Below are 57671 nucleotides of genomic sequence, written 5' to 3' on the forward strand. Positions count from 1 at the left end.
AAAGGCAAATTTACGCCAGTGATGTAACTACTCGTAACCGAATAGCACAACATACTCGAAACGAAAATCTGCTTAGCTCAACGTATATCTTAAACGAGCAAGGTCAACGTTATTCACTAAAAGAAATATCAGACCTAAATGTATCAAATCCAAAAATTCGCAAAGACGAATTACTTTGTCGTGCCAGAGGGTTTGAAAATCTAGCAAAAGACCTAGGTCACGAAGCGCTATTTATTACCGTAACTTGCCCCTCTAAATACCATCGTGCTTTTTCTAAATCTGGTGCGCCTAACCCTAAATGGCAAGGGTTAATGCCAGACCAAGCTAACAGCTATTTAAATCAACAATGGCAAAAAGCCCGCGCTGAATTCAAACGTCAAAATATTGCTCCTTATGGATTTAGAGTAGCTGAACCACAACATGACGGAACACCGCATTGGCATATGCTGTTTTTTATTGAGGGCGAAAAGCTAGACGCATTAAAAGCTATTATTCGTCATTATGCGTTAGAAGTTGATGGTGACGAAAAAGGCGCAGCCGAAAACCGCTGTGACTTTAAACATATCGACCCAAATAAAGGCTCTGCCACAGGTTATATTTTAAAATACATATCGAAAAACATTGATGGTGAAGGTGTTGGCGAGGATAAATTCGGTAACGATTCGCTGCTGGTAGCCCAACGTATTGATGCGTGGGCGTCATGTTGGTGTATTCGTCAATTTCAGCAAATTGGCGGTGCAAGTGTATCTGTATGGCGCGAACTTAGACGCTTACGTTCGATGTTCAAAGGCGAAAGTAATTCGCTATTAGAAAAAGCGCGTTTTGCTGCTGATAATAGCGACTGGCAAGCTTACACGCAGGCTATGGGAGGCTTAAACATCAAAAGCAAGGATAGACCTATAAAACTTCATTACGATGTTAACGTGAATGAAGAGACAGGCGAATGTTCACAAAGCTATTACGATGGTGAGTTAATCCAAAAAGTAAAAGGTCTTTGGTTTGCGGGTAAAACCTTTGTTACCCGCTTCTACCAGTGGCGTTTAGAAAAAGCATAACAATATTATTTTAATTCGCTAAAGCTCGATTATGAGCTTTAGCTACCAAGTCATAAACAAAGCATTGTTTTGATGCTTTTCAGAAGACCTAAAGCTATAAAACAAGCTTTAGGTAGTTAAAATCCTCTTCATAACTTCAAAAATAACCTTTAGCTTCCCACTTGCCAGAATGGCAAGAAAGCTCTTACTTGGAGTTCTGTAAATAACTGTACTTACAGTTAAAAAGTTGTAAAAATGTAAACTTATTCTTTTAGCCTTCATGGAGTTGAAATGCTTTTTTTAAGAAAAATTACAATAAACGGGTTCAAATCACCTAATAAGTCCATCCAGATCCAGTTTTCAGAAGAACAATCATCTGTAATCTTCGGAAATAACGGCTCAGGAAAAACAACATTCCTCAAAATCTTAAATGCTATATTTAGACAAGACGATGCTGTTCTAATCGAAGAAGAAGTTGATTCTATTGTTATTGAATATTGTGAATGCAAAATATTAGAAGAGAATAAATACAGCTCAATAAAAACAATAGAGATTAAAAAAGAAATAACCCAGCACGAGGAGGATGAGTATGATCCTAATTTGAGTATTTTCCTCCGTAAAGCAACCGAATACCAGTATAACTGGACCCAATTTATAGAGTCTAGCCTATCCAAATCAAAATCCCTTTCCCTCGGGGTTGAAAGGGGCAGCCAATCAACAAGACTAAATTTAAACACAAAAGTATTAATGAATTATCTTACTCGAAACCATGAAGTAAGAGTTAACTTTAAAAGCCACCGTCATGCCCTTGAATTTTCGGAAGATTTAGTACAATTTTTAAGACGTAGAGCTGATAGTTTTCAAAGAGGGAGCAGTTCTGTCGACTTTGGTGCTGACCATATTTTCCTAAAAGAAGTAAATATGGATAATGTGGAGAGTACACTTCTTGGAAGATACCGAAATGCTAGAAGAAGTGCTGCGAGAAAAATCCAAAATGCTCTCTTTGATACTTTAGCTAGTGCAATAACAGAACAAAGCGAACTTGGGCCTAGAGTTCCAGTTCCATTACCCGAAGACTTTAATGACATCATATTTAAAAACAAAGATTTATTAATTGAGGCCTTAGATGATAAAACAGAAAACAGTTTCAAAGACAGAATTGTTAAAGAGCTAAGAAAAATAAACCAAGAAAATGATGTAACTGATTTAAAAGAAAATACACTCTTAAGTAAATTGCTGATAGAAATGGCAAATCAACTAAAAGATACTGAAGCTGAGCTTTCAGCGATAAATACTGTAATAGAAAAGTTTGATTATTTTACTGGTGACGGAAAAGAACTAATTATTAATGGTAATTCCCTGCTTGTAAAAATAAATGGAAGTAAGCACTCGATCAGCAAGCTATCAAGTGGCGAGAGACATATTTTAACACTTTTTACACTCTTACTAGATCAAGGTAGGCATCGAAACTTTATAATTATAGATGAGCCCGAAATTTCTCTGAACGCAGTTTGGCAAGAAGCTTTATTACCCACTTTAGAAGAATTACTTCCCGACTCTCAAATTATTGTAGCATCTCACAGCCCAATATTAGCCGAATCTGTAGATAATCTTGCAGAGCTAGAAGTGATATCTGAAGAAGCACTTGATGATTCCTGTAATTTTTCTGAGGATGATTCTTATGAGTAATGAGCAAATGCGCTTGGATTTTCATAGTGCTATAAAAAAAGCTGTGATGACTAAACGCCCATTAATAGTGGTTGAAGGAAAAGATGATTTAGGTATCTATCACGATTTATTAAATCGCGAAGAAAATAAATTCAACATAAAACCTATAGAGTATTTTAAAGGGTGTGGTTCTGGTTGTAATGAAATAGAAAAACAAGTGCTTGAAATAAATAAAAAATACGAAAAACACCATAGAGCATATGGTTACTTTAAAGGAATAGTAGATAGCGACGCTAAACCCTATCGAAATGAAAAAGTTGAGAGGTCTGGTATTTTATATCTCGAAACGTATTCATTTGAAAATAGTTTTGTAACAAATCAGTCTATTCTTGAAACTGTAAAATTAATTACATCTGTCTCAAATGAACAACTGGATATTAAACTATCAAATAAGATGATAGACCTAATAAATACGAAGGTTTCAGAATTTTATTACATTACTTTAGAAGCATTGAAAAATGCGGTTGTTGAAGAGTATGACTCTTTGTTAGGTTTTTCTGATGGCTATGAACGTTTCTTACACGATAAAGTAAAAAAAGATGCTTTAAAAGAGAAATATCCTGAGTTAGACGAATTTGCCAAAGAACATAACATCTGCAATAAAGATATTATGGATATGAAAAAGTTTTGCAAAGGAAAGTGGCATTTACACTTCTTTTTAAAATCATTACTACACTACTTGCAAGATCTGCATTTGGCATGTGGGAATGAACTAAAGCAATGTCCACTATGTGAAGCTGGCAATGATAAGAGTTGTCTATATAAAAAGAACATAGATATGACCGTTGCTCAATTAATTAGTGTAATCAAAGGTAAAATAGAAAACTCTAATTTAGAATATGTAAAACAAGCACTACAAAATTTAAGTTAATCAAAGCGCGCTACAAATACGCTACACAGAAACAAGTGGGAAAAGAATGAAAATTATAAGTTATTGATTTTATTGGTAGCCCCTACAGGAATCGAACCTGTAACTGCCCCTTAGGAGGGGGCCGTTATATCCATTTAACTAAGAGGCCACTCAAAAGCTGAGGTAAAGCTTGTAGCTTGTAGCTTGTAGCTTGTAGCTTGTAGCTTGTAGCTTGTAGCTTGTAGCTTGTAGCTAAAATTATAACGGTCTAAGGCTTTGGTAATCAAGAGAATAAACCAATCGACTTGTTAGTAAGTCGATTGGCAAAATAATGAGGTTAGTTAACGCGAGCTGTTGCTGATTTGATTGACTCATTTTTTAGCACAAAATAAGGGATCACTTTTTGTGCGCTGGCAATAACCAACTTTGAGTTTAAATTAATTACTCGAGCATTCACTTCAACACCATTTGGGCGGTATATCAGCGTGCCTGTAAGTACATGGCTCGCGATGCGACGCTCGGCTAACTCTTCTACATCTCGCGACATCACAAAATCACCACGTGAGGTCACACTAATGATATCCATCGCTTTAAAATCAACAACGCCAAAGCCAAATTTTTGCAGCTGGTGCATCATTGTTTCAGAGAGTTGATTACCAAGTTGAGAGCTATTTTTTAGGCTCGCATCTAAATCAACAAAGCTAGTTATGGCTATTCCTAACTCGCTTTCTTGTTGCATGGTATCCACTAACTCAAGGGCCATTTGCTCGACATAATTAACAACGGTTTTATGATGTTGATAAGGCACAAATAAACGATGGTTAGCGTTATCCTGCTGCATATCATTTTGTTCAAGCGCTTGTAGCATAGCAACGTAATCGACTTGAGTACTTGCTGATGCAGGTACATTTTGAGCTGTATTTTGCGGCTCTGCTGATTGCTCTGGCAGCAATTGGCAGCCAGATAGTGCGAGCGTTAACGATGCTAAGATAAAATCTTTCATAGCTTACTCACTTGCTTGTTTTAGTGTAATACCATCACTGCGGTTGGTACTATCAAGGGCATCAACCACTGATTGCGGGATAAAACCTTGCGCTGACCCTACAACTGCTTTGCTTGCTAAACCAACAATTCGGGCATTAACGAGCACACCACTTTGATGATTAACCAAAGTACCTGCCAATACATAATTGAAGTTTTGATCTTGGCTTAGCTCTAAATAATCACGACTGAAAACATAGTCACCAGTTGGCGTGACACGCATATAATCAGTGGTTTTAAAGTCAATGACAGGTACACCAAATGCGTGAAGCTCATGAATGAAACTTTCGGCAATTTGATTACCTAGCAAATTCGTTGAGTTGTAATCTGCATCAAGGTATATAAAGCTTGAAACAGCAACCGGCGTGCTATCGCTAACATATTGCAAGTTTTCAACAAGATCCTGCATGATGCCACGCACATAGTGATTAATATTTTTACGTGTTGGTGCTGCTGTAAAGGTGCTGTTATTCATCACCGCCTGATTGGTTTGAAACACACTGTCATTACTATGTGGCGCGGCGACTTCTCTTTGCGCAGCTAACTGAGGATCATTATCGTGTTGTGTTACATCACCAGTTAACATTGATGAGCAACCAAAGCCAAAAGGCAAACATAAAGTTAAAATTAAACGTTTCATTAAATGAGTTCCTCTTAATATTCGCTTCGATACAACTGGCCATCACGTTGCTGAACTTTTTCAGCGCCCCACATCACATTGATAGGGATCTCGGTGCTTGCTGCTGATACTATTCGCAGATCTTTGGTATTTACCAATCGGGCGTTAACTATGTAGGCATGTTGTTGCCGCGTCAGTGTGCCGGTAATAACAAAGTCAATATTCTGACGTTGACGCAAGGTATTTACATCACGACTAAGAACACTATCGGCCGATTGCTGCAAATTTAAAGTCTTTTCTAATCGATACTCTATGGTATGAAAACCAAGCTGAGTAAATTGCGTTAATAAACTTTCTTGAATTTGCTGACTCAAGCCACTGCCCTGATCTTCTGCTAAATCAGTACCTAAGCCATCAGCCATATAGAAACTGGTCACAGCAATACGTGCATTGCCTTTGTAAGGGCCTTGAATACGGCTCAGCTGACTACTTAGATCAGCAACGTATTGATGCACCGTATAAGGTGCCATCGGCGATTTTGGGGTTTCTCTAGGGGGCGCTTTTTGTGGCTCTTCAGTTAAGCTACAACCCACCAACACTAAAAAAACTGAATAAAATAACAGGCGCATAATTGCCATCCTCACTAAACTTAGTAAGTACATAGCAATAATTATGCCTAAGTATTATTGTTGCTGAGATAAATCAAGCGGATTCTGTACATAATGTGATACCAAGCATGCCACCCCGACTGATGCTAACTTTTTACAATCATTAGCTGCTTGCTGCTTTTGTTGATATGCGCCTATTTTCAAACGATGAAAAGTGCTGCCATTCACTGTTACTGACTCTACATTAGCAATAAACTGGCCATTAAATAGCGCCGGCGCTTGTTTTTTAATTTCAGCAAGGCGAGCTGTTAGTCGAGGTAATTCTGTTACAGAAGCAAGTTGTAGTGCAAATTTGGCTGTAGGCTCAGCTATAAACTGAGGTGCGGTTACAGATGACTTTTTAGTCTTTTCAGGCTCAGTTTGCTGCGCATTTAGCAAAGTAAGTTGTTCTGTGAGTAAGGTTAACTCACTTTCTATTGTCAACAAGCGCTCAAGCTCTGGCTTCATCGCTTGGAATTGTTGATGCGACTGCCTCAGCTCTATAAGCTCTTGCTGGCTAATTTTTACTAAGTTTTCTTCACTCACTTGTGGCTCTGACATGCTTTGGCAACCAATGATAGGAGTAACCAGTAAGACTAACCATACTTTCTTCAGATTTTGAAAAGTAGTAAAAACCATAATTTGCTCCTTGCTAGTGTTGAGCATGCTGTTCTGTTACATGACATTTAATTGCTTGTGATATTAGCTGCACACATTGCTGCTCAAGCTCGTTTGCAGACTGTGGGTCAAAGCCAATCGCAAGTGTGTAGTTTGCATTTGCTTTATCGTAAATATAAAAAGCGTTCTGTAACCCTTGCTGTAACAAACGCTGTTTCACCAATGAGTAATACACTTTTAATATTTTCAGTGAATTAAACTTGCCAATACTCGCTATATATCCTTGGCGCTTTTCGAGTGGCCGCAAAGTAATATCAACCCCCACCAGCACATCACCTTTAGGCGATAATTTTATTTTGTGTGTTTGAGCACTGGTCAGTGATTTTTGCTCTTGGTATTGCTTATCAACTACCGCTTTATACTTACCGGGTTTAATATCAGTAAACAAGTAATAGCCATCATAAGCCGCTTGCGTAGTAGCTACATCATTACCTTGTTCATCCACTAAAGTAATTTGGGCATAAGGTTGAACATTAGAGCCTTGCTCTGTTTGCTGATAGACAGTACCTTCTATTTCGCTGGCATTATTTACTGGGTAATCCATGTACTCAACAAAACCTGCTCGTGGTGTTATGGAGAAACCATCGTGGGCGGGGATCATAAAAGGGTCAGCGAAACTATCACGATCTAGCACTATATCTGTTGTGCGATTAGCTGGCATAGCTGAAAGAATCGCAATACCTTGTTCATCGGTAATAGCTTGGCGATAATTTTGTAAGCCTTTTACTTTAACACCCGCCAAGCCCTTTTCATTGTAGTCTTTAAGGCCATTATCATTTTCATCTAAAAACACATTAACCATCAAACTACCAGTATTGGTCAATGTTCGATTACTCATAAATGGCTGATTATATTGACTATCAAAGCCAAAACTAAATCGACTATTTAAGCGAATCTGCCATTGATCGTTGCTGTCGTAATTAACATTACTGCTTAAGTTAATCCTGTCATTTTGCCACGTTAATCCTAATTCGGCAGACTGAACATCGTAATCTAGAGAATCCCTTAAAGTTAGTTCTGCTTGTAAGCTTGGGCCTAAACTTCTACTAAACTCAGCTTCATAACTTACTATTTCACTAACCGGAGAGAGTCGATAATTAACCCCGAATCGACTATACACTCTACCTAGGCGTGTTTGTAAACGCGTCGTACCATCAACACTTTCTTGCCCAACACTTAAGTCTTGCCACTGCAATAAATTATTTATAGAGACGTTTGCATAGTTGTAATTTAAACGGTTATAAATTTGCTTTAAATCACCACTTTGTGCGTGTTGAATCAGAAAGTTATTCTGATAATTGAGCCGGCCAAAATCATTTTTCATCAGCTCACCAGACATATCAAACTGATAGCTTTTCAGCGTTATATCTTGACCATTCTGGTTATCAGTACGGTTCGTTGCGCTGAATAGCAAAGACTGATCAGCCAATTTAGTTCTTGTTGTTAATTCAAATTCTCTTTGTTGTTGATTGTTTTCTTCATATTCCAGATTAACCAAAAACCTGTCTAACAAGCTAAGGTTCGTTCCAAGAGCAACATGATATAGCTCATCTTGCTCTCGTTTTTGCGCCATGAAGCCTGAATACATGGCAATGTTATCACTCACACCATATTGGTACCGCCATGCAGCAACCCAACCCTTATTGGCGTTGTAGTTACTGCTACCCAGTAACTGCTCCCCTTGCTCTGAAACAGATAGCTCATAAACAGCTTCCCCTTGCTCAAGCTGCGTGCCATCAATGTAGTAATATTCAGTTTTTCGCTCTACTTGTCCTTGTGGGCCATAAAAGATCAACTCAAAGCTGTTTTCACCAAACAGTAAATCAATATCAGCAAAAACATAGCGACCATCAGTCAAGCTCAGCTGCTGATCAATTAAAATGCCATTACGATATAATTCAACATCCCAACCTGGCTGTACTGCACCAGTTAGATTCACCCGATTATTATCAATAGCTTGCCCTAGTTGATAATTCGAAATTTTAACCCCGCGACCGTATTGGTTGTTATAACGGCTGCCAACTTGCGTAGCTGTGACATCACCTACTTCAATAAGACTTGCAGCAAGTGGACCTAACAATTGATTATTCACATCTTGCTTGGAGAAAGTTAGCCTTGAGTTATTCAATAAATCACTTTCACGACCCGATAAAAAGTATTCCATCGTTAAATATGCAAAATCTTGCGAGCCAAGTAATGAGTAACTAGCCTGACTGCCATCATTATCTTGGGTGTAATTCAATTGTAAGTCAGCCACAGGGACAGATAAGGCCTGATATGGGCTTGGTTTCCAAGGTAAGGTTGCTTGTTTTTGAGTACTATAGCTTTGCAGTTGTTTTTTATGACGCTGCGCTTGGGCGACAACCGGATAAACAGACTCAGTTTCAATATGTAGCTCTAAGCTTGCGTAGTCAGAGCGGTGCTTAAATTCTAAAGCCTCTGCAAGTACTGCTGCCTCAATATAAATATCATCGTCAACACTAATTTGTTGCTCAGTAAGCTGCCACTTTTTGTTATCTGTAATCAGCTCTTTTTGAGCTGTTAATTGAAAGGTTTTATTAGTGTTGATGAACCAACCTTCTGCCCTCTCGGCTGATAAATCGACATTGATTGCTAATTGTAAGATATCAACTAGCCCTGAAAGCCCCAGCAATATGTCTTGATCAGACTTAAGGGCAAAAACCTCACCTAAATAATTTTCATTTAAATAAATTGAAAATAGCAAAAACTCCCCAGTCGCAATTCGCTGCTGGGTGTCTAAGGTGTCTGCAGAATGGTTGACAGCAGGTGTATGCTTTGATTGTGGAGCATGAAGCTGTTCGCCATTTAGCTTAGCCTTTATGGCATTGAGTCTAGCTAGTACATCCTCTGTACTCACAGTCGAATTAGCAAAGCTGATAGGACTTAATAGCATAAGCCCTAACGCAAATAAGCGATTCATAAATTTTTCGCATTAATCCCTAATGTCGAATAGCAAATGAATATGAGTCAAAAACTATACCTTCATACTCATCAGCACCTTCATATTTAATCTCAATAGGCCCTTTCTTCGGTAGTTTTTTATCGGTAAATAGAGCTAGGTAAGCTGTTGTTTCATTGACTTCAGGGTACAAACTCAAGTTACCAATTTCAGCGATTTTCTCTTGTTTACCCGCTGTATTAGTTGCATACGCACTGAGCCTCCCATAACTACTAAAGCCTTGGCTTTCGGTTAACTTAACTGCAAGACTAAGTTTTTTATTAATAGAGTCTTCAACCAGCTTAACGTCCCTAATTTTAACATTTGGTTGTTCGCCTTGCTCACGATATACAACTGGAATACTAAAACTCATTATCATGTTCACTTTAATACCTGGTTTAGTGCTTTTCACTTCATTGGGTAATGCTTGAAACAATAAGTGAGAACGATACTCCCCTTTAGTCAAATTCTTAGGCTTTCTAATCGCTATTTTAACCGTTTGCCTTTCGCCCGGTGCTAAGCGAATTTGCTTTGGGGATAAACGCGTCATTGGTGAAAGGCTGCTTGCTACAGGCTCACTCAATGTTTGGTAACCACCTGCGGGGAGCGCTAATTTTTCGCTCCATACCACGCGATATGTTCTATATTCATCTGAGCTATTAATGACGGTGACTTTTGCGCTACGTTGGCGCTCATCAAATGAAACTCGAGTTGGTGAAATAAGTAAATTTGCCGTTGCGTATTGACTGAATAAAACAAAAAAGAGTCCACATAAAAGACGTTTTGCGAACATATCTATCCTTAGTAATCGACCGATATTTCTAAATAAGTTGAAGAAGAGTAATGACCATCTGCGTATGCTTTAGCGCTACGATCTGTTGTTAAAATACCGCCAATAAATACTTTTGCCTCACCAAACTCATTGGTGATCACATATTTAGGAAAACCATTAAGGCGCACAGAAAACTCAGCACTCGTGTTGCCGTCTACATCATGTATTAAGTCAACTGGAGCAACTAGATTCATAGTTAGTTGGGTTCTGGCAGGAAAGTCAGTAAGTAATAATTCTGCTGGGTGGCCATTTTCAAGTACATAAACTGAGCCCTGAGTATTGATACTGCCATCATCTTTGACAATTACAGAGCTGGTATTTGTATTAGCTAAAATAACAAGAGTGCCAAAATCAAGCGCTTGTTGCTCTGTGCTCGCTGCTTGTAGAGGCAAAGAGAAAACAGAAAATAGCACACTGGCTAAAAGCAAAAAGCGCATAAAAATTACCTAAAATAATTAATAAGCGACTTCGATTTGAAAAGTCCCCGCATAAACACCATCAGCATATGGCTTTGTGGTAGTACGATCTGATGTATCTAAGCTTGCGCCAATATTGAATGACACAGTACCGTCTTGCGCAACCTGTAAGTTAGGTGTACCAGAATTGTAGTTCGCATTTGCGTTTGGCCCGCTAGTAATAACGAATAACCAATTACCAATTTCAAAGTCAGGACGGTCAGTATCTTGTCCATCTTCAAATTCTAACTGAGTCTGAGTAGGCTCAGTAATCGATAAAATAGCATTTGGAACAGCTTCAGACACAGTAAACGCCGCAGGCTCGCCATCTTCAATGACAGCAAATAAAGCGTTTTCTGTATTATTGGTACTTACTGATATTGGACTAGCATTTGGAGTCGCATTAACTGTAAGTCTTGCTCGATCGGTTCCAGATGGGTCTGCAACAGCACGAATAGTCCCAAAATTAAGGTCACTATCTTTGGTCAAAACAACAGTGTTTTGAACTGTAACTTCAGCACGAAAAGTTTCAGTAGCAGAAAAGGCAGTTGATGAGGCGAAAATAACACTAAGAGAAAGTAAAGAAAGAGGTAATTTCATATTAAGTCCTTATAATTAAATGGCTAAGCCATTTTTCTGTATCTTAAGCTTTATCGACCTCTAGAACAAATACTTTAAGATTAATTACCTAATTTTTAAGAGGAAAGATGCTTAAAGCATCTCTCCAATAAACGGTGCCGTCACACAGGTTTGCCCCATTCTTTTGGCTATCTCACAAAATGCAGTAGCCTGAGTATAATTTGCAAATGGACCAGCCCTTAACCCATACAAGGTTACGCCTTTTTGCTCTCGTGTTTTAAAACGAAAATCAAGGTCATTTAAAACAGCAGGATAATCACGTTTAAGCTTTAAGACCTGATGACTAACTTTTTTCGGCGTTAAATATAAACCTAATTGCACGCCCGCTTCAGCCGCTTTATTTGCTGCAATAATCGCCTCAAGTGAGTCTGTGGATGATGCATGCTGTACTTGCGTTTGTTCGCTTTGATGAATAATCACATCATTTTGTGGCTCTGCTGATTGCAGCGCAGTTAAATCACTATTAGCTGATAGCACTTCGATTAACAACGCAAGGTCTTTTTCCATGGCTGAAAGGCGCTCAATGCTCGGCTGTTGGTTTTGCCACTCGGCAGCAAATTGCTGTACTTGCTGCTCAGTATAAGCTGGCTGAGTTTGCTCTTGGCTCATCATACATGCTGTCAAAGCAGTTAAGTTGATGGTTATCAGTAGATATTTAGAAAAAATAGAAAAATGCATGGTGACGTCAATTCTAAAAAACAGACTTAAATCTTAGCAATAAAAATGCCACCTTTAGAGTGAATATTTGACGCTAAAAATAAATTCGGTTGTCAGTGTAGTTACTTACCCAACAATCAATGCCTTGTCGTTTAATCGCTTCACAATCAGCTTTCGCGTTTTTCAAATACTTATAGCCACCAAACTTAAGTCGATAGTAGGTATGCTCATTTACATCAGCGACTTCAACATTAAGTATCGGCTTTCCTTGAAAAATACTGGGTGCTCGTTTAGCCATTTTCTTTAATGTATAAGCAAGACCTTGTTCCGTATTAACAGACGCTAACTGTAGAGCAAACGCATACTCAGGTTTAACAGAGTCTTTAGAGTCGCTTGATAGTGCTTGAGAAGTATCAGCCTGATCTAGCACTGTACTGACAGGTTCACTTTGGGTTTGCGCCAACAAAAATGAGTTTTGCATTAGCGTTACATCGCTAAGGTACTGAACAACATTGAAAACAGGAAGCTTGTTAAAAGAGATATCACGAAATGCCTTATTACTGCAACCAGACACAGTCAATAACACCAACAGGTATATACTGTAACGCAAAGGTTTTGAGCAATATTTCATAAGTAGGATTCTTAAACGTACCATTAAAAATTTGCTTCTTTTTAAAGAAGTCTATCTGTTAGCACTTACCTATACAAAAACCATAAAAGTGATTTACGACATTGCATAAGAAAACTCTAACACATTATTTGTTATTATAATATTTTCAGTACAGTGCTTAACTAACTGCAATAAAAACTTAATGACACCCTAATACTTAAGTTTTCATATTAGACAACCTAAAGCAATAAAAATCCGTCTTTACATAGGTATTTTTATAAGTATAGCTGAGTTTAACTATCCTACAGGGGTAAATAAGCATCTCACTGATCTTTAATCTTAACAATGCGTTAAGACTTAGGTATATCAGAAAAATCCTTTATTGGGTAATAATCGACAATTGGGAGGAACATGTAAATAACAAAAAAGTGCCATATAGACACTTTTTTTACATAATTTTCAACTAGGTAATTTGAATTGCTTATTTAACCAGCGACTTTATGAAGTCTGTAAGCTCACCTTTGAATTCATCACGACGCAGTGCAAACTCAACTATGGCTTTTAAATAACCAATTTTGCTACCGCAGTCATGGCTTTTACCTTTCATTGAGTAAGCATCAACAATCTCTTTTTCCATGAGCATTGCAATGGCATCTGTTAATTGGATTTCATCGCCTGCACCGGCTGGGGTTTTTGCAAGTAATGGCCAAATATTTTTGCTCAATACATAACGACCCACAACAGCAAGATTTGATGGTGCTTGATCAACTGGAGGCTTTTCAACCATATTTAAAATAGCTGCGCTTTCACCTTGATTGATTTTTACATCACCTAAGTCGACAACACCGAACTTGTCTACTTCGTTTTGCGGCACAGGCTCAACCATAATTTGGCTCTCGCCGGTGGTTTCAAAACGCTGGATCATTTCAGCTAAGTTGTCTTTTTTAAGGTCGCTTGCTACATCATCGATGATCACATCCGGTAAAATAACAACAAACGGTTCATCACCTATGATAGGTGCAGCACAGTTAATCGCATGACCAAGGCCTTTCGCTTCACCTTGGCGAACATGAATAATTGTTACACCTTTCGGGCAGATTGATTGTACTTCTGCGAGTAACTGGCGTTTAACACGCTTTTCAAGCGTTGCTTCTAACTCAAAACTGGTATCAAAGTGGTTTTCAATTGAGTTTTTACTTGAATGCGTTACTAAAACAATTTCTTTAATTCCTGCTGAAATTGCTTCATTCACAACGTACTGAATCAACGGGCGGTCAACAATAGGAAGCATTTCTTTAGGGATTGCTTTTGTTGCAGGTAACATACGTGTGCCAAGACCAGCAACTGGGATCACTGCTTTCATTGATTTCTCCTTAAATTTTATTGTTCTTAAACTGAAAACGGATACTTAATTGCATCGTGACACTGATAACCTACTACTTCAAAATCATCTTTTGTAACCCAGGTTTCAATGTCTTCTAGTGATTTAATATTTGGGTTTATTTTTAATTCTGGCGACGCGAATGGCTCACGCTTAAGCTGCACATCACGCATCAACTCAAGTTGGTTTTCATAAATATGCGCATTCGCTATTTTATGATACGCCTTACCCGGTTTATGGCCGGTGATTTGTGCAACTAAAGCAAGTAACACAAAACATTGAATTTGATTAAAGTTCAAACCCAGCGGCACATCGCAGCTACGTTGGTATGATGTTAAGTATAGGGTATCGCCCAATAAAGAAAAGGTGTGCGTGTGCATACAAGGGCGTAAACAGCCTAACTCAAACTCACCTGGGTTATAAAAAGTGACTATTTCACCGCGATCATCAATCCCTTTTGATAAGTTATCGATAACTTTTTTAAGTTGATCAAGGTGGCTGCCATCCGGACGTTGCCAACTGCGGCCTTGCACACCATACACTCGACCCATATCATCTTCACCACGACGATGTGGGTTTTCTAGCCAAGCTTTGTTTTCGTTTGCGTTAGCATTCCAAGTCATACAGCCGATATCACGAAACTGTGCAGCGCTGTCGTAACCACGTAAATAACCAAGTAACTCCGCTATCGCCGCTTTGTAAAAGCTCTTGCGCGTTGTTATTAGCGGAAACTTATTATTTGCCACATCATATTCAAGATCGGCATTAATAACGGTTAAACACTTGGTACCTGTGCGTTTGTTCTCAACCCACACACCTTCGTCAACAATACGCTGACATAAATCTAAATACTGTTTCATTGATTTGCTCTTGTTATGCTTTGCTTGCCACGCTGTGTTGCGGCTTTTTATAGGCCCATATTAACAAACCAAGGCCACCAATTACCATCGGCAATGACAGTATTTGCCCCATCGAGATAAAGCCTGCGAATAAACCTAAATGAGCATCTGGTTCACGGAAATATTCAACAATAAATCTAAACACGCCATAGCCAAGTAAGAACACCCCTGCAACACTTCCCGCTGGACGCGGCTTTTTGATAAACCATTGTAAGATTAAGAACAGCACCAAACCTTCTAAAAAGGCTTCGTATAATTGTGATGGATGACGGGGCTCTGGGCCACCTGATGGGAAAATAAACGCCCAAGGTACATCAGTCACTCGGCCCCATAGTTCGCCATTAATAAAGTTACCAATACGTCCGGCTAGTAAACCAAGCGGCACCAGTGGCACTACAAAATCGCCCACTTCAAATAATGATTTTTTACGTGTCCAGGCAAAAATAGCAATGGCTGTAATCACACCTAGCGTACCGCCATGGAACGACATGCCACCTTGGTCAATTCTGAATAAGTACAGTGGGTTTTCAATAAAGTAGCTGAACTGATAAAACAATACATAACCAATACGGCCACCGAGTATTACCCCGAGCATGCCGTAAAATAATAAGTCACTAACTTGTTCTTTTGTCCAACCTGAGTTTGGTTTTTCTGCTTGACGATTAGCAAGCCACATCGCCAAAGCAAAACCAATTAAATACATTAAACCGTACCAACGTACGCTGAGCGGGCCTACCGAAAAAATAACCGGATCGATATCTGGAAATTGAAGAGCCATAAAAATAAAAACCTTTAACTAAACACCATTTTAAGCGCAATTATGACAAGTAATAGCGCGAATACTTTTTTTATTGTTGCCACAGGCAAGTAATGCGTGGCTTTGGCACCTATTGGCGCAATAAGCGACGAGGTAACCACAATCCCGACTAACGCAGGTAAATACACAAATCCGGCAAATCCATCACTGAAAGATGTTAATTGCCACCCAGCAGATACGTAACCCACCGAGCCGAATAGCGCAATGACAATACCACATGCAGCAGCACAACCAATGGCCTTTTTAATATCAACAGAAAAATAATGCAGTAGCGGCACAATAAGCGCCCCGCCGCCAATACCAATTAGTCCCGACAGCGCCCCCATTATGGCACATAAAAAGCCAAGAATAGGCCCTGATGGAAGCGGCTTTTCACTGGCGGCTTTTTTTCGTGTCGATAACACCATTCTGAGCGCGATAAACACCACGCTACCAGCAAAAACAAAGCGCAGTAGCTGCTCGGGGATAAAGCTTGCTGCAAAACCACTGATCAATGCGCCTAGGCCAACGCCAGTCATAACCCATGGGGCAATTTCCCAAGGCACGTTAGCATTACGATGATGAGCAAGGGCTGAAGAAGTCGAGGTAAAAATAATGGATGCTAACGAGGTTGCTATCGCGATGACTAATACATGGCTTGGGTCGGCAACATTGAACGATACTAATAGCGCACTAAGCACCGGTACGATAATAAGACCGCCACCAATGCCTAATAATCCTGCTAAAAATCCAACCACGCTGCCCAAAATTGCGCAGTACACCATTAAAAGTATTACGTCATGCATAGCACACTCATATATTCAATTTGTTATATACATATACTAAACTAATATATATACCCAAACCACCTCAAGATGCGAGTTTCAGTTGGAATTAAAAGCGATTTAGGCAAGGCATTGATTGCAAGTAATAGTGGTTCTATTGTTAAAATCAATAACGCAGTATAAATCGCTTTTAAACCAACCCTTTGGGCGTTTCACTGGCACTTACTCTCATCGTTGTTACTTCTTAAAAGGGACTGCCATTGTTGCAAAGTAACGCCTTGATATTAAGCACCTGTGAAACGCTGAATTCTACATCTTGAGGTGGCTTGGGTATAAGTGCTTCACAGCACAATTTTCCCTCATGACTGGCCTTGGCTTGGGGTGTAAAATAGCTCGCCGAGTTGATGTTCAATCATAAAGTTACGCGTTAACCTAAGTACATGTTTTGCAGTGGGTTGTAATAAACACTCTGCAAGTAACTTTTCCATATCACTGACATTTAATCGCCTAAGCACAAACTTAATTTTACTAATCGAAGCGTAGTTCATACTCAAGCTTCGATAACCCATCGCAATAAGCAGTAAAGCGCCTTCAGGGTCGCCCCCTAACTCACCACACAAGCTAAATGGCAACTCATGTTGTTGACACTCTTGTGCTATTTTTAACAGCACTCTAAGTACACTTGGGTGATAAGGGTTAAATAGCTCAGCAACGCGGGCATTAGAGCGGTCAACTGCCAGCATATATTGGGTTAAATCGTTGCTACCTACAGAGCAAAAATCGACCTTTTGCGACCACTCTTCAAGCATAAATACACTCGAAGGTACTTCTAACATCAAGCCGATTTCAGGGCGCTCAATGGCTTGTTCAGGATATTGTTCACTTAACTCAAAGTAGGCTTGTTCGAGCAATTTTAACGATTCATCGACTTCCTCTGAACCACTGATCATCGGCAGCATGATTTTTAAATTACCCAAACCAATATTGGCTTTTAACATTGCCTTGAGCTGATCTAAAAATAGCTCTGGGTGATCTAAGGTAACGCGAATACCACGCCAACCTAAAAATGGATTTTCTTCTGTTATATTGAAGTAATCTAAAACTTTATCGCCACCAATATCGAGTGTACGCATCACCACAGGGTTGGGGTGATAACTAGTGAGCACTTCGCGATACCAGCTTTCTTGTTCTGACTGTGAAGGAAATTGGCCTTTTTGCATAAACCAGGCTTCGGTGCGATAAAGGCCTACCCCATCGCAAAATGGCTTATTGTCATGCTCGGTATTTAATTCAAGACCCGCGTTAAGTAATAAGCTAATGTGTTCGCCATCTTTAGTGACGGCATCAAGGTTTTGCTCTGCAACAAACCGGTCGTTCAATAAGGCTTCTTGATATTTGAGCTGACTGTATTCCTCTTGCAGCATTTGTGAAGGAGAAATATATAAACGCCCTGCATAGGCATCTAAAATCATTTGCTTGCCTTCAAACTGCAATAACGGCACATCTTCAATGCCCCAAATAGCAGGGATCCCCATAGCACGAGTTAATATAGAAGCATGACTATTTGCCGCACCATTAACACTCACAACCCCAGCAAGGTGCCCTTTAGGTACTTCAGCAAGCATTGCGGGGGTTAATGTACCGGCAATTAAAATAGTGTCTTTAGGGTAAGGCTTTGCCGCATGCTCAGTATTAACTAAGTGATGTAAAACCCGTAAACCAATATCTTTAACATCAACAGCACGCTCTTTAATGTAAGGATCTTGCATGGCATTGAATTGAGTCACTAATTTCTCAATAACAATTTTCAGGGCGCTTTTAGCATTCCAGCCTTGTTGTAATTGCGCTTCAACATTTTGACCAAGACTTTTGGCATCAAGTAACTGCTGATAAACATCAAATACCGCCAGCGCCTCTTGCGGAATAGAGTCACTCAGTGTCATCGATAAGGTATTAAATTCGTTCCGCGTCGCAGCCACAGCTTGGGTAAATAGCTTACGCTGGGTGCTCACATCGTCGTCTTTTTGCAGTTCAATAGAGCTAAAGTCAAGTTTAGGGATCACCACAAAGGCTTCACCTATGGCAATACCTGGTGCACTTGATACCCCTTTTAATACTGAGGTTTGGTGTGAAAACTCATCGACACGTAATATTTCTTTTATTTCTGCATGAGCTAACTGAGAAGCTAGCTGCGCCGAGAGCGTAATTAAGAATGACTCTTCGTCAGGGCTAAAAACACGGGCTAGTTTTTGTTGAACAACAATAACGCCTAAAACTTTTTTCTGGTGCACGACTGGCACAGATAAGAACGCGTTATAGCCTTCTTCATTAACTTCAGGTGAGAGTTTAAAACGAGGGTGAGACTTAGCAAAAGCAATATTGATAGGCTCTTCACGCTGAGCAACAAGACCAACGAGACCTTCGGTAAAACCTATACGAAACTTACCCACTGCATCTGGGTTGAGGCCTTGGGTGGCCATCAATACAAAGTTATCTTGGCTATAATCTGCAAAATAAATCGAGCAGCACTGTGTTTGCATGGCATCTTTTACCATTTGCACAAAACACCCCAGCGCACTATTTAAGTCCGCCTGTTGCGACACAGCCTCAGCAATTGATCTGAGCGTGGCTAACATGATGCTGCTCCTTTGATTTAAATAAGGTTGCCCTTATCGTTTATGTCGCCAATGATCTTTGTGTTGCTCTCGTTTATTAAACGGCATTGCAAACGGAGCAAACTCTTTCATTACTCGACGATATACATCGCGCTTAAACGAAACAACTTGCCTAACCGGATACCAATAACTCACCCATCGCCAATCATCAAACTCGGGGTGATGAGTTTTAAGTAAATCTACATCTTCATCTTTACAACGAAGTTTCAGTAAAAACCATTTTTGTTTTTGCCCAATACACACAGGACTTGAGTCTCTGCGAATTAAACGCTTGGGTAATTTATAGCGTAACCAATGTTTAGAACTTGCGACGATCTCAACGTCTTCAGGAAGCAAGCCCACTTCTTCGTGTAATTCTCTGTACATGGTTTGCTCTGCTGTTTCGCCGTCATCAACACCACCTTGGGGAAATTGCCAAGAGTGCTGACCATAGCGACGAGCCCAAAATACTTGTCCCTGATTATTGCAAATTACAATTCCGACATTGGCACGAAAACCTTCGGCATCAATCACCTTAGTGCCTCATTTGTAAGTCGATTTTTATTGATTGTTCCACATAACCTGCGATACAGCAAACACTTTACACCTAAGCCTAAATTAGATTGAAAATTTATTTTTTAACAAACACGTTTAATCAAGGTGTTACGAAGTAATTATTATAAAAATGTGCTGTTTGATTAAAATAACTATTTACAACCGTATTTTTATCACCTTACCCACAGCTTGTGCATAACTTTTATAAACCATGCCTAAATTGCAAACAAATCCACAATCAACAGTTGAAATATCCACTTTCTCCACAGAAACTGTGGATAAACATGTTTATATATCTGTATTTATACAAACAACTGTTTAATTAATGAAATAGAAACAACATAAAAAAACAGTAAAACAATTAAATATCAGTTAGTTAGGCTAGCACATCTAAAAATAAAACTGATTATTTTTAGCCCACCCTTAACGTGCGCAAAAAACACCCAAACACAAAGATATCCACTAAGGCACGCATTTGCTATCATGATACGGTTAATTAGACAATCAAATAAACGCCTTATGCGACCAATAAAACCCGCTTCTATAAACGAATTAATGCAACGCGTTGATGCTATTGCTGGCCTCACCCTAGGGCAGCTAGCCGAGCAATATCAGTTTAAAACCCCTGACGATTTACTACGTGAAAAAGGCTGGACCGGGCAACTTATCGAATATGTACTTGGTGCAACAGCAGGCTCAAAGCCAACACCTGATTTTGAAGAGTTAGGCATTGAGCTAAAAACCCTACCTATTTCATTTAAAGGCAAACCCCTCGAAACAACCTTTGTTTCGGTAACACCGCTATTAAATGTAACCGGAATGACTTGGCAGCAAAGTACGGTTCGTAAAAAGTTGAATCATGTTTTGTGGTTACCGATTTTAGGCGAGCGCGAGATACTCCCTTTTCACCGTACCATAGGCAGTGGCTTTTTATGGCAGCCAAGTGCAGAGCAAGATGCCCTTTTACAGCGTGATTGGGAAGAACAAATGGAGCTAATCGCCCTTGGTCGCGTGGATGAAATTTCTGGGCATTTAGGCGATGTAATGCAAATAAGGCCAAAAGCAGCCAATAGCAAAGCGCTTACAGATGCAATTGGCCCAAATGGCCAGATTATACAAACCTTACCTCGCGGCTTTTATCTAAAAACCAGCTTCACCGGCGAGATCCTAAAACAACAATTTCAGCTATAATCCTAAAGCACCAATTGTTGTTGTTTTTCGCAATGAGCAGGAGCTTCACGCAACGATTCATTTGCAAACTTAAGTAGCCATTTACGTAAGTTTTGGTAGGTTGTTGACTGACAATTCTGCTCAACAACTTTGCCACGAATTAACTTTTCCTCACCATTTACATAAACAATATGAGAAAGAATCGGAGAGTTATTGTTTTTAAACTTTAGTGTAACTTCAGATTTTGCTAACTCAACAACTCCTGTTAATAAGTTAGTAAACACTTTTTTTAGTTCATCACTACCGGCTTGAAAAATTTCGTTTCTCTGTATTTCTGTGATTTTTTTGGATGTGACTGCAATAAGATTTTTATACTTAAAAGTCGTTTTATTTTTTCGTGTTTCACTGATCCAAACTTGTGCTTTAACAGCGACTTGATCCATATTTTGACTCACGAAAAAGATTGGCTTAATTGTCACTGGCGACTGTGATAGATCTTCTGTATATGCAGCTTCCAAGTCTTTTATAAAGTCTTTATTTTTGAAGCCATTAGTAAGTGTTATAAATTCAGATACTTTTTCGTTTGCTTCAGATTGTAATCCTGCGAGTTTATTACTCTGAATTGTAGATGAAGTGGCGGCATGTGCAGCTACTTGAACAAGTAAGCCTGCTAACCCTGCGTCTGCTGCGTATAGAACATCGGGATTTGTGATTGATGAATCTCTATCATATACACCTCGAATATCGAACTCATTTGGTGATGAAAGAGTGAATTTAAAATCACTTTCATCAATAGCTATCTTTTGGTTATGTATATACTTTACATAGTCGTCTCTTTTAGGTGTTGAATTACAGCCACACATAAAGAGCAACATAATTAAAATACTAAACTTTTTCACTTTTCTTCCCTAAAAAATATCGTGGCTTTCACCACGATATTTATTACCTAGATCGCATTTCGAATCAGTGTTTTTACATTTTCGATTGCTTGATAGTACGCTGTTGTAACACCAGGGAAATCATCAGGCTCATCCCATAAACCCTCAGGTTGAACTTTTTCATCCACTAAACGATATTGCAGATACTGATTTGTATTTAGATCAATAGTATAAACCACACCTTTCAAGTAACCTTGCGGATCCCCGTTAGGAACATAACTGCTAAAACTTCTATAGGCACCAAAACTATCAAAATTAGCAACAACTAGAACATCGATATCAAACTTCTCTTTTAAACCTCTGAAGTCTTGCTTAGCAAAACCTAACTCGCCTTTGAATTTAGGTAACTTATCCAGTAACTTCGGATCATCAAGGGTGGTAACATAATCAGATCTTTCTTTGAATTCATCTTGGATTAGTGTTTTTAATGAGTCAATATCGCTAACAGGAAGCGTTGCTAAATGCTTATCAAGTGAGCTTGTCAAAGAAGATGCAACACCATAACAAAGTAAGCAACTTGCACCAAAAATATGCGTGGTAGCTTTATCACCTCGCTGAAAATAAAAGCCTATTTTCTTTTCTTTATTTGTAAAATGATTTGCTTGTAACTCAACGGTTGGTTGAGGTGTTGTTCCACATCCCACTAAAGTAATTAATAAAAATAGTGTAATTATTTTTTTCATTCCCTTTCCTTTTTACTACTTATAACAGATTGAAAAACTGAATTTTATTCAGCTCAAATTCAGCTCAAATTCAGCTCAAATTCAGCCAAGAAAGGTACAGAATTATTTAAACATTAACAACTATAAAATAGAAAAATCTAATTTTTGTATCAAAAATAAACACAAATTAATTCGAAATATAAAAAAACCTCCCGAAGGAGGTTTTTTAAAGTCTTGATGAAGCTAAGCCAGATTACTGACCTTTAACCTCTTTAAGACCGTTATAAGGTGCTTTTTCACCTAATACTTCTTCAATGCGAAGTAGTTGGTTGTACTTAGCAATACGGTCAGAGCGGCTTAATGAACCCGTTTTGATTTGACCTGCTGCAGTACCTACTGCTAAATCAGCAATTGTCGCATCTTCAGTTTCACCTGAACGATGTGAGATAACAGCTGTGAAACCAGCGTCTTTAGCCATTTTGATAGCAGCAAGCGTTTCAGTTAACGAACCGATTTGGTTGAACTTGATTAGGATTGAGTTAGCAATACCATTATCAATACCACGCTTTAAGATCTTCGTGTTTGTTACGAAAAGGTCATCACCTACTAATTGTACTTTGTCGCCAATTAGTTGTGTTTGGTGTGCGAAACCATCCCAATCAGACTCATCTAAGCCGTCTTCAATTGAAACAATTGGGTATTGCTCAGTAAGGCCTTTAAGGAAATGGTTGAATTCTTCAGAAGTGAATTTTTTACCTTCGCCTTTAAGGTCGTAGATATTAGCTTCTTTGTCGTAGAACTCAGATGCAGCACAGTCTAGAGCTAGAGTGATATCTTTACCAAGCTCATAACCTGCATTTGCAACAGCTACCTTGATTGCAGCAAGTGCCGCTTCGTTAGATTCAAGGTTAGGAGCAAAACCACCTTCATCACCTACTGATGTAGAGTGACCTTCAGCTTTAAGTACTTTTGCTAAGCTGTGGAATACTTCAGCGCCCATACGTAATGCTTCACGGAAGTTTGTAGCACCAACTGGCTGGATCATGAACTCTTGAATATCAACAGAGTTATCAGCGTGCTCACCACCATTGATGATGTTCATCATAGGTAATGGCATTGAGTAAACACCTGATGTGCCGTTTAGGTCTGCAATGTGCTCATAAAGCTCAACGCCTTTAGAGTTAGCAGCCGCTTTAGCTGTTGCTAAAGACACAGCTAAGATAGCGTTAGCACCTAGTTTTTCTTTGTTTTCAGTACCATCTAAGTCAAGCATTACTTGGTCAACAGCTTTTTGATCAACTGCGTTTTGGCCTTTAAGAGCTTCAGCGATTTCGTTATTGATATAGCCTACTGCTTTTAAAACACCTTTACCTAGGTAACGTGCTTTATCACCATCACGTAATTCAAGCGCTTCGCGAGTACCTGTTGATGCACCAGATGGTGCTGCAGCACGGCCCCATGAACCATCAGCTAAATGTACATCAGCTTCAACAGTTGGGTTACCACGCGAGTCCATGATTTCGCGACCAATCACTTTTACGATTTCTGACATCTTGATTCCTCTTTTCCCGAAAATGGTGAGTTAGTGCCAATTTTATTAATTATCCTTAATGCCATTGGCTTATTAAAACAAATAAGCCGTGCATAAAGCACGGCCTATTTAAATTACGATGACGCTTTTTGGTGAGTGTGTGCAGCTGCAACAAACCCTTCAAACAGCGGGTGACCATCACGTGGTGTTGACGTGAATTCCGGGTGGAATTGCGCGGCAATAAACCAAGGGTGATCTTTATTCTCGATAATTTCGACTAGTTTCTTATCTTCAGATAAACCAGTGAAACTTAAGCCTGCTTTTTCAAGCTGCTCTACAAAGTGGTTATTCACTTCGTAACGGTGACGGTGACGTTCAACAATTTCGTCACTACCGTACACTTCACTTACTTTAGAACCCGGTGTTAAGTGACACTTCTGTGCACCTAAACGCATAGTACCACCTAGGTCAGATTGCTCATCACGGATTTCAACGTTACCGTCAGCATCTTGCCATTCAGTGATTAAACCAACAACTGGGTGTGCTGATTTAGCGTTAAACTCTGTTGAGTTTGCATCTTCAAGGCCTGCAACGTTACGCGCATATTCAATAAGCGCTACTTGCATACCTAAACAAATGCCTAAGTAAGGAACTTTGTTTTCACGTGCATATTTAGCCGCTAAGATCTTACCTTCAACACCACGGCCGCCGAAGCCACCTGGAACTAAGATAGCATCAAGGTGAGAGAGTAACTCAGTACCTTTGCTTTCTAAGTCTTGTGAATCAACGTATTCGATGTTCACAGTTAAACGGTTTTTCAGACCTGCATGCTTTAATGCTTCGTTTACTGATTTATATGCATCTGGTAGTTCGATGTACTTACCAACCATACCAATTGTCACTTCACCTGTTGGGTTAGACTCTTGGTATAACACTTGTTCCCACTCAGATAAATCTGCTTCTGGGCACTCAAGATAGAAACGACGACATACGAAGTTATCTAATTCTTGTGACTTAAGTAACGCAGGGATCTTATAGATGCTTTCTACGTCTGGTAATGAAATAACAGCTTTCTCTTCAACGTTAGTGAAAAGTGCGATCTTCGCGCGCTCGTTATTTGGTAATTTACGATCAGAACGACAGATCAAGATATCTGGTTGGATACCAATCGAACGTAATTCTTTTACTGAATGTTGTGTTGGCTTAGTTTTAACTTCACCTGCAGGGCCTAAGAATGGCACTAGCGTAAGGTGGATAAACAATGCGCGCTCACGGCCAATTTCAGTGCCAAGCTGACGAATTGCTTCTAAGAATGGTTGTGACTCGATGTCACCAACTGTACCGCCAATTTCAACGATTGCTACATCGCGACCTTCAGCACCGTCGTATACACGTTGCTTAATGTCGTTTGTGATGTGTGGAATAACCTGAATTGTTGCACCAAGGTACTCACCACGACGCTCACGTCGTAATACATCTTCATAAACACGACCTTGTGTGAAGTTGTTGCGGCTAGTCATCTTGGTACGGATGAAACGCTCATAGTGACCTAAGTCAAGGTCAGTCTCTGCACCGTCTTCAGTTACAAATACTTCACCGTGCTGAATTGGGCTCATAGTGCCTGGGTCAACGTTAATGTAAGGATCCAGCTTTAAAATAGTCACGTTAAGACCACGTGCTTCTAAAATAGCGGCTAATGACGCTGCTGCAATACCCTTACCCAACGAAGAAACAACCCCGCCAGTTACGAAGATAAATTTTGTACTCATGCGAACCCTAGAATATCAGGAATTAAAAGGAATAATATAGAATCAAGACGGGGCGATATTATAGCAAAGGGGCTGCTATCAATCCAGATAAAATTAGCAAATAAGTGAACAAAAAACGAGCTTGGTTACACTGTACCCAAGCTGTATCATGAGTGACTTAGTTTGCTTGCTTTTTAATGGCTTCCCATGCGTTGTCCATTTCTTCGAGGCTAGCCGTTTCTAAACTCTGGCCACGTTCACCTAAGTAAGCAGCCACTTTTTCAAAGCGTGACGCGAACTTAGCATTGGCACTTCGTAATAATTGCTCAGGATCGCGCTTAATATGACGGGCAACATTCACTGTTGCAAACAGTAAATCACCCAGCTCTTCTGCACTGTGCTCTGAATAAGGATCGTGAGCCAGCGCTTCTTTTACTTCGTCTACTTCTTCAGCAACTTTATCGAGCGCACCATGATAACTTGGCCAATCAAACCCTAGGCTTGCTACACGCTGTTGAATCTTCTTCGCTTTTGATAACCCCGGCATAGCATCAGGAATGTCTTGCCACAGGCTCATTTGTGGTGAAGCTGCTTTTTCTGCTCGCTCTTGTGCTTTAATAGCCTGCCACTGCTCAGAAAGCTCAGCGTCAGTCAGCTCACTTTGCTCTGCAAAGACATGGGGATGACGACGAACTAATTTATCATTAAGCGTATTAGCCACATCGGCAAAATCAAATAATCCTTGCTCTTTGGCAAGTTGAGCATAAAAGATGACTTGAAACAGTAAATCGCCAAGTTCACTTTTAAGCTCAGTAAGCTCACCTTTTTCAATGCAATCTGCTACTTCGTAAGCTTCTTCAAGGGTATGCGGCACTATTGACTTAAAGTCTTGTTTTAAATCCCACGGGCACCCAGATTCTGGGTCCCGTAGTTTGGCCATAATAGCAAGCGACTGCTCAATTGCCTGTTTATCACACATTACGAATGACCACGCTTTGCATCATGTACACCTTCGATTTGATGTAACTTAGACAATAAGCGGTTGGTGCTTGATAAGTCATGTACTTCAACCTGCATTGAAAACAGCGCAAGCTGCTTATCTTCAACCGTGTTGACGTTCATGTTCAGCACATTCACTTTTTCGTTTGCAAGCACTGAGCTGATATCTCGAATAAGGCCTGAGCGATCGGTCGCTTCAACTTTAATCGTTAATGAGTAAGAGCCATTGACATCGTCTGACCAACTTACTGATATCACCCGCTCAGGATGCTTTTCACGAAGTTTCTCAAACGAATCACAATCTTCACGGTGAACTGCAATCCCTCGGCCTTGCGTAATGTAGCCAATAATTTCATCGCCCGGCACAGGTCGGCAGCATTTAGCAACATGGCTCATTAAGCTACCTACCCCATCAACAACAATACCGTTCTTATCGCCGGTGACACTTTTTGGTTTTTTAAACTTAATTTGTGGTTCGTCATGCTCACGGTCACTAATAAAGTTTAATAACTGGTTTAAGCGAACATCCCCAGCACCTACCGCAACCATAAGGTCGTCAAGGCCTTTAAGGTTAAAACGCTCAATAGCTGGCGCTAGATCTTTAGTTGTTAAATCTAGTTTTTGCAGCTCAGTTTCGAGTATTTCTTTACCGGCACTTAGGTTTTTATCGCGATCAAGCTGCTTAAACCAATGATGGATTTTAGAGCGTGCTCGTGAAGACTTAATATAACCTAGCGATGGGTTTAACCAATCACGGCTTGGGTTAGGTTGCTTTTGAGTTAAAATTTCAACCTGATCGCCGGTGCTTAATTGGTGAGTAAACGGCACAATTTTGCCAAACACTTTTGCGCCAATACAACGATGCCCTACATTTGAGTGAATGTAATAAGCAAAATCAAGTGGTGTTGCACCCAGCGGCAAATCGAAAATATCCCCTTTAGGCGTAAACACATAAACACGGTCTTCTACTACTTGGTTTTTAAGCTCTTCCGCTAAGTCACTGCCATCAACAACTTCTTCTTGCCATTGCAGTAACTTACGTAACCAGCTAATTTTTTGCTCGTAGCCTGAACCACGTCCTGGCAATGCACCTTCTTTGTACATCCAGTGCGCAGCAACACCTAGCTCAGCATCTTGGTGCATTTCGCTCGTACGAATTTGAATTTCAACGGTTTTACCTTCTGGGCCAAATACCACGGTATGAATTGACTGATAACCGTTTTGCTTAGGTGTTGCGATGTAATCATCAAATTCTTTATTTAAATGGCGCCAGTTTGTATGCACGATACCTAATGCCGCGTAACAATCTTGCAGGCGCTCTACCACTATGCGCATAGCGCGAATATCAAAAAGCTGGTCGAACTCGTAGTTCTTCTGTGCCATTTTTTTGTAGATGCTGTAGATATGCTTAGGGCGGCCATACACCTCACCTTCAATACCCGCTTCAGCCAAGCGTGTTTTGACTAAAGCAACCATGTTCTCCATGTATGCTTCACGGGCAAGGCGCTTATCATCAAGCTGTTTGGCGATATTTTTATAGGTATCTGGGTGCAAATAACGGAACGAAAGATCTTCAAGTTCCCATTTAAGCTGACCAATCCCTAATCGGTTAGCTAGGGGCGCAAAAATGTCGCGTGTTTCTTTAGCGGCAATGACACGCTCTTCTTCACTTGCGTCTTTAACATCACGCAGGTGACACACTTGCTCTGCAAGTTTAATCACTACGGCGCGCACATCTTCAACCATGGCTAACAGCATACGGCGAATATTATCGATTTGTACTGTGCCTTTTCCTTGATGGGCTAAGGTGCTGATGGTAGCCATTTGGCTTACGCCTGTTAATAATAACGCAACGTGATTACCCAGCTTTTCGGTGACTGTCTCAATTGAGATTTTTTCGGCTAAAAAATAAGGCGTTAAAAAAGCAGTGGCAAGTGAGTCTGCATCTAAATTTAGCTCAGCTAAAATCTCCACCATTTCAATGGCTGTGTTTTCACGTTTTGCATCATCGCAGTGCAGGCACAGTTGGTGAGCCTGCTCTAATAAGGTATGTTTGTCTTCTGTTAGCGCTAACAGCTCGATACGGCTGGCAAAATCACTCGGCTTAGTTAGCTGATGTGACTGTCTAGTGGCTACCATGTGCGCTTTACCTCCTGTGAAATAACGCCATCGTTTCAATATGCCCGGTATGCGGGAACATATTCATAAGCCCAATTTTTTCAATGCTAAAGCCTGCTTGTAAAATAATCGCACTGTCACGGGCTAAAGTAACAGGATCACAAGAGACATATAAAATCGTTTTAAACTGAGTAAGTGGTAACTGCTCTAAAATAGCCATTGCGCCAGTACGTGATGGATCAAGAACTAACACGTCAAGTTCGGCACTAAACCAAGCAGCTGATTGCATTGATTTTGTTAAATCAAAACAATAAAAATCGGTATTCGACAATGAGTTAGTTTGCGCATTTTGTTTTGCTAATGCAACCGCAGAATCGACCCCTTCAACACCAATAACATATTTAGCATACTTTGCAATCAATAATGAAAAGTTACCAATGCCACAAAATAAATCCAATACCTGCTCATGACCTTGTAAATCAAGCCACTGTTTTGCTTGATGCAGCATAGCTTGATTCACTTGCGGGTTAACTTGAATAAAGTTTTCAAGGCCAAACTCAAAGCGTAAATCATAAGCTGGTATCTGGTAGTACGGCATTGGATGGTCACTGTGATCAATTTCACCACTTTGTGATTGCCACACAACACGCCAGCTATATTCATCACACGCCGCTACGACTATGGCTTTTAACTCTGCATTAATAGCTTTGGTATGCCTAATAACCACAAAGGCCGCATTATCGGCTTCACATAATTGTAAGTGACTAATACTACTAAGACCTGAATGGCTGTTGATAAGAACATCAAAAACTGAAAAAACGTCTTTAAAAGTGCTGCTCAGCACATCACAGCTTTCAATACTCACCAATTGTTTAGAGCCTTGAGCTCGATATCCTACGCGCATTTTCTTTGCAGCTTTGTCATGCATTACAGCAATACGCGCAGAGCGACGGTAATGGCGCTCTTCACTAAGCAGAGGTGCTTGCCAATTTAAGTCATCAGCTTTGGCAAACTTGCTAAACAGCTGACTAACCGCAGCTTGCTTCTCAACCAATTGTTGCTCTGCATTAAGGTGCTGTAGCTGACAACCACCACAAACCTGATAATGCTGACAAAAAGGAGTAACCCTATGCGCTGAGGCTGATAATACTTTTTTACAATCAGCACTGGCAAAACGTGCCTTATCTTCAATCAATAACGCTTTTACTTCTTCACCCGGCAAAGCACCATTAACAAAACAGACTTTATTTCCCTGCTTAGCAACGCCCCGCCCTTGGTGATCCATAGCAGTGACATTGAGGGTTAGCATTTTTTGCGAAACGGATTTCTTTTTGGCTTTGAAAATCTGTGCCATCGGGCAACACCTTAATTATTGATAAAGCGGGAGTAAGTATATACTCTTAAACAACGATAATAATGATAACAACATTCTTTATGACTAAATTTGGCTTACGTGACTCAGTCTTAACCCTTACACTTATACCGACTGTGATCATAGGCTTGTTGCTGGGCGGTTATTTTACAATAAATCGTTACATTGAGCTCGATGAAATTTTGTATCAACAGGGCGTGACTATTATTGAGCCCCTCGCCATTGCTGTTGAGCAACCATTAATAAAGCGTGATAAAGCCTTATTAACTCGCTTAGTTAGTCATACACATAACAAACACTCCCCTGCTATCCAATCTATTGCTATTTTTGATGAAAACAATGAGTTAGTGATTTTTAGTAAATACCAAAGTGAATTCAAAGAAATTGTTAGCAGCAATGCAAACAGCATGGATGGCATTCAAGTACAAAATTCTGAGCACTATTTAACATTTTCTACTGCCATAATTAATCATAGCCGCCAAGACATGATTTGGAATCATCACAGCTACCAAGCATCGCTAGGCACTGTGGTGATCATGCTCAACAAACAACAAGCCATTATTGGCCAGCAACGGGCATTATTAGTCAGTGGCGTGGTAATTTTACTCGCGCTCATACTTGCCACCGTATTAGCGTTTAGATTAACTCGCATGTTTATTCAGCCTCTTAATAAGTTAGTACTAGCTACCGACAAACTCATTGAAGGTAAAGTAGACACAGGGCTTGATCAAAAAATGTTTGGCGAGTTTGAGCTCTTACGCACAGGTTTAAATACCATTTCAGAAACTATGGTTGTGCAACGTGATGAGATGCAAAAGCACATTGACCAAGCAACCTCTGATTACCGCGAAACACTTGAACAATACGAAACCCAAAATATTCAGTTAAGTATTGCTAAAAAAGATGCACAAGACGCGAACCGAGTAAAATCAGACTTTTTAGCTAAAATGAGTCACGAATTACGCACACCTTTAAATGGTGTAATAGGTTTCACGCGCCAGCTTTATAAAACCCCGCTGAATAAGCATCAAAAAGATTACCTAGATACCATTGAACTGTCGGCCAATAGCTTACTTACAATTATCAGTGATATTTTAGACTTTTCGAAATTAGAAGCCGGTGCCATGGAGCTTGAGTCAATGCAATTCCAGCTCCGTGACAATATTAATGAAGTTATGACTTTGCTGGCACCTAGTGCTCACGAAAAGCAACTCGAGCTTTCAATATTTATCCACCCGCAAGTACCTGACAACCTAACCGGCGACCCGACCCGCTTTAAACAAATTTTGATAAACCTATTAAGTAATGCCATTAAATTTACTGAAAAAGGATCAATCAAGGTTGATGTTGGCTACCGGTTATTAGATGAAGAACGTGCTTCTATTTTGGTGTCTGTCACTGACACCGGTGTGGGTATCCCAATGGATAAACAAGATGCGCTATTTACACCATTTGGCCAAGCAGACTCCAGTATCACCCGTAAATTTGGTGGCACAGGTCTTGGTTTAATCATCACTAAGCATATTGTTGAAGCGATGAATGGCCGCATTACTCTAAACTCAGCACCTGGTAATGGTACCTGCTTTACGTTCAATGCCGTATTCAGAACGCCAAGTAACTCAATTACTAGTGACTTACCGACTCAATCACTGATCAATAAACGTATTTTGTATCTTGAGCCTCATGAGCATACCCATCAAGCAACGTTATCGCTACTGCATGAATGGCAAACTCGTGTAACCGCCTGCATGGATGAAGAAAGCTTCTTAAATGAGATCAACAAAGACTTCAGCTACGATATTTGTATTATTGGCCATACCGCTACTATTGACGATATGCAGCAACTTAAGAGTTATGTAAAAGCAGTGCGTCCTGTCACTGATTATTTATACATAATGCTTAATACGGTTTCGCATAATATGCGCGAAGCCTTTGTCGGTAGCGGTGCAGATGCTTGCTTAAGTAAACCGCTTAACCACCGTAAATTATGTGAGGTACTTGCTGCGCCTTACCGCCTTGACCATCCAGTGCATAACATTGAGCAAGGTGATGAAAAATTATTACCACTTAAAGTACTGGTTGTTGACGATAACGATGCCAACCTAAAACTAATTTGCACCTTACTTGAAGAACAAATTGAGCTCATAGATACCGCACATAATGGCTCACAAGCTTACAGCTTAAGTAAAAGCCATAAATATGACTTGATCTTCATGGACATCCAAATGCCAATTATGGATGGTATTACCGCATGTAAACTTATTCGCGAGTCATCTCTCAATGAAGATACACCCATCATTGCAGTGACTGCTCACGCCCTAGCAGGTGAAAAAGAGCAACTTCTTAAAGATGGCTTTAAAGGTTACTTAACTAAGCCTATTGATGAGGACATGCTTAAACAAATAATTAGCGATCATAGCCCGCAATCGCCAATTAATCGTGAACGTAGCAAAACTGCCGCAGTTGACTCAGAACCTCCATTTGAAAGTGCCCGCCTCGATTGGCAACTGGCACTTCAACGCGCAGGCGGAAAAGAAGAACTAGCGCTTGAAATGCTTAATATGTTGTTACTCAGCGTGCCTGAAACCTTGCGCCTACTCAATGAAGCTATAGAAAAAGAAGATTGTGAACATGTACTTAGCATAGTGCACAAGTTCCATGGAGCATGTTGTTACACAGGCGTACCAAAACTAAAATCACTTGCCGAAACACTCGAGACAGCTTTAAAAGGCGATTGCGATTTAAATTACATTGAGCCTGAACTATTTGAGCTTGTTGATGAGCTGAATAATTTGTTAAGTGATGCAGGTATGGTTGAGCAACAACGATAAAAGAACACCCAATAAATTATATAAAGGAATATATTAATGAAAAACTCTTTAATACTAGCTGGCAGTTTGTTTGTCTTTGGTTGCGCATCAACCTCAGACAAACCAGTAAAATTAGAGTATGCGGATTTAGCTGTTAGCTCTAATGAAATGGAGTCAGCAAAATGGCAACAGCTTGAACGCTTTCCTGCCAGATACCCAAAAAAAGCAGTTATCCAAGCAAAAGAAGGTTGCGCAACTATTGAGTATGTCATTACGCCACAAAATGAGATTAGAGATATTCAGGTAGTTGCCTCAACTAACTCTGTATTTGCCGACGCAGCAAAAGATGTAATCACTAATTGGCACTGGAATGAGCTGGCGAAAAATATTACTGATAAAGCGGTGAAAACCCAAACTCGCTTTGACTTTTGTTTTGACACACCTGAGCAATCTTGCAAAGAGCTAAAACCTAACTATTCATGCCCTAGTTCAGATATTATTTATTCCACGGGTACACGCATAGTGAAGTATTAAAGGGAGCTTGCTTTGTATTTTATCTTACTTATCGTCTTTAGTGCTATTTCACTCACTTGGTTTTTCCTCCGCTATAAAAAACTAAGTATAGAAGCTAATAATTACGTAAAAACCAATTACACAGAGCAGTGGCAAGAATACGAAAGTAAAGCCCGTTTAATGAAAGCTAAACCTAACTCAATGGTTTTTTATTCAATTAAAAAAGGTGAATTGTCGGCCGTAGATGATGATATTTTAAAAAGCTTTAAGAAAAAACATCAATACACAGTGACCCTACTCTGCCTATCGCCACTGTTATCATCCTTTCTCTCAGAGTTTATTGTTTATCTGAGTAAATAAAAAACGCGGTGGATATCATATCCACCGCGTTCAGTATTCAAAGCTTCCTGGCTCTTATTAAAGGCGTCAGCTTAAAGTCTTGCTTCAATCATTAGACGTTTCATATCGCTGACTGCTTTTTCTAAACCATCAATCGCTGCACGGGCAATAATCGCATGACCAATGTTTAACTCATAAATTTCTGGCATTGCCGCAATAGGTTTTACATTGTGATAATGAAGACCATGGCCGGCATTAACGATTAAACCTAAGCTATCAGCATATTGTACGCCACTACGAATACGCTCAAGCTCAGTGTGAAGCTCTTCGTCATTTTCAGCATCAGCATAAGCACCTGTGTGAATTTCAACGTATGGAGCATTACACGCTTTTGCAGCGTCAAGTTGTGCGTTGTCGGCATCAATGAATAACGAGACCTTAATTCCTGCAGCTGTTAGCTTTTCTGTTGCTGCTTTTACTTTTTCAAAGTTACCAACAACATCTAGGCCGCCCTCAGTGGTGAGCTCTTCACGCTTTTCAGGCACTAAACAAACATAAGCAGGTTTCACTTCAAGGGCAATGTCGATCATTTCATCGGTCACTGCAATTTCAAGATTCATACGTGTTTGAATCGTTTTTGCCATCACATATACGTCGCGGTCTTGAATATGACGGCGGTCTTCACGCAAATGAATGGTGATACCATCTGCACCAGCATGCTCTGCAACAGCTGCAGCATGCGCAGGATCTGGGTAACTCGTGCCACGCGCTTGGCGTAAAGTGGCAATGTGATCAACGTTTACACCAAGAAGAATATCTTTCATTTTTTTACCTGTTTAAAACAACGATTCAAGGCTGAATAACAGCCTACTTAATAAATAACTCACGGCTTTTTAATGGCTTTTTACCAAGTAAAGGCTTGAGTAGGTATCGACTTAATTGCTTTGCCATATATAACACATCAGGGGCGCTAAAGTCATGAGCTGCTATGGCATTTAATTGCTTTCCTGAAAAGCCACTATGGGGGTCGTCATGCAGCAAGAAACCGTATTCAGCAAAGTACTGGTAATTTGCTGCATCGTTAATTTCATCACCTTCGGCATCAACACTAAAATCAACGCCATAACCAAGCATCTCAAGTAACTGAAACTCATAAGAACGCAGCACAGCTTGTAGGTTTTTAGTGGTTGATAACTCGTCTAGATGCTGTTTATAAAGATGATATACACTTTCCATCGGCTCATTGATAGGTACGATACGATTGGTTAATTCGTTCATATAGAAGCCGCAATAAAGCTCGGTACCCTGCAACATAGTTTGCCGGCCATGGGGTTCAAAACGATTAATGTATTTTAAATCAGACTTGCCGCTATATTGCACGAGCAGAGATTGGAAAGGTTGTAACTGTGCTTTATGTTTAGTGGCCTGGCGACCACTAACACGGGCCAGCATTCTCAGCTGACCTACGCCTTCTACCAGCATATCGAGCATGACTTGCGAGTCGCTAAATGGACGTCGGTGCAGCAAGTATGCTGTGTAGAATTCGCTATCCATGGCGTGTAAGGCTTTACTTAGTCTTCACCATAGCCAAGGCTACGTAGCGCACGCTCATCGTCGGCCCAGCCAGACTTCACTTTAACCCAAAGTTCTAAAAACACTTTGTTATCAAGCATGTCTTCAAGGTCTTTACGAGCTTCACGGCCAATGACTTTCAACTTTTCGCCTTTATTGCCGATCACCATACGCTTTTGCGTTTCACGCTCAACGAGGATCAAACCATTAATTTGCCAAACACCGTTTTCTTGCCATTTAAATTGCTCGATCTCTACAGTGACTGAATATGGTAGCTCATCACCCATAAAGCGCATCAGCTTTTCACGGATCACTTCAGCCGCCATAAAGCGCATTGAACGGTCTGTTACGTAATCTTCAGGGAAGTAAAACTCACAAAGCGGTAAACGCTTTTTCACTTCATCTTTGATTAAATCAATATTTTTACCCTGCTTTGCAGAGACCGGCATAATAGCCACAAAATCAAATTTACCACCTAAAAACTGCATGTGCGGAAGCACTAAATCACGGTCTTTAACTTGGTCAATTTTATTCATCACTAATAATACTGGACGACCGCTCTGACGTACTTTATTTAGTACCATCTCATCGTCTTCGTTCCAGTGTGTGCCTTCAACCACAAAGATGATCAGTTCTACATCGCCAATTGAGCTTGATGCAGCACGGTTCATTAAACGGTTAATAGCGCGTTTTTCTTCGACGTGTAAGCCTGGTGTATCCACATAAACAGCTTGGTATTTACCTTCGGTATGAATACCCATGATACGGTGACGTGTGGTTTGTGGCTTACGTGAGGTAATAGACACCTTTTGCTCAACAATATAGTTAAGTAAGGTTGATTTACCTACATTTGGGCGGCCAACAATGGCAACCATACCGCAGTGCGTATCTAGCTCTGCAGGTTCTTTGCTAATTAAATCATCAAGATTCATTTTTAAGTATCTTTAAGGCTTTTTCAGCGGCTTTTTGCTCAGCTTTACGACGTGAGCTACCTACTGAGATAATGCTATCCATCCCTTCAACAATACATTCAACCGTGAATGTTTGATTGTGCGCTTGGCCTTTTGTATCAATTACAGTGTAGCCAGGTAACGATAATTTGCGCGCTTGTAAGTACTCTTGAAGTAATGTTTTTGGATCTTTTTGATTTAAGCCCGGCGAAATTGCATCAAGACGCGACTCGTACCAGCTTAAAATTAACTCACCACATTGTTCAATGTTTGAGTCTAAGAACACCGCACCAATGATCGCCTCAACGGCATCAGCAAGGGTTGATTCACGGCGAAAACCACCGCTTTTAAGCTCACCTGGACCTAAGCGTAAGTAATCACCTAAGCCAAACTCTAGGCCAAACTCAGCCAACGTTTGACCACGAACTAGGGTCGAACGCATGCGGCTTAAATCACCTTCGCGTGCTTTTGGAAATTTAGTGTAAAGTGCATTCGCAATCACAAAGCTCAAAATCGAATCACCTAAAAACTCTAAGCGCTCGTTGTGTTGGCCTTTATGACTGCGGTGCGTCATTGCCTGCTCAAGCAAAGCTTGATCAGTAAATGTATAACCTATTTTGTTGTATAACTCTGTTACGTTTTTTTTCATCGTTACTGAATATTACCTAGGCGTTCAAAACGAACACCAGTTGGAACCCAGCCTGGTAAAAAGTCATCTGGGCCATTCTCAAATTCAAAACTCATCCATATAAAGACGGCTTTACCTACCAAGTTTTCTTTAGGTACAAAGCCCCAAAAGCGACTGTCTTGGCTATTATCACGGTTATCACCCATCATGAAATAATGATCGGCAGGAACAACCCACTCGTCTGAGCGTGTACCTGGTTGTTGATAATAACGGCCTTTCATTTCAGGAGCTTGCGGGTTAATTAAAATATTATGATTCAATGTGCTTAGGTTTTCTTCTAAACGCACTAAATTCATAGAACCCTGCTTGAACTCGTCACTATTGAGGATTTCCATATCAATTTTGTTGTATTCGTTACACAGCAAATCACCTTGCTGCGTTACACCTTCGGCACATTTTGGCTGAATATAAAGGTGTTTATTGCGATATACAATTTTATCGCCCGGTAAACCAATCGTACGTTTAATGTAATCTACGCGCTCGTCTAATGGGTATTTAAATACCACAATATCACCACGTTCAGGTTCATCAACATCAACTAACTGGCTACGCCAAATAGGATCTTTAACGCCATATGAGTACTTCTGAACTAAAATGAAGTCGCCCACTAATAAGGTTGGCATCATTGAACCTGATGGAATTTGAAACGGTTCAAAAATGAAAGAGCGAAAAATAGTGATCGCTGCAATCATCGGAAAAATTGACTTTGCCGTTTCAGTGATACTTGGCTCAGGCGCAATTAATGCAGCGGTTTCCTCGTCTAATTCACCACCTGCTGCGTTTTGAGCAAGGGCAATGCGTTGCTGACGCTTTGGCGCAAACATAAAGTGGTCTATTAACCAAATTAATCCTGAGCCTAGCGTTAACAACACTAAGAAAATAGAAAAGTAACCCGCCATGCATTAATTCCTTTATTTACTTCTAATTATTTACCAACTTTAAGGATAGCTAAGAATGCATCTTGAGGTACTTCAACGTTACCTAGTTGCTTCATTCGCTTTTTACCTTCTTTTTGTTTTTGTAGCAGTTTCTTCTTACGGCTCACGTCACCACCGTAACATTTCGCGATTACGTTTTTACGTAATTGCTTAACTGTTGTACGGGCAATAACATGCTGACCAATCGCTGCTTGAATCGCAATATCAAACTGCTGACGTGGAATTAAGTCTTTCAGTGCTTCAGCTAACTGACGACCACGTGATTGTGCAATATCGCGGTGTACAATAATCGCTAACGCATCAACACGCTCACCATTAATTAATACGTCAACACGTACCATGTCTGAAGCTTGGAAATGCTTAAAGTTATAATCAAGCGATGCAAAACCACGGCTTGTTGATTTTAACTTATCAAAGAAGTCCATAACTACTTCAGCCATCGGTAATTCGTACGTCACCGCAACTTGCTTACCATGGTAGCTCATTTTAGTTTGTACACCACGCTTTTCAACACAAAGCGTAATTACATTACCTAAAAATTCTTGCGGAACTAATATGTTAGCTTCAACAATTGGCTCACGGATTTCAAGAATATTATTCACCGGCGGTAAGTCAGACGGGTTATCAACCTGTTGAGTTCCATCTTTTGTCTCTACTTCGTAGATTACTGTTGGCGCAGTGGTAATAAGGTCAATGTCGTATTCACGCTCAAGACGCTCTTGAATGATTTCCATGTGTAGCATACCTAAGAAGCCACAGCGGAAACCAAATCCTAGTGCTGTTGAATTTTCTGGCTCGAAGAATAACGACGCATCGTTCAAGCTTAATTTATCAAGTGCATCACGGAATGACTCATAGTCATCTGATGAAATTGGGAACATACCTGCATAAACTTGTGGTTTAATGCGTTGGAAGCCCGGTAAACGCTCTGGAGCAGAATTACGTTGTAAAGTGATGGTATCACCTACAGGTGCACCATGGATTTCTTTAATACCCGCAATAACAAAGCCTACCTCACCGGTTTTTAAGAGGCCCGTGTTAGTTTGCTTTGGTGTGAAAATACCCACTTTATCTGCGATATGAACTTGATCATTCGACATGATCTTAATTTTATCGCCCGCGCGTAATTCACCGTGCTTAATACGTACTAATGATACAACGCCTTGGTATGGGTCAAACCATGAGTCAATGATAAGCGCTTGTAGTGGCTCATCTTTGTCACCTTCTGGTGGCGGAATATCTTTAACAATGATTTCTAATACTTCTTCAATACCAATACCAGTTTTAGCACTACATTGCACAGCATCTAGGGCATCGATACCAATGATGTCTTCAATTTCTTCTGCTACACGAAGTGGATCGGCTTGTGGTAAGTCGATCTTATTTAGAACTGGAATAACTTCTAAGTCCATTTCGATTGCTGTGTAGCAGTTAGCTAAGGTTTGAGCTTCTACACCTTGACCCGCATCAACAACTAAAAGTGCACCTTCACAGGCTGCAAGTGAACGTGATACTTCGTATGTGAAGTCAACGTGTCCTGGCGTGTCGATAAAGTTTAACTGGTATGTTTCGCCGTCTTTAGCTTTATAATTTAGCGTTACACTTTGCGCTTTGATGGTAATACCACGCTCACGCTCAATGTCCATTGAGTCTAACACCTGCTGCTGCATTTCACGGTCTGTTAAACCACCACAAACTTGGATAAGACGGTCAGAGAGAGTCGATTTACCATGGTCAATATGGGCGATGATCGAAAAATTACGGATATGCTTCATAAACTGGATTCTAAACTTCTATATAAAATGGACTAAGTGTATAAAGCGACAATTTTACATTTAATTGGCTTTAATCACCATCTATTTGAGTGAAAGGAATAGTAATTGGGTGAATTTTTATTACTTTAATATCATGCTTAAGGCTCTTAACCCTTGATTTTGCTATCGCATAGCCCGTTAAGCCACCAATCACGGCGGCTAAAATTTGCCAGCCTTCTGTAAGCGAAAAAGCCGAAAAAGCGATTAAAGCAAACCCTAAACTAAACAAAAGGGGTAGCATGTAAACAGCCATAGCGTGTTTAACTAAGTGGCTATCATCGAGTGCTAAAGTTACTTTTTGCCCTACTTGTAGCTCTTTTTCGAAGGTATAAGGAAAGGTTTTTTTAGCTGTTCCAAACAGCTTTGCAAAAACTTGCGAGCCACAACGACCATTACAGCCGGCACAGGCTTGCTTTTGTTCTGCTTCTAAATTCGCTGTCGTGCCTTTTACCGACACGACAGTGAGTGTTTGTTCAATCATGATTTAAAGAGGTCGCGCTACCGACTCAGCTATAGCTTTGGCTGTCATAGCAGGGATATTACCAACAACCGATACATCAAAGCTACCACCATTATGTACATACACAGTCGTTGCGCCTGACGTTAAAGCACCGCTTGCGCGCTTACCCGGTAAGGGTCTTTGAATAAAAACAGACACTTCAACAAACCCATCTGAGTATAAATAATAGTCAGCAAGTTCATTATTTAAATCAAGTTTATGACGATCTGACTTTAATAGCTTAAAGCCATCTGGCAACCAACCAATTTTCCAATCATTCGCTGCGCTGTCTTCATTATTGGCTAAATCGTTAGTCGCAAGCACCGCAGGAAAGTCACGATTTTGCATTTCAACTAACATAGGAGCAGGCTGCTCTGTTACGCTGATATGAGTTAACTGTAACTGCTCAAGCATCTCACCTTTGTGATTCACATAGGCAGATTTAAGTAACAACGAAGACTCAGTATCTAACCAAATCCAATAGTTATATTTGTATTCATCTTTTGACTCGATGCGCACTAACTGTGCTGAGCGCCCTGCAATACGGCCTTTTCCGCCAAGCACAAAATCATAGTGAGCGCTTAGTCGGTTAATATCTTTAAAAAGTACTTCAGGAATTGGCCCAGCAATAGAGTCTGTTTTAACTGAATAAGGCTCTGAATGAGGCTCAAAATAGGTAACTTGATCGTCAACGCGCACCATTTCTAGGCCAGCGCCGTTAAGTAAACTTAGATGCTCAAGTTCAATATCACCTTGTTTTGCATGTAACCAGCGATAAGGTTCCATAGCTTGGCCTTTTACAACCACAAATGATGCGTCAAAGTTGCGAGTATGAACGGCCGTAGCCATATCATTTAATAAAGTCTTGGCGGGATTTTCGTCGCTGGCAATGGCTGGAGCCGTTAATACCAGCGACAAAATAAAAGTAAAAACTTTCATTTAATTAGTTTTTTTCCTCGTCTGCATTTTCTGCAGTTTGCGATTTTTCTAGCGAATATGCAACACGTGCTTGACGTTGGTGCTCAAGAACTAATGCACCAATACGCTGCTGTTGTAACTCACGTAAACCTTGCTCTGCATTTTCTAATGCAGGTTGCTCTGATGAGTAACTTACGGGAGAAGCCATACCTGTTAATGGTACTGTTTGTAATGTTGGAATGTCACTTTGCGGTGACTCGGTGTTTTGTGGCAATGTTTGTACGCCCACAATCGCAAACATAGCAACACTAGCAGCAATAGCCACTTGGGCAAATGGACGACGCCAATTAAATGCTACCACGTTATCTGTGCCTGTTGCCGCCACGATTTCTTCGCTTTTTGGTGCCGTTGTTTTATTCGCGAAATCTGCGTAAACAGGTTCTTGCTCAAGTGATTCTGCCACTGCATCTGCAATGTCAAAATTAAAAGCGTTGTTATTTGCCTCAGCACGCATTACATCACCAATCATTGCGTAACGACCAAATGTAGATACATCGTCGTTTGTGATCGCTTGATCAGTTAACTGCTGCTCGCCGTCAAGTAACGCGGACAACTGCTCATTATCCAACTTGTTAACGTCTGCTTTTGTCATACTAAGACTCACCTATTAATGGATTCAATTTATTATCAATCGCCTCACGGGCACGGAAAATACGTGAACGCACCGTTCCCACAGGGCAATCCATAACCACGGCTATTTCTTCATAGCTCATACCTTCAATTTCACGAAGGGTAATCGCGGTTTTAAGATCTTCAGGCAAACTATCAATCGTATTAAAAATTACAGCACGTACTTCGTCACTTAATAACAGGTTTTCTGGCGATGCGTTTGAACGCATTGCATCTGCACTGTCATAAAATTCTGCTTCTTCGGCATCAACATCGTTAGCTGGGGGTTTACGACCCTGCGCAACTAAGTAATTTTTAGCACAATTTACGGCGATACGGTACAACCAAGTATAAAAGGCGCTATCACCTCTAAAGTTAGGTAAAGCACGGTAGGCTTTAATAAAAGCTTCTTGTGCGACATCAGCAACATCACCTTGGTTTGATACATAACGTGAAATCAAACCTGCAATTTTATTCTGATATTTTCTAACTAATAGGTTGAAGGCGTTTTTATCTCCTTGCTGGACCCTTTTAACTAGCGCTAAATCCAAATCCTGCTCGCTCATTCGAGCCGGTACTCCTCTGTTTGATTCTTGCTTGCTATTCATATACTCGCCATTGTTTACACAAACTCTGACTGCACCATGAATATAAAAGTTCAGTTTAAAATGATTTTTTTATAAAATAGCACGCAAATAAATTGAGTCATACCAATCTTATTACACGACAACCTCAATAACTGCTTAAAAATCAACGGTTATCTAAATTGAATTCACAATTAAAAACAGCTAACAATAAACTGTTTATGTGACGATAAAACTAATAAGATTGGTATAACGTATTAAAATGACTAATAGTGTTAAAGCAAATATGGTACATATACGTATACCACATAAAAATTTATTTGCTCAAACTTTTGGCACTACTAGCCGAGCATTGTAACCGCAAAGACCACAGACATGAACCAAAATAAACATCACATTACTGATGTCGCTATCATTGGCAGCGGCGCCGCTGGCCTTTCTCTTGCTTTATCGCTTGCTAATTACTGTAAGGTGACAGTACTTAGTAAAGGCGCATTAACTGAAGGTTCTACCTTATATGCTCAAGGTGGTATTGCAGCAGTATTTGATAAAAAGAATGACAGTATTGAATCTCATGTTGAAGATACACTCGATGCAGGTGGCGGATTATGTGACCGTGATGCGGTTCACTACACAGCAAGCAATGCTAAAAAATGTTTAAAATGGCTGATTGAGCAAGGCGTACCTTTTGATATGGAGTTCGATTCAAAAGGTAAAGAGCGTTTTCATTTAACTCGCGAAGGTGGTCATAGTCACCGCCGTATTTTACATGCCGCCGATGCAACTGGCCGAGCAGTACAAACAACCTTAATTAGCCAAGTACAAGCACACCCTAACATCACTCTGTTAGAAAACTACAATGCCATTGATTTAATCACAGATAAAAGCTTAGCCAAAAAAGGCAAGCATGTTCACGGCCTGTATGTGTGGAACTGTGTTGATAAAAAAGTTGAAACTATCGCTGCTAAGTTCGTGTCACTGGCAACAGGTGGCGCAAGTAAAGTGTATTTATATACTTCTAACCCTGATGTATCGAGTGGTGATGGTATCGCAATGGCATGGCGTGCAGGGTGCCGTGTTGCCAATATGGAATTTAACCAATTCCACCCAACAAGTTTGTATCACCCAGAGCTGCAAAACTTTTTGATCACAGAAGCAATGCGCGGTGAAGGTGCGTATTTAAAACGCCCTGATGGCACTCGCTTTATGAAAGACTTTGATGAGCGCGAAGAACTTGCCCCTCGCGATATTGTTGCTCGTGCTATCGATTTTGAAATGAAACGCCTTGGTGCGAACTGTGTGTACCTTGATATTAGTCACAAAGACAAAGACTTTATCATTGAACACTTCCCAACTATCTACGCAAAATGCTTAAGTGTTGGCCTCGACATTACGAAAGAAGCCATTCCAGTGGTGCCTGCTGCGCACTATACCTGCGGCGGTGTTATGACCGACTTTAATGGCCGTACAGATTTAGATAACTTATACGCTGTTGGCGAAGTGGCTTATACAGGTTTACATGGCGCTAATCGTATGGCGAGTAATTCGTTACTTGAATGTATCGTGTTTGCTCATGCTGCCGCGAAAGATATTCTGAGCAAAATCGATGCAAGCCCTGCCCTTGAAGCCTTACCACTTTGGGATGAAAGTCGCGTAACTAACTCAGACGAAGAAATTGTTATTACCCACAACTGGCATGAGCTAAGATTATTTATGTGGGATTACGTGGGTATTGTACGCTCAACAAAACGTTTAGAACGTGCGCTTCACCGCGTTGAATTACTGCAGCAAGAAATTCACGACTATTACGCAAACTTTAGGGTTACAAATAACTTATTAGAACTTCGAAACCTAGTGCAGGTTGCAGAGCTTATTATTCGCAGCGCCCTTGAGCGTAAAGAAAGTCGCGGTCTTCATTACACGATTGATTACCCAGAGCAAAACGAGAATCCAACGCCGACAATTTTAACACCTAAGTCGGTTGCTGCACTGCAATAATTGCACGCTTTAAGCGCGAGAAACTTTCTTCATCAACACTGGCTGAGCTTATAATCAGCCAGTGTGATTGATAAAACCCAGCCAATTTAAGCACCACAAAATTAGCAAACACATAACTTTTAGCTGTTATCTGACCTTGAATTTTAAGTTTGTCGTTAACAAACCTGAGCTCTTCTTGCTCTAAAATTATAAAACCCTTTTCAGGCTGTGCTTGTTGGACTTTTTTAAAACTAAGAAAGGCTAAGAAAAAGCACGCTAAACAAGCTAAAAGCTGAGCGAAAACATGCTGGTAAACAAAGCATAAAATGATGGCTGTTAAGCAAAAAAAGACCACAAAGGGTTTGTGGTCTGTGGTGTTATTTGTAACGGTAAACCTATACACGAACTCGGTCTAAAATTAACGCGACCATACCGTTAAGTTCTGGGTCTTTACACTCTTCATGACCCATGAACCATGCGAATAAATCAGGATCATCGCACTCAAGTAAGCGTTGAAAAACGGCTTGCTGTTCTTTTGATAGTGAGTCAAACGCTTCTTCAACGAATGGCATAAATAAAACATCTAGTTCTAACATACCGCGACGGCATGCCCAACGAATACGTTCTTTACTGTGAATTTCAGTCATTTTAAACCTCGTACTTATTTGTCTGCAGTTTACCAAATTGCTATCGAATAAACAGCTATTTAAATTGCTACCCTAACTAAGTTATCATTAGCGCTCATTCATATCGTAAAGAAGGTTTTTATGTCGACTGTTTACGCATGTCCTTTATCTTATTCACTTATCAGCCTAACTGGCAAAGATAAGTTGTCTTACCTTCACGGACAAATTACGCAAGATATCAACAAATTAACTGATGATAACTTCCTTTGGGCTGGCCACTGTAATGCAAAAGGCAAGCTTTGGGGTGTGTTTAGGTTGTTTTCACACCTTGATAGCTATTACCTTGCGGGCTCAAAACCTGAGGTAGAGCAATCGCTAGTCGAGTTAAAAAAATATGCGGTATTTTCGCAAGTAGAAATTCAGCAATCTGAAAAACCGCTAATTGGCTTACTAGGTGATGACCTAACAGCGACTCTAGAAACCTTAGCAATTAATTTTGACGATGAGCACAGCGCAGTCGATTTTGCTGGCGGTAAAGCGTTAAAGCTTGCAGATAACCGCGTATTGCTTATGGTCAACGAAGAATTTAGCTTACCTGATAACGTCACAGCCCTTGATGATGACGCGTTATGGCAACAGGCAGCTATTGCCGCTGGCGAGCCATCTTTAAACAGCGACGCTATTGGCGAATATGTACCGCAAATGGTTAACTTGCAAGCGCTTGGCGGTATCAGTTTCAGAAAAGGCTGCTACACAGGGCAAGAAACCGTAGCCCGTATGAAATACCTAGGCAAAAATAAACGTGCTATGTATATAGTTTCAGGCAAAGCTGAGGGCTTACTTGACGAGCTTGAACTCGAAACACAAATGGGCGAAAACTGGCGCCGTGCTGGCAAGCTTATTAGCCAAAGTTTTAATCAACAAACGCAAACCTTAATGGGTCTGGTTGTGCTTCCTAACGACAATGAAGCAGGCCATATTTTGCGAGCAAAACACCTCCCTCAGGTAGAGTTATCTATTCAAGCTCTGCCTTACTCTCTCGAAGATGAATAAATAGGAATGACTATGATCGTAGCAGCAAACAAAGTGGTAAAAATGCATTATTCAGTATTGGATAATAACAAAAACACCATCGACAACTCTTTCGATGGCGAGCCACTAGTGTTTATCGTTGGCACGGGTTTCTTAATTCCAGGCCTCGAAAATGCGCTATTAGGTAAAGAAGCGGGCGACACATTCAGCGTAACAGTTGAGCCAGAGCAAGGCTATGGTGAGCGTCACGATGACCTAATGCAAGCAGTGCCAAAATCAATGTTTGAAGGTATGGAAATTGAAGTTGGTATGCAGTTCCGCGCTACGACAGACGCTGGCGACCAATCAGTGATGATCATCGAAATCCAAGACGAAGACGTTATTGTCGATGGTAACCACCCTCTTTCAGGTATCACTCTACATTTTGATGTTGAAGTACTTGAAGTACGCGATGCAACTGAAGAAGAATTAGCACATGGTCATGTGCACGGTGAAGGTGGTTGTGGTCACAGCCACTAAACCATTACTATATAAAAAAAGCGCCATTGGCGCTTTTTTTATATCTCAAATTTATGCTTATTCAGCTGCTTTCTGTGCATCCAGTGCAGGCTCTGGTTCTGCAATATGTTCTCTAAGCGCTGCAAGTAAGCCTTCTTGGTCATTGGTTCCTAAGCGATAGTGCGTGCCATCTTTCATCGCCAATTCGACAGCACTAAATCCAGATACGCTGTAAACCCAGCCATCATGCGTGATACGCAGACCAATACCATGACGAAATGAATTACTTACCGCTCGAACAGATTCAATCTCATCAAAAGTCACTGTTTTACCAAATACACCCGGACCGAATGCCCAGCTTACTGTTTTATCGCTCACCTTAATCGTTAAGCCATGAAACAAAAAAGCCACCAGCACTAAGATAGCGCTAAACACCATAAGTGGAATATCTGCACCAATTAAGTTCCAAGCTAAGGCGATAAAGGCGCCAATCCAGCCTAAAATAACAAAAATAAAAATAGCGTACTGTTTATGTTGATACATTCTGAAGTATTCTCTTAAAAGCTATAAACAAAGGTTGCACTCAGCTCAGAATCGTACTTGAGCTTATCTTCCTCTGGTTTTGAGTTATAGCGATACATGTAGGTAAATTTGAGTGATACATCACCCATAATTTTGCTGATCAGGGATGTTTCTGATTTTAAACGCGAGTTTAACCCTGACAACGATTGTTCATAACTGACATCTTGATTAAAGCGAGTACGAGCAGAGACTGTACGCTCCCACTGCAGCGCTAAACGAAGCAGGTAACCTGTTTTTGTTTCATCTTCTTCTGTTGCAGTCTCTTGATCAGCCACCGAGCGGTATAAACCCGGCCCCACATCGATATCGACTTTATTCTTGCTTCCTTGGTAAATGCGGTTACCGTAACCTGTCGCTATGGTGCTCTTAAACTCAAGACCACTAAATTTATCTCGCTCGTAGTCACCATAAATGAAAAATGACTCATTTTTCACATTTAGCTTATAGTTACCTTGGCCCGATACAAAAATACGGTCAGCAGAGACTTCTTCATCGCCGGTTTCTTCATTACGGTCACGTTTGTATAAAGTATCGAGCTTAAATTGGTTACGCCACTTTTCGAAATCTTGGTATAGGTTACCTTTAAGTTTGAAGCTGGTTGAGTTGGTATTACCGCGGCTTACCATAAAACCAAACTCCATATCGCCGTACAGCAACTCGCCTTTATGAATTTTATGGATTTCTTCTTCTGATAATTGCCCGTATTCATGGAAATCTTCAAACGGATCAACAGCAAAAGCCTGCCAACTGCAAACTAGCAGGGCGGGCAAAATAATTCGTTTTATTGAATTAAAACAACTAAAAGTAGAGTCAAACATCGGCTGGAGAGTTATTCGCTATCTTTCCAAAGAATGTGGCAAAACGGTGCATCTTTGTCTCGGCTGATTAAAATTTTCGCAAACAAGATATCTTGATTGTCGAATTCAAGTCCTACTAAGACTTGTACAAATAGCTCAGGTTCAATTTCTAGTGCAACAAAATCTTGCCACTGCTCGTCAGGCTCACCTTCTTCAATAAAGCCAAGCTCTTCTCTGTGCTCGTTAAAGTCAGCAATATCTTGCTCGCTTAAATTATCAGGCGCTAATTCTAAAAATATATCATAAGCCTGATGAGTTACTTCTTCTTCACTGTATAAGCGTGGACCAGCCATTCCTTAAACCTCTGCACATGTGTGTCGCTTTGAATCTGGCTATGATAACAAACCTCTTTTGAGTTTTACCAAAAAAAAAGCCAGGTTGCCCTGACTTTTTTGTAATTAATAACAGATTTTACTCAGTGCTTGCTGTGCCTTTTATTTTTTCACGCATTGATTGCACGAGCGTATAGGATAAAGGAACAAGCAAGGTACCAAAAATGGTTGCAGCTAACATCCCGAATAACACGGTAATACCGAGTGATATTCGACTACCTGCCCCTGCGCCACTTGCAAACACCAGAGGTAATACGCCAAGTACAAACGACAGTGCCGTCATCAACACCGCTCTAAAACGTAATCTTGCCGCGTTAAGAGCCGCTTCAAAAATACTTTTGCCTGCCGCGCGCTCTTCCATAGCAAATTCAACAATCAAAATGGCGGTTTTAGTGGACAGGCCAATCAGTAGCACTAAACCAACCTGCGCATAAATGTTGTTTTCCATACCAATTACATACAGCGCAAGCATGGCACCAAATAATGCCAGAGGCACCGCTGCAATGACCGAGAACGGAATTGTCCAACTTTCGTATTGCGCAACCAAGAATAGATACACAAATACGACCGCTAAGCCAAATAAGATTGGCGCCATGTTACCCGCTTCAATCTCTTGTTTAGATTGCCCAGCCCACTCGTACACATAGCCAGTTGGTAATCGCTCAGCCAACTCTTGCATTGCTTTAATCGCGTCACCACTGGCATAACCCGCCGCAGGTTGTCCGCTAATGCTTGCACTACGATATAAGTTAAAGTGCGTTAAACTTGTAGGGCCAAGAATTGGCTCAAGTTTAGCCAATGTAGTGAGCGGCACCATTGCTCCCTCATCATTACGCACGTAGTAGTGCTGTAAGTCTGCGGGGTTTTGACGAAAACGGCTTTCCGCCTGCATGATGACGCGGTAAGTACGACTGAATTGGTTAAAGTCATTAATGTATAATGAGCCCAGTTGCGCCTGTAAAGTTAAGAAAATATCGCTAAGCGCGACCCCTTGAGCTTTTGCCTTATTACGGTCAATCTCAAGAAAGTACTGCGGCACATTCGCTCTAAATGTACTGTAAACATTTGAAAGCTCTGGGCGCTGGTTCGCTTCATAAATCAAACCATTTAGTACTTGAGCAAGCTCAGCAGGCTCGCGCCCTTCACTGTCTTGTAACCTAAATTCAAAGCCAGCACTTGTACCAAGTCCAGGTATTGAAGGCGGGTTAAAGGCCATGATTTGCGCATCTGGCATCGCCCAGAACTGCCCCATCAAGCGCGTTAGTACCGCACGTAAGCCAAGCTCAGGGCTAGTTCGCTCTTCCCAGTCTTTAAGTACTACGATACCAAGCGCATTATTAGAACCCGCACCACCGAGTAATGAAAAACCAGAAACCGCAATAAAATCGGTTGCAGCTGGTTCATTTTTAACAATATCACCCAGCTTATGCATTACATCTTGGGTACGACCGCTTGCTGCCGCATCTGGCAGTTGCACATCAACAAAAAGAAAGCCTTGGTCTTCTGCTGGTACAAAGCCTGTAGGCACCGTTTTTACCAACCAACCTGCAGCAGCAAAAATGACCACTGCAAACAATGCCATTCTTGCTGTACGTTTGAGGATAAAGTTAATCACTTTACTGTAACCATTGGTTGAACGAGTAATAATGTTCTCGAACGGTGCTAACCATTTAATCGGCTTCATGGCTTTTTCACTTAACAATAAAGCACACAAAGCAGGGCTTAATGTCAATGCATTTAAAGATGAAATAAGTACTGCAAATGAAATCGTCACCGAGAACTGTTTATAAAGCTCCCCGGTTATTCCTGGCATAAAACCAACAGGCACAAACACCGCAAGCAATACTAAGGTCGTTGCCACTATCGGCCCCGATACCTGCTCCATCGCTTTGGTAACCGCTTCTTTAATCGGCAGCTTTTCTTCTTTAAGTATTCGTTCAACGTTTTCAATAACGATAATGGCATCATCGACCACAATACCTATTGCGAGTACTAAACCGAACAAGGTGATTAAGTTGATGGAGTAGTCCATCATCATCATAAACGCGAAAGTACCTACCAAAGATACCGGAATAGCCACTGTTGGAATGAGCGTAGCGCGCCAATTTTGTAAGAATAAAAATACCACTAAAATAACTAAGCCAACCGCTTGAACAAGGGTTACAACCACTTCGTCAATCGAGCGATTGATGAACTCTGTAGTGTCATAAGGAATTGAGTACTCAACACCGTCTGGTAGCTGTTTAGCAAGCTCAGCCATACGTGCTTTTACATCGGTAGCCACTTGCGTCGCATTCGCTTCTGTTAGCTGATAAATAACGATGAATGCTGTGTCTTGCTGGTTTAACTTTGCTGTTGTGCTGTAGCTTGCTGCACCTAATTCAATACGGGCAATATCGTTTAGGCGCACAAAGTTACCATCTTTACTCGAGCGAATAATGGTTTGACCAAACTCTTCAGGGGTTTTTAAACGCCCTTTTGCCTGAATCGAATATTCAAATTGCTGGCTCGGTGCTGAGGGTGCAGCCCCCAGTTTACCTGCTGCTACGATAGTATTTTGCTCTTGCAGCGCGGCTTGAACCTCTGACACAGTTAAACCAAGTGATGCCATTCGATCTGGGCGTAACCACAAGCGCATTGAATAGGTTTGTTCACCCATTACCTCAGCAGATGCAACCCCATTAATACGGCCAAGTGGCTCGGTTAAGTAGTTGGTTGCATAGTTACTTAAGAAAATAGCGTCGATATTTTCTTGGTTAGAGTACAAGTTAATACCGAGTAGCATTGAGCTCGACTTTTTCTTAACCGACACACCTTGGCGCTTAACCTCCTCAGGTAAGCCTGCTTCTGCAAGTGCCACACGGTTTTGTACGTTAACTTGGGCAATATCTGTATCTGTGCCGACCTTAAAATAAACAGTTATGTTGGCCGTGCCGTTATTCGACGATGTTGATTCGATATACATCATATCTTCAACACCATTAACCTGCTCTTCTATGGGCCGGATCACCGACTCTTCAACTATTTGTGCACTTGCACCAGGGTAACTGGCACTAATTTGAACTTGCGGAGGGGTTATTTGCGGGTACATATTCACTGGCAGCAAAGCCATTGAAATTAAACCCGCAATGGTAATAACAATCGAAATTACCAAGGCAAACTTTGGGCGAGATATAAAAGTTTTACTGATCATATCTCACTCCTAAGAGTTAGCTTTGCTAGAAATAGTGCCGGTTGTTTCATCGACATTTTTTTCAACTGCTTTCACTTCAGCGCCTTGGCGAACTTTTTGTAAACCTTCAATAATGACTTTTTCACCAGCCTCTAAACCAGACTCAACCACCCACATCGCATTAATACGACGACCCAGTTTAACAATCCGCATAGCCACTTTGTTTTCGTCATCAACAACGAGCACAAACTTACCTTGCTGGTTTTCTTGTACCGCTACTTGAGGAATGAGTGCCAAGTCTTGTTTATTGGTGCTTTCAACGATCAAGGTAACAAATAAGCCGGGCATGACAATGCCATCTGGGTTATCAAAAGCGGCTCTTAGCTCAACCGTGCCTGTGTTGCGGTTAATTTTGGTATCAGCAAAATCAAGTACGCCTTTATCAGGGAAGGTCGAATTATTCGGTAAGCGTAAAGTTAAATCGATTGGCACATCACGAGGGTCTTTATCTGACGGTGTCTGATGTTGCTGGCGATAAGAGATGTAGTCAGCTTCTTCAACCTGAAAACTTACATAAATTGGGTCAACATCGGTCAGCTCTGCAAGTTCATTGGATGATGGCCCAACAATATTCCCCACATCATAGTTCACTTTACCAATACGCCCTGCAAACGGCGCACGAATTTCGGTATAACTTAGATTGAGTTTTGCTTTTTCAAGTTCAGCTTCTGCGGCTTTAACAGCTGCGGTGGTTTGCTCAAAATTAGTGGTTAGTTTATCGAGGTCTGATTGTGAAATAAAACCTTGCGCGGCCACATCTTTACCGCGTTTTAAATCACGTTCAGCGGCGCCCGCTGCGGCAACTTTACTTTTTAAGTCAGCTTCAGCTTCTGCCACAGTCGAGCGGTACTCTGATGGGTCAATACGCAGTAAAAGCTGATCTTTTTCGACCGATGAACCTTCATTAAAGTGGCGTTCAATGAGCTCACCCTCAACTCGAGCTCTAATAGCAACCTCTTGGAATGCTTCAGTACGCGCGACAAACTCTCGGTAATTACCAACTTCTTGTGTGACGACATTAAATACTGATACGGCCGGTGGCGGCGTAGCTTGTTGTTGTGCTTTATCATCTGAGCAGCCAACCAATGTGGTTGTTAATGCAACAGAAATTGCAGCAAAAGCCAAAGAACGAGATGATTGTTTAGTTATGCGAGCTGTTTTGCGCATCAGCATATTTTTACTCCTTGTAGCGCGACTTAAAGCTAAGTCTAGTCGTGTCATGGGATTTTGCGAAAGTATCTAACTAATCACAAAATCAAACTAGCGATGAACTAGCATCTTTGTTTTAAAAATATACACCAATTTGTAACTAAATATATGACAAGGTTACCCATTTTTGGAAAATATAATGATTCTTTGCGACACATCAGCAATTCTTTACTTAGTTGTAATTAACTCGTAAGCTCTAGCAAACAGGTCAGAGGAGTTACCATGATAAAACTAGAAATAAAACAACAAGTCGCATGGGTTAGCCTTGCTCGTCCCGAGAAACAAAATGCACTCAGTTTTGCCATGTTTGTCGAGCTTTCAAACGTAATCAAAAAAATTAAACGTGATCGCAGTTTACGTGCGGTGGTTATTTCTGGTGAAGGCGAACACTTTTGCTCTGGACTGGATGTTGCTGCGGTGATGAAAAAGCCAAGCAATATCATCAAGCTTTTATTCAAGTGGTTACCAGGAAACCAAAACTTAGCGCAAAAAGTGGTGTTAGGTTGGCAAGACTTAAGTATTCCGGTGATTGCAAAAGTGACCGGACACTGCTTTGGTGGCGGTATGCAAATCGCACTCGGTGCTGATTATCGCATCGTCGATAAAAACGCTAAATTAGCGATCATGGAAGCTCGTTGGGGCTTATGCCCTGATATGGGGGCTAACGTGGTGCTTGCAGGTTTAATGAAGCGTGATCAAGCACTTTGGTTAGCAAGTCATGCAGGGCCAGTCTCTGCTGAAGATGCTAAGGAGTATGGCTTAGTTACACAGCTCACTGATGACGTTGATAAACAAACCGATGCTGTACTAGAAACCCTCATGGCACGCTCGCCAGATACTCTGGCAGCAATTAAACGAATTACTCAGCAAAGCTACCGTTCACAACAGCGTAAAATTCTCGCTAAAGAAACCTGGAGTCAAATTCGCTTACTAATGAACCCTAATACTAAAAAGGCGATTGCAAAGGCGAAAGGTGCAGAGGATATCAAGTTTAATAATGCCAAATCATGGTAAGCTAAAGTCGCATAGTACAACTGACAAGGGTATGATGTAGTTGTACTTTATTCGCAATTATCCTGACTTATGAAATACCTTATCAGTAGTGTCATTATTCTTACCTGCTTAGCCGTTGCCAAGTTTTTAACGGCTTTGCTTGAAAGCTCTTTCCCTGCCCCATTACTCGGTATGGTCTTACTTCTCGTGCTACTGTTAACGGGCCTCGTAAAAGAACAACATTTAAAACCAACAGCCAGTCCTTTACTTAATTACATGCCGTTGTTCTTCATCCCTGCTGGGGTTGGCATTATTGAGCACCTAGGTTTAATTTCGCAGAACTGGCCTTTATTACTGACTATTTTTATCGTCGTGCCACTGACCAGTGTTTTACTCATAGGCGCTGTTATCGCTTATTTTAAGGGCCGCGAAAATGACAGTTAGTTTATGGTGGCTCTGCGTTCCTTGCATTATTGCGCTTTTCTTAGTGCTGCGGTTTTTAAACGCGAAAACCCAGCATGCCACTGCCAAAGCGCTTAGTAATCCTGTGTGCTGGGCAATTGTGTTAACTGCAGCGCTGTTAGTGACACTAAAGCTTCCTTATGAGCCTTTTGCCGAGCACAGTAAAATTTTAAGCTGGTTGCTTGAGCCTGCCATTGTGGCATTGGCTTTACCGCTTTATCAGCAATTTATCCACGTAAAAAAGAACCTACTGCTAATTCTCATAAGTTGTAGCTTAGGGGTGATCAATGCCACCTTGATAGCCTCGCTAATATGCTATGTTTTTGCAGCCCCTGCACAGCTAAGCGCATCCCTAGCAAGTTTATCTGTAACAACACCCATCACCTTATTAGTAACAGAGTCACTGGGGGGTATTCCTTCTTTGGCGGCAGCCATGGTGATTTTTATTGGCGTACTTGGGGCTATATTTGGTAATTTGATTTTCTCGCTGATAAATATCCGCAACGCCCAAGCAAAAGGTGTTGCCATTGGTACCGCTTGCCATGCTATTGGCACAGCATCATTGATTAGCGATCAGCCAAAAGCAGGTGCCTTTGCCTCTGTGGCGATGGCATTAAGTGCGCTTCTCAGCGCTATAATAGTGCCGATACTCTATCCTGTTATTCAGCATGTTCTGGTATAGTCGGAATTCGCAGTAACCTTGTTAGGAAAACACATGATTGACTCAGAAATACAGCAAGTCGAAAAATACTACAATCTGATCATGGAATATTTGGTCACCTACAGTATGCAAATTTTAGGTGCCATCTTAATTCTATTTATTGGCTTATGGATTGCGCAAAAAGTATCGAATATGGTTGCTGGCCTTATGCAGCGTCACAATATCGATATTACCCTCACCAACTTTGTCAGTAATGTCATCAAAGTATTGCTGATCATCATGTTCTTGGTTATTGCCCTTGGCAAAATTGGTATAAGTGTGACCCCATTTGTTGCTGCCATTGGTGCTGCATCACTCGGTGCTGGTTTAGCAATGCAAGGCATGCTTTCAAACTATGGTGCGGGCCTTGCTATCATTGCAACAAGGCCATTTGTTGTTGGCGATACCATCGAAGTAAAGGGCGTCAGCGGACAAGTTAAAACCATTGAGCTTGGTCACACAATTTTGATTAACGAAGAAAAAGTCGAAATCACCATTCCTAACAAACATATTGTTGGTGAGATTTTACATAACTCGTTTAGCTATTCATTAGTTAAAGGTGAAATAGACATCGCTTATGATGCCAATGCAGACCTCGCTATTGAGCTTATCGAAAAAGTATTAGACGAGCATGAGCTAGTTAGTGACTCTCCTCATGCACAAGTCGGTATTGAGCGTTTTGCTGAGAGCGGTGTTACCTTGAGCTATCGCTTTTGGGTGCCAACCACCAAAATTATTGAGACTAAATTAGCGGTAAACCGCAATGTATTTAAAGCAATTCAAGGAGCGGATATCGAAATACCTTTCCCACAACGAATTGTTACCCTCAATCAAACTAATGATAAAGGCGCTTAAAGCGCCTTTTTTGCAGCTCGTCGACAGAGATTGTGTTTGTTCAAAAGATTGTAGTACAATTTAAATGATAACAATTACTATCATCAATTAACGTCGGGCTATTTTTACCATGAGTAAACGTCTTTGGTTCCAACTACATGGTTGGTTTTCGCTCCCAGTATGGGTGCTATTTTGCTTTATTTGCGTCACAGGCACTGTATCTGTGATAAGCCATGAGCTTACTTGGCTGACCAACAGTGAAGCACGTGCAAACAACCCAAATGATTTACCAGCACTTGGTGTTGATCAAGTTATTAATAGCGTTGAAAAAGCCTACCCGACTGCCGATGTAATGAGTGTACTCACTTATGAGCCTTACTTGGTTAATGCAGTTATTTTCACTGATACCGACAAACCTTATGCTGTGGCTTACGTCAATCAATACACCGGCGAAGTTCAAGCGGTTAATGACTCTATCTCATTCATTGAATTTATGCGTACCCTGCACGGCTGGCTATTCTTTCCTTGGCAAGAAGGTTACAGCGTAGGTTACTACCTCGTCAGCGCTATGGCTTTTGTTATTTTAGGTGCACTAGTAACTGGTTTAGTGATTTATAAAAACTTTTGGCGCGCATTTAGTCAGCCAAAACTACGTTTTAACCAAGGTAAAAAAACCTTTCTAAAAGATTTACATACCCTAAGTGGCGTTTGGTCAATTTGGTTTATGGCAGTAATGGCACTAACAGGCCTGTGGTATTTAGTGCAAGCCATCATGTGGCATAACGAAATAGACATAGAAGAGCATGCACCACTAGTGGCGGTTTCAACTTTGCCTGCGAATAAACAAACACCGCCAACCGATTTAAAAGCAGCACTGGCTATTACCAAAGAGAAATTCCCAGATTTCAAACCTAGTTATGTGATGCTGCCAGAGCATAACCGCGGCATGTTTAATATCATGGGCAGTGGCGATACTATTTTCTACGATAACTACGCTTACTCAACTTCAATCAATCCTTGGACGGGTGAAATTGCTGCAAGTAAAAGCCCAGAAACTATGTCGGGATTACTCACCCTTTCACATATCGCCGATCCGCTGCATTACGGTAACATTGGCGGTCTGTGGACAAAGGTTATCTGGTTTATCTTTGGTTTAATTTTAAGTGGTATGTCGATCACTGGTTTTATGATGTATGCCGCTAAATTAGTTAATAACAAACCAGTAAAAGCGCGCCAAACAGCGCCAGTAAATAACGTTCAGGAGGCAAACTAATGGCTCGTTTACAAGCAACTTGGTGGCAGCGTAAAAAGTATATTTTGCATGCTGTGATACTAGCTTTGCCTATGTGGTTTATTTATCAGTCATTAAACCCTCAGTTTCCTGCACTTTGGCAAGAGCAACAAGCGGGCGAATTTAAAATCGCCCCGATGCCGCTAAATGAAGATGCCCCGTACTCACACCACAATGAGTATGTGAAAGATTTCTTTATCGCCTTTAATCAAGGTGACATAAGCAATGTTCGTCAGGCGTATTTAAACATTGGCCAAGCGCCTTTAGCACTAACAGAGTTTGCTAAAGATGAAGAAGGCATAATGCATGGCACCAATCATGGTCAGCACGCCCACGCGATAGCTCCTAAAACCATCTCAGCAGATGATAAACTGTGGATCACAATACAAACTTGG

General features: G+C 40.8%; 56 protein-coding genes and 1 tRNA gene (2 of these 57 running past the window's edge). 16 read left to right on the forward strand and 41 right to left on the reverse strand.

Features of this window, described 5'->3' with window-relative positions; translation table 11 throughout:
- The 3 genes from AUR67_RS19155 to AUR67_RS19165 all read left to right on the forward strand — a co-directional run.
- Positions 1-1055, forward strand: partial view of a replication endonuclease gene (locus tag AUR67_RS19155; protein ID WP_058586437.1) — the 3' portion only. Its footprint begins 712 nt before the window's first position; the window shows 1055 of its 1767 coding nt (coding positions 713-1767); its start codon lies off the left edge, out of view; it ends in the stop codon at positions 1053-1055.
- A gap of 270 nt (positions 1056-1325) precedes the next feature.
- Positions 1326-2723, forward strand: a complete 1398-nt coding sequence (locus AUR67_RS19160) for an AAA family ATPase (RefSeq protein WP_058586438.1) — start codon at positions 1326-1328, stop codon at positions 2721-2723.
- Complete coding sequence (locus AUR67_RS19165) at positions 2716-3633, forward strand: DUF4435 domain-containing protein (RefSeq protein WP_161936946.1); 918 nt, start codon at positions 2716-2718, stop codon at positions 3631-3633. Before AUR67_RS19160 ends, AUR67_RS19165 begins: the two co-directional genes overlap by 8 nt.
- Before the next feature lie 73 nt (positions 3634-3706).
- On the opposite strand, the gene AUR67_RS19170 is transcribed toward AUR67_RS19165, so the two are convergent.
- From AUR67_RS19170 to rppH, 17 genes are all read right to left on the reverse strand, one after another.
- A tRNA-Arg gene (locus AUR67_RS19170) sits at positions 3707-3781 on the reverse strand.
- Between the two features lie 168 nt (positions 3782-3949).
- Positions 3950-4615, reverse strand: coding sequence for a FlgO family outer membrane protein (locus tag AUR67_RS19175; RefSeq protein WP_058586440.1), 666 nt, complete (start codon positions 4613-4615; stop codon positions 3950-3952).
- 3 nt (positions 4616-4618) lie between these two features.
- On the reverse strand, positions 4619-5293 hold the full coding sequence (locus tag AUR67_RS19180) for a FlgO family outer membrane protein (protein WP_058586441.1): 675 nt from the start codon (positions 5291-5293) through the stop codon (positions 4619-4621).
- Positions 5294-5307: 14 nt separating this feature from the next.
- Positions 5308-5901 (reverse strand): FlgO family outer membrane protein, encoded by a 594-nt coding sequence (locus AUR67_RS19185; protein ID WP_058586442.1) that lies wholly within the window; start codon positions 5899-5901, stop codon positions 5308-5310.
- Between the two features lie 54 nt (positions 5902-5955).
- A complete protein-coding gene (locus AUR67_RS19190; RefSeq protein WP_058586443.1) occupies positions 5956-6558 on the reverse strand; it encodes an SPOR domain-containing protein in 603 nt (200 codons plus the stop codon).
- A gap of 13 nt (positions 6559-6571) precedes the next feature.
- The gene (locus AUR67_RS19195) at positions 6572-9538 is read right to left on the reverse strand and encodes a hypothetical protein (RefSeq protein ID WP_058586444.1); all 2967 of its coding nucleotides are present in this window, start codon (positions 9536-9538) and stop codon (positions 6572-6574) included.
- A gap of 19 nt (positions 9539-9557) precedes the next feature.
- A complete protein-coding gene (locus tag AUR67_RS19200; RefSeq protein WP_058586445.1) occupies positions 9558-10349 on the reverse strand; it encodes a molecular chaperone in 792 nt (263 codons plus the stop codon).
- Positions 10350-10357: 8 nt separating this feature from the next.
- Positions 10358-10825 (reverse strand): DUF4402 domain-containing protein, encoded by a 468-nt coding sequence (locus AUR67_RS19205; protein ID WP_058586446.1) that lies wholly within the window; start codon positions 10823-10825, stop codon positions 10358-10360.
- A gap of 18 nt (positions 10826-10843) precedes the next feature.
- Positions 10844-11443 (reverse strand): DUF4402 domain-containing protein, encoded by a 600-nt coding sequence (locus AUR67_RS19210; RefSeq protein ID WP_058586447.1) that lies wholly within the window; start codon positions 11441-11443, stop codon positions 10844-10846.
- 111 nt (positions 11444-11554) lie between these two features.
- Positions 11555-12160: an SPOR domain-containing protein gene (locus tag AUR67_RS19215; protein ID WP_082665673.1), complete on the reverse strand. Its 606-nt coding sequence runs from the start codon at positions 12158-12160 to the stop codon at positions 11555-11557.
- A 73-nt stretch (positions 12161-12233) separates the two neighbouring features.
- Entirely contained in the window at positions 12234-12770 is a 537-nt protein-coding gene (locus AUR67_RS19220) for an SPOR domain-containing protein (protein WP_058586449.1), read from the reverse strand.
- Positions 12771-13230: 460 nt separating this feature from the next.
- The gene (gene galU, locus AUR67_RS19225; RefSeq protein ID WP_058586450.1) at positions 13231-14112 is read right to left on the reverse strand and encodes a UTP--glucose-1-phosphate uridylyltransferase GalU; all 882 of its coding nucleotides are present in this window, start codon (positions 14110-14112) and stop codon (positions 13231-13233) included.
- 26 nt (positions 14113-14138) lie between these two features.
- Positions 14139-14990 (reverse strand): thymidylate synthase, encoded by an 852-nt coding sequence (locus AUR67_RS19230; protein ID WP_054562236.1) that lies wholly within the window; start codon positions 14988-14990, stop codon positions 14139-14141.
- A 13-nt stretch (positions 14991-15003) separates the two neighbouring features.
- Positions 15004-15807 (reverse strand): prolipoprotein diacylglyceryl transferase, encoded by an 804-nt coding sequence (gene lgt, locus AUR67_RS19235; protein ID WP_054562237.1) that lies wholly within the window; start codon positions 15805-15807, stop codon positions 15004-15006.
- Between the two features lie 14 nt (positions 15808-15821).
- Positions 15822-16631 (reverse strand): sulfite exporter TauE/SafE family protein, encoded by an 810-nt coding sequence (locus AUR67_RS19240; RefSeq protein WP_055020682.1) that lies wholly within the window; start codon positions 16629-16631, stop codon positions 15822-15824.
- Positions 16632-16969: 338 nt separating this feature from the next.
- Positions 16970-19246: a phosphoenolpyruvate--protein phosphotransferase gene (ptsP, locus tag AUR67_RS19245; protein ID WP_058586451.1), complete on the reverse strand. Its 2277-nt coding sequence runs from the start codon at positions 19244-19246 to the stop codon at positions 16970-16972.
- Positions 19247-19279: 33 nt separating this feature from the next.
- Entirely contained in the window at positions 19280-19798 is a 519-nt protein-coding gene (gene rppH, locus AUR67_RS19250; protein ID WP_054562240.1) for an RNA pyrophosphohydrolase, read from the reverse strand.
- Positions 19799-20338: 540 nt separating this feature from the next.
- Here rppH and mutH point away from each other — a divergent pair.
- Positions 20339-21010, forward strand: coding sequence for a DNA mismatch repair endonuclease MutH (gene mutH, locus AUR67_RS19255; RefSeq protein WP_058586533.1), 672 nt, complete (start codon positions 20339-20341; stop codon positions 21008-21010).
- Positions 21011-21012: 2 nt separating this feature from the next.
- Here mutH and AUR67_RS19260 read toward each other — a convergent pair whose 3' ends face one another.
- The 7 genes from AUR67_RS19260 to rlmD form a co-directional block, all read right to left on the reverse strand.
- Positions 21013-21888, reverse strand: a complete 876-nt coding sequence (locus AUR67_RS19260) for a hypothetical protein (RefSeq protein ID WP_058586452.1) — start codon at positions 21886-21888, stop codon at positions 21013-21015.
- Between the two features lie 47 nt (positions 21889-21935).
- A complete protein-coding gene (locus AUR67_RS19265; RefSeq protein ID WP_058586453.1) occupies positions 21936-22610 on the reverse strand; it encodes a hypothetical protein in 675 nt (224 codons plus the stop codon).
- 232 nt (positions 22611-22842) lie between these two features.
- On the reverse strand, positions 22843-24141 hold the full coding sequence (gene eno, locus AUR67_RS19270) for a phosphopyruvate hydratase (protein ID WP_054562241.1): 1299 nt from the start codon (positions 24139-24141) through the stop codon (positions 22843-22845).
- A gap of 113 nt (positions 24142-24254) precedes the next feature.
- Complete coding sequence (locus AUR67_RS19275; protein ID WP_054562242.1) at positions 24255-25889, reverse strand: CTP synthase; 1635 nt, start codon at positions 25887-25889, stop codon at positions 24255-24257.
- Positions 25890-26046: 157 nt separating this feature from the next.
- Positions 26047-26847, reverse strand: coding sequence for a nucleoside triphosphate pyrophosphohydrolase (gene mazG, locus AUR67_RS19280; RefSeq protein ID WP_058586454.1), 801 nt, complete (start codon positions 26845-26847; stop codon positions 26047-26049).
- Positions 26847-29006 carry a GTP diphosphokinase gene (gene relA, locus AUR67_RS19285; RefSeq protein WP_058586455.1) on the reverse strand — a complete coding sequence of 720 codons (2160 nt, stop codon included), beginning with the start codon at positions 29004-29006 and terminating at the stop codon, positions 26847-26849. Before relA ends, mazG begins: the two co-directional genes overlap by 1 nt.
- Before the next feature lie 7 nt (positions 29007-29013).
- Positions 29014-30339 carry a 23S rRNA (uracil(1939)-C(5))-methyltransferase RlmD gene (gene rlmD, locus AUR67_RS19290; RefSeq protein WP_058586456.1) on the reverse strand — a complete coding sequence of 442 codons (1326 nt, stop codon included), beginning with the start codon at positions 30337-30339 and terminating at the stop codon, positions 29014-29016.
- Between the two features lie 80 nt (positions 30340-30419).
- Here rlmD and barA point away from each other — a divergent pair, with 80 nt between their 5' ends.
- The 3 genes from barA to AUR67_RS19305 are packed head-to-tail and all read left to right on the forward strand — an operon-like array spanning position 30420 to position 34040.
- The gene (barA, locus tag AUR67_RS19295; RefSeq protein ID WP_058586457.1) at positions 30420-33188 is read left to right on the forward strand and encodes a two-component sensor histidine kinase BarA; all 2769 of its coding nucleotides are present in this window, start codon (positions 30420-30422) and stop codon (positions 33186-33188) included.
- Between the two features lie 36 nt (positions 33189-33224).
- Positions 33225-33701, forward strand: a complete 477-nt coding sequence (locus tag AUR67_RS19300) for an energy transducer TonB (protein WP_058586458.1) — start codon at positions 33225-33227, stop codon at positions 33699-33701.
- Positions 33702-33713: 12 nt separating this feature from the next.
- Positions 33714-34040: a hypothetical protein gene (locus tag AUR67_RS19305; RefSeq protein ID WP_058586459.1), complete on the forward strand. Its 327-nt coding sequence runs from the start codon at positions 33714-33716 to the stop codon at positions 34038-34040.
- Between the two features lie 71 nt (positions 34041-34111).
- Here the strand turns inward: AUR67_RS19305 and pdxJ are convergent, their stop codons facing one another.
- The 10 genes from pdxJ to rpoE form a co-directional block, all read right to left on the reverse strand.
- Positions 34112-34843 carry a pyridoxine 5'-phosphate synthase gene (pdxJ, locus tag AUR67_RS19310; protein ID WP_054554340.1) on the reverse strand — a complete coding sequence of 244 codons (732 nt, stop codon included), beginning with the start codon at positions 34841-34843 and terminating at the stop codon, positions 34112-34114.
- A gap of 43 nt (positions 34844-34886) precedes the next feature.
- Complete coding sequence (gene recO, locus AUR67_RS19315) at positions 34887-35573, reverse strand: DNA repair protein RecO (RefSeq protein ID WP_058586460.1); 687 nt, start codon at positions 35571-35573, stop codon at positions 34887-34889.
- A 17-nt stretch (positions 35574-35590) separates the two neighbouring features.
- Positions 35591-36523: a GTPase Era gene (gene era, locus AUR67_RS19320; RefSeq protein ID WP_054554338.1), complete on the reverse strand. Its 933-nt coding sequence runs from the start codon at positions 36521-36523 to the stop codon at positions 35591-35593.
- Positions 36513-37190, reverse strand: a complete 678-nt coding sequence (gene rnc / locus AUR67_RS19325) for a ribonuclease III (protein WP_054554337.1) — start codon at positions 37188-37190, stop codon at positions 36513-36515. The genes era and rnc overlap by 11 nt, the downstream gene beginning before the upstream one ends.
- Before the next feature lie 2 nt (positions 37191-37192).
- Positions 37193-38128, reverse strand: coding sequence for a signal peptidase I (gene lepB, locus AUR67_RS19330; protein ID WP_054562250.1), 936 nt, complete (start codon positions 38126-38128; stop codon positions 37193-37195).
- A 26-nt stretch (positions 38129-38154) separates the two neighbouring features.
- Positions 38155-39942, reverse strand: coding sequence for a translation elongation factor 4 (lepA, locus tag AUR67_RS19335; protein WP_058586461.1), 1788 nt, complete (start codon positions 39940-39942; stop codon positions 38155-38157).
- Positions 39943-40012: 70 nt separating this feature from the next.
- Positions 40013-40462: a SoxR reducing system RseC family protein gene (locus AUR67_RS19340; RefSeq protein ID WP_058586462.1), complete on the reverse strand. Its 450-nt coding sequence runs from the start codon at positions 40460-40462 to the stop codon at positions 40013-40015.
- A gap of 3 nt (positions 40463-40465) precedes the next feature.
- Complete coding sequence (locus AUR67_RS19345; protein WP_054562253.1) at positions 40466-41419, reverse strand: MucB/RseB C-terminal domain-containing protein; 954 nt, start codon at positions 41417-41419, stop codon at positions 40466-40468.
- 4 nt (positions 41420-41423) lie between these two features.
- A complete protein-coding gene (locus AUR67_RS19350) occupies positions 41424-42050 on the reverse strand; it encodes a sigma-E factor negative regulatory protein (RefSeq protein WP_054562254.1) in 627 nt (208 codons plus the stop codon).
- 1 nt (position 42051) lies between these two features.
- Entirely contained in the window at positions 42052-42633 is a 582-nt protein-coding gene (gene rpoE, locus AUR67_RS19355) for an RNA polymerase sigma factor RpoE (protein ID WP_036969086.1), read from the reverse strand.
- 393 nt (positions 42634-43026) lie between these two features.
- Between rpoE and nadB the strand changes: the two genes are divergently transcribed.
- Positions 43027-44649 carry an L-aspartate oxidase gene (gene nadB, locus AUR67_RS19360; protein WP_054562255.1) on the forward strand — a complete coding sequence of 541 codons (1623 nt, stop codon included), beginning with the start codon at positions 43027-43029 and terminating at the stop codon, positions 44647-44649.
- Here the strand turns inward: nadB and AUR67_RS21210 are convergent.
- A complete protein-coding gene (locus AUR67_RS21210) occupies positions 44624-45031 on the reverse strand; it encodes a protein YgfX (protein WP_058586463.1) in 408 nt (135 codons plus the stop codon). The genes nadB and AUR67_RS21210 overlap by 26 nt on opposite strands.
- Positions 45024-45275: a succinate dehydrogenase assembly factor 2 gene (locus AUR67_RS19370; RefSeq protein ID WP_054562257.1), complete on the reverse strand. Its 252-nt coding sequence runs from the start codon at positions 45273-45275 to the stop codon at positions 45024-45026. The genes AUR67_RS21210 and AUR67_RS19370 overlap by 8 nt, the downstream gene beginning before the upstream one ends.
- 120 nt (positions 45276-45395) lie before the next feature.
- Between AUR67_RS19370 and ygfZ the strand changes: the two genes are divergently transcribed.
- Entirely contained in the window at positions 45396-46307 is a 912-nt protein-coding gene (gene ygfZ / locus AUR67_RS19375) for a tRNA-modifying protein YgfZ (RefSeq protein WP_058586464.1), read from the forward strand.
- 12 nt (positions 46308-46319) lie between these two features.
- A complete protein-coding gene (locus AUR67_RS19380) occupies positions 46320-46805 on the forward strand; it encodes an FKBP-type peptidyl-prolyl cis-trans isomerase (RefSeq protein ID WP_054554327.1) in 486 nt (161 codons plus the stop codon).
- Positions 46806-46862: 57 nt separating this feature from the next.
- Here AUR67_RS19380 and AUR67_RS19385 read toward each other — a convergent pair whose 3' ends face one another.
- The 5 genes from AUR67_RS19385 to AUR67_RS19405 form a co-directional block, all read right to left on the reverse strand.
- Complete coding sequence (locus tag AUR67_RS19385; RefSeq protein ID WP_058586465.1) at positions 46863-47327, reverse strand: hypothetical protein; 465 nt, start codon at positions 47325-47327, stop codon at positions 46863-46865.
- A 14-nt stretch (positions 47328-47341) separates the two neighbouring features.
- Entirely contained in the window at positions 47342-48184 is an 843-nt protein-coding gene (locus tag AUR67_RS19390; protein WP_171041496.1) for a YdiY family protein, read from the reverse strand.
- A gap of 11 nt (positions 48185-48195) precedes the next feature.
- Positions 48196-48516, reverse strand: a complete 321-nt coding sequence (locus tag AUR67_RS19395) for an HI1450 family dsDNA-mimic protein (protein WP_054554325.1) — start codon at positions 48514-48516, stop codon at positions 48196-48198.
- Between the two features lie 118 nt (positions 48517-48634).
- Positions 48635-51748: an efflux RND transporter permease subunit gene (locus tag AUR67_RS19400; protein WP_058586466.1), complete on the reverse strand. Its 3114-nt coding sequence runs from the start codon at positions 51746-51748 to the stop codon at positions 48635-48637.
- Positions 51749-51757: 9 nt separating this feature from the next.
- Positions 51758-52960, reverse strand: a complete 1203-nt coding sequence (locus AUR67_RS19405) for an efflux RND transporter periplasmic adaptor subunit (RefSeq protein WP_235591861.1) — start codon at positions 52958-52960, stop codon at positions 51758-51760.
- Positions 52961-53218: 258 nt separating this feature from the next.
- Here AUR67_RS19405 and AUR67_RS19410 point away from each other — a divergent pair, with 258 nt between their 5' ends.
- The 6 genes from AUR67_RS19410 to AUR67_RS19435 form a co-directional block, all read left to right on the forward strand.
- Positions 53219-54010, forward strand: a complete 792-nt coding sequence (locus AUR67_RS19410; protein ID WP_058586467.1) for a crotonase/enoyl-CoA hydratase family protein — start codon at positions 53219-53221, stop codon at positions 54008-54010.
- Between the two features lie 69 nt (positions 54011-54079).
- Positions 54080-54433, forward strand: coding sequence for a CidA/LrgA family protein (locus AUR67_RS19415; protein ID WP_055020672.1), 354 nt, complete (start codon positions 54080-54082; stop codon positions 54431-54433).
- Positions 54423-55133, forward strand: a complete 711-nt coding sequence (locus AUR67_RS19420; protein WP_058586468.1) for an LrgB family protein — start codon at positions 54423-54425, stop codon at positions 55131-55133. The genes AUR67_RS19415 and AUR67_RS19420 overlap by 11 nt, the downstream gene beginning before the upstream one ends.
- 33 nt (positions 55134-55166) lie before the next feature.
- On the forward strand, positions 55167-56006 hold the full coding sequence (locus tag AUR67_RS19425; protein ID WP_054562265.1) for a mechanosensitive ion channel family protein: 840 nt from the start codon (positions 55167-55169) through the stop codon (positions 56004-56006).
- Between the two features lie 100 nt (positions 56007-56106).
- Positions 56107-57258: a PepSY-associated TM helix domain-containing protein gene (locus AUR67_RS19430; RefSeq protein WP_152996551.1), complete on the forward strand. Its 1152-nt coding sequence runs from the start codon at positions 56107-56109 to the stop codon at positions 57256-57258.
- Positions 57258-57671, forward strand: the 5' portion of a protein-coding gene (locus AUR67_RS19435; protein ID WP_058586470.1) for a hypothetical protein. Its footprint extends 57 nt past the window's final position; only the first 414 of its 471 coding nucleotides appear in the window; the start codon lies at positions 57258-57260; its stop codon lies off the right edge, out of view. The genes AUR67_RS19430 and AUR67_RS19435 overlap by 1 nt, the downstream gene beginning before the upstream one ends.

The sequence above is a fragment of the Pseudoalteromonas sp. XI10 genome, from assembly GCF_001469895.1.
Lineage (GTDB): Bacteria > Pseudomonadota > Gammaproteobacteria > Enterobacterales > Alteromonadaceae > Pseudoalteromonas.

What these genes read in the sequence shown, in the direction of transcription:
- AUR67_RS19165 (WP_161936946.1), top strand. Translation starts at nt 2,716, where the DNA reads ATGAGTAATGAGCAAATGCGCTTGGATTTTCATAGTGCTATAAAAAAA.
- lgt (WP_054562237.1), bottom strand. Translation starts at nt 15,807, where the DNA reads ATGGCTCTTCAATTTCCAGATATCGATCCGGTTATTTTTTCGGTAGGC.
- lepB (WP_054562250.1), bottom strand. Translation starts at nt 38,128, where the DNA reads ATGGCGGGTTACTTTTCTATTTTCTTAGTGTTGTTAACGCTAGGCTCA.
- AUR67_RS19405 (WP_235591861.1), bottom strand. Translation starts at nt 52,960, where the DNA reads ATGCTGATGCGCAAAACAGCTCGCATAACTAAACAATCATCTCGTTCT.
- pdxJ (WP_054554340.1), bottom strand. Translation starts at nt 34,843, where the DNA reads ATGAAAGATATTCTTCTTGGTGTAAACGTTGATCACATTGCCACTTTA.
- AUR67_RS19370 (WP_054562257.1), bottom strand. Translation starts at nt 45,275, where the DNA reads ATGACTGAAATTCACAGTAAAGAACGTATTCGTTGGGCATGCCGTCGC.
- AUR67_RS19190 (WP_058586443.1), bottom strand. Translation starts at nt 6,558, where the DNA reads ATGGTTTTTACTACTTTTCAAAATCTGAAGAAAGTATGGTTAGTCTTA.
- rnc (WP_054554337.1), bottom strand. Translation starts at nt 37,190, where the DNA reads ATGAAAAAAAACGTAACAGAGTTATACAACAAAATAGGTTATACATTT.
- AUR67_RS19380 (WP_054554327.1), top strand. Translation starts at nt 46,320, where the DNA reads ATGATCGTAGCAGCAAACAAAGTGGTAAAAATGCATTATTCAGTATTG.
- AUR67_RS19425 (WP_054562265.1), top strand. Translation starts at nt 55,167, where the DNA reads ATGATTGACTCAGAAATACAGCAAGTCGAAAAATACTACAATCTGATC.
- AUR67_RS19415 (WP_055020672.1), top strand. Translation starts at nt 54,080, where the DNA reads ATGAAATACCTTATCAGTAGTGTCATTATTCTTACCTGCTTAGCCGTT.
- AUR67_RS19205 (WP_058586446.1), bottom strand. Translation starts at nt 10,825, where the DNA reads ATGCGCTTTTTGCTTTTAGCCAGTGTGCTATTTTCTGTTTTCTCTTTG.
- AUR67_RS19410 (WP_058586467.1), top strand. Translation starts at nt 53,219, where the DNA reads ATGATAAAACTAGAAATAAAACAACAAGTCGCATGGGTTAGCCTTGCT.
- mutH (WP_058586533.1), top strand. Translation starts at nt 20,339, where the DNA reads ATGCGACCAATAAAACCCGCTTCTATAAACGAATTAATGCAACGCGTT.
- AUR67_RS19210 (WP_058586447.1), bottom strand. Translation starts at nt 11,443, where the DNA reads ATGAAATTACCTCTTTCTTTACTTTCTCTTAGTGTTATTTTCGCCTCA.
- AUR67_RS19185 (WP_058586442.1), bottom strand. Translation starts at nt 5,901, where the DNA reads ATGCGCCTGTTATTTTATTCAGTTTTTTTAGTGTTGGTGGGTTGTAGC.
- AUR67_RS19200 (WP_058586445.1), bottom strand. Translation starts at nt 10,349, where the DNA reads ATGTTCGCAAAACGTCTTTTATGTGGACTCTTTTTTGTTTTATTCAGT.
- lepA (WP_058586461.1), bottom strand. Translation starts at nt 39,942, where the DNA reads ATGAAGCATATCCGTAATTTTTCGATCATCGCCCATATTGACCATGGT.
- eno (WP_054562241.1), bottom strand. Translation starts at nt 24,141, where the DNA reads ATGTCAGAAATCGTAAAAGTGATTGGTCGCGAAATCATGGACTCGCGT.
- AUR67_RS19265 (WP_058586453.1), bottom strand. Translation starts at nt 22,610, where the DNA reads ATGAAAAAAATAATTACACTATTTTTATTAATTACTTTAGTGGGATGT.
- AUR67_RS19395 (WP_054554325.1), bottom strand. Translation starts at nt 48,516, where the DNA reads ATGGCTGGTCCACGCTTATACAGTGAAGAAGAAGTAACTCATCAGGCT.
- rpoE (WP_036969086.1), bottom strand. Translation starts at nt 42,633, where the DNA reads ATGAGCGAGCAGGATTTGGATTTAGCGCTAGTTAAAAGGGTCCAGCAA.
- AUR67_RS19350 (WP_054562254.1), bottom strand. Translation starts at nt 42,050, where the DNA reads ATGACAAAAGCAGACGTTAACAAGTTGGATAATGAGCAGTTGTCCGCG.
- AUR67_RS19215 (WP_082665673.1), bottom strand. Translation starts at nt 12,160, where the DNA reads ATGCATTTTTCTATTTTTTCTAAATATCTACTGATAACCATCAACTTA.
- AUR67_RS19300 (WP_058586458.1), top strand. Translation starts at nt 33,225, where the DNA reads ATGAAAAACTCTTTAATACTAGCTGGCAGTTTGTTTGTCTTTGGTTGC.
- barA (WP_058586457.1), top strand. Translation starts at nt 30,420, where the DNA reads ATGACTAAATTTGGCTTACGTGACTCAGTCTTAACCCTTACACTTATA.
- AUR67_RS19385 (WP_058586465.1), bottom strand. Translation starts at nt 47,327, where the DNA reads ATGTATCAACATAAACAGTACGCTATTTTTATTTTTGTTATTTTAGGC.
- AUR67_RS19160 (WP_058586438.1), top strand. Translation starts at nt 1,326, where the DNA reads ATGCTTTTTTTAAGAAAAATTACAATAAACGGGTTCAAATCACCTAAT.
- AUR67_RS19240 (WP_055020682.1), bottom strand. Translation starts at nt 16,631, where the DNA reads ATGCATGACGTAATACTTTTAATGGTGTACTGCGCAATTTTGGGCAGC.
- galU (WP_058586450.1), bottom strand. Translation starts at nt 14,112, where the DNA reads ATGAAAGCAGTGATCCCAGTTGCTGGTCTTGGCACACGTATGTTACCT.
- AUR67_RS19340 (WP_058586462.1), bottom strand. Translation starts at nt 40,462, where the DNA reads ATGATTGAACAAACACTCACTGTCGTGTCGGTAAAAGGCACGACAGCG.
- AUR67_RS19400 (WP_058586466.1), bottom strand. Translation starts at nt 51,748, where the DNA reads ATGATCAGTAAAACTTTTATATCTCGCCCAAAGTTTGCCTTGGTAATT.
- AUR67_RS19420 (WP_058586468.1), top strand. Translation starts at nt 54,423, where the DNA reads ATGACAGTTAGTTTATGGTGGCTCTGCGTTCCTTGCATTATTGCGCTT.
- ptsP (WP_058586451.1), bottom strand. Translation starts at nt 19,246, where the DNA reads ATGTTAGCCACGCTCAGATCAATTGCTGAGGCTGTGTCGCAACAGGCG.
- AUR67_RS19345 (WP_054562253.1), bottom strand. Translation starts at nt 41,419, where the DNA reads ATGAAAGTTTTTACTTTTATTTTGTCGCTGGTATTAACGGCTCCAGCC.
- AUR67_RS19390 (WP_171041496.1), bottom strand. Translation starts at nt 48,184, where the DNA reads ATGTTTGACTCTACTTTTAGTTGTTTTAATTCAATAAAACGAATTATT.
- AUR67_RS19275 (WP_054562242.1), bottom strand. Translation starts at nt 25,889, where the DNA reads ATGAGTACAAAATTTATCTTCGTAACTGGCGGGGTTGTTTCTTCGTTG.
- era (WP_054554338.1), bottom strand. Translation starts at nt 36,523, where the DNA reads ATGAATCTTGATGATTTAATTAGCAAAGAACCTGCAGAGCTAGATACG.
- recO (WP_058586460.1), bottom strand. Translation starts at nt 35,573, where the DNA reads ATGGATAGCGAATTCTACACAGCATACTTGCTGCACCGACGTCCATTT.
- AUR67_RS19230 (WP_054562236.1), bottom strand. Translation starts at nt 14,990, where the DNA reads ATGAAACAGTATTTAGATTTATGTCAGCGTATTGTTGACGAAGGTGTG.
- AUR67_RS19180 (WP_058586441.1), bottom strand. Translation starts at nt 5,293, where the DNA reads ATGAAACGTTTAATTTTAACTTTATGTTTGCCTTTTGGCTTTGGTTGC.
- AUR67_RS19175 (WP_058586440.1), bottom strand. Translation starts at nt 4,615, where the DNA reads ATGAAAGATTTTATCTTAGCATCGTTAACGCTCGCACTATCTGGCTGC.
- mazG (WP_058586454.1), bottom strand. Translation starts at nt 26,847, where the DNA reads ATGTGTGATAAACAGGCAATTGAGCAGTCGCTTGCTATTATGGCCAAA.
- ygfZ (WP_058586464.1), top strand. Translation starts at nt 45,396, where the DNA reads ATGTCGACTGTTTACGCATGTCCTTTATCTTATTCACTTATCAGCCTA.
- rlmD (WP_058586456.1), bottom strand. Translation starts at nt 30,339, where the DNA reads ATGGCACAGATTTTCAAAGCCAAAAAGAAATCCGTTTCGCAAAAAATG.
- relA (WP_058586455.1), bottom strand. Translation starts at nt 29,006, where the DNA reads ATGGTAGCCACTAGACAGTCACATCAGCTAACTAAGCCGAGTGATTTT.
- nadB (WP_054562255.1), top strand. Translation starts at nt 43,027, where the DNA reads ATGAACCAAAATAAACATCACATTACTGATGTCGCTATCATTGGCAGC.
- AUR67_RS19220 (WP_058586449.1), bottom strand. Translation starts at nt 12,770, where the DNA reads ATGAAATATTGCTCAAAACCTTTGCGTTACAGTATATACCTGTTGGTG.
- AUR67_RS19195 (WP_058586444.1), bottom strand. Translation starts at nt 9,538, where the DNA reads ATGAATCGCTTATTTGCGTTAGGGCTTATGCTATTAAGTCCTATCAGC.